At 69.3% G+C, this 55562-nt stretch carries 57 protein-coding genes, 4 tRNA genes and 1 riboswitch (2 of these 62 only partly in view); of the genes, 33 read left to right on the forward strand and 28 right to left on the reverse strand.

All coding sequences use genetic code 11. From position 1 onward, the window contains the following. The 4 genes from HQ312_RS19740 to HQ312_RS19755 form a co-directional block, all read left to right on the forward strand. Positions 1–247 carry the 3' end of a glutaminyl-peptide cyclotransferase gene (locus HQ312_RS19740; RefSeq protein WP_222640917.1) on the forward strand. Its footprint begins 587 nt before the window's first position, so the window shows 247 of its 834 coding nt (coding positions 588–834); its start codon lies off the left edge, out of view; it ends in the stop codon at positions 245–247. A 69-nt stretch (positions 248–316) separates the two neighbouring features. Then, positions 317–1996, forward strand: a complete 1680-nt coding sequence (locus HQ312_RS19745) for an MFS transporter (RefSeq protein WP_308123943.1) — start codon at positions 317–319, stop codon at positions 1994–1996. Further along, complete coding sequence (locus tag HQ312_RS19750) at positions 1993–2502, forward strand: DUF2771 domain-containing protein (RefSeq protein WP_027504232.1); 510 nt, start codon at positions 1993–1995, stop codon at positions 2500–2502. Before HQ312_RS19745 ends, HQ312_RS19750 begins: the two co-directional genes overlap by 4 nt. A 49-nt stretch (positions 2503–2551) precedes the next feature. Beyond that, the gene (locus HQ312_RS19755; RefSeq protein WP_222640920.1) at positions 2552–3019 is read left to right on the forward strand and encodes a hypothetical protein; all 468 of its coding nucleotides are present in this window, start codon (positions 2552–2554) and stop codon (positions 3017–3019) included. Positions 3020–3028: 9 nt separating this feature from the next. Here HQ312_RS19755 and HQ312_RS19760 read toward each other — a convergent pair whose 3' ends face one another. After that, on the reverse strand, positions 3029–3448 hold the full coding sequence (locus HQ312_RS19760; RefSeq protein WP_027504234.1) for a cold-shock protein: 420 nt from the start codon (positions 3446–3448) through the stop codon (positions 3029–3031). 248 nt (positions 3449–3696) lie between these two features. Between HQ312_RS19760 and HQ312_RS19765 the strand changes: the two genes are divergently transcribed. The 4 genes from HQ312_RS19765 to HQ312_RS19780 all read left to right on the forward strand — a co-directional run bounded on the left by HQ312_RS19765 (position 3697) and on the right by HQ312_RS19780 (position 6686). Next, complete coding sequence (locus HQ312_RS19765) at positions 3697–3915, forward strand: hypothetical protein (protein ID WP_027504235.1); 219 nt, start codon at positions 3697–3699, stop codon at positions 3913–3915. 27 nt (positions 3916–3942) lie between these two features. Beyond that, positions 3943–4341: a YccF domain-containing protein gene (locus HQ312_RS19770; protein ID WP_222640922.1), complete on the forward strand. Its 399-nt coding sequence runs from the start codon at positions 3943–3945 to the stop codon at positions 4339–4341. Between the two features lie 89 nt (positions 4342–4430). Next, entirely contained in the window at positions 4431–5717 is a 1287-nt protein-coding gene (locus tag HQ312_RS19775) for a glycosyltransferase 87 family protein (RefSeq protein WP_056446829.1), read from the forward strand. 166 nt (positions 5718–5883) lie between these two features. Beyond that, positions 5884–6090: riboswitch (cyclic di-AMP (ydaO/yuaA leader) on the forward strand. Positions 6091–6098: 8 nt separating this feature from the next. Then, on the forward strand, positions 6099–6686 hold the full coding sequence (locus HQ312_RS19780; RefSeq protein WP_027504237.1) for a transglycosylase family protein: 588 nt from the start codon (positions 6099–6101) through the stop codon (positions 6684–6686). Positions 6687–6744: 58 nt separating this feature from the next. On the opposite strand, the gene HQ312_RS19785 is transcribed toward HQ312_RS19780, so the two are convergent. Continuing rightward, complete coding sequence (locus HQ312_RS19785; RefSeq protein WP_027504238.1) at positions 6745–6936, reverse strand: hypothetical protein; 192 nt, start codon at positions 6934–6936, stop codon at positions 6745–6747. 72 nt (positions 6937–7008) lie between these two features. On the opposite strand from HQ312_RS19785, the gene HQ312_RS19790 reads away from it, so the two are divergent. From HQ312_RS19790 to HQ312_RS19810, 5 genes are all read left to right on the forward strand, one after another. Beyond that, on the forward strand, positions 7009–9294 hold the full coding sequence (locus tag HQ312_RS19790; RefSeq protein WP_222640924.1) for a helicase-associated domain-containing protein: 2286 nt from the start codon (positions 7009–7011) through the stop codon (positions 9292–9294). A 76-nt stretch (positions 9295–9370) separates the two neighbouring features. Continuing rightward, on the forward strand, positions 9371–11026 hold the full coding sequence (locus HQ312_RS19795) for a DNA repair helicase XPB (RefSeq protein WP_027504240.1): 1656 nt from the start codon (positions 9371–9373) through the stop codon (positions 11024–11026). Position 11027: 1 nt separating this feature from the next. Further along, positions 11028–11711 (forward strand): DUF3239 domain-containing protein, encoded by a 684-nt coding sequence (locus tag HQ312_RS19800; protein WP_222640926.1) that lies wholly within the window; start codon positions 11028–11030, stop codon positions 11709–11711. A gap of 41 nt (positions 11712–11752) precedes the next feature. Further along, positions 11753–13036 carry a pyridoxal phosphate-dependent aminotransferase gene (locus HQ312_RS19805; protein ID WP_222640928.1) on the forward strand — a complete coding sequence of 428 codons (1284 nt, stop codon included), beginning with the start codon at positions 11753–11755 and terminating at the stop codon, positions 13034–13036. Further along, positions 13033–14082: an AraC family transcriptional regulator gene (locus HQ312_RS19810; protein WP_056446817.1), complete on the forward strand. Its 1050-nt coding sequence runs from the start codon at positions 13033–13035 to the stop codon at positions 14080–14082. Before HQ312_RS19805 ends, HQ312_RS19810 begins: the two co-directional genes overlap by 4 nt. Here HQ312_RS19810 and HQ312_RS19815 read toward each other — a convergent pair. Both HQ312_RS19815 and HQ312_RS19820 read right to left on the reverse strand, forming a co-directional pair. After that, positions 14071–15660, reverse strand: a complete 1590-nt coding sequence (locus HQ312_RS19815; RefSeq protein ID WP_027504243.1) for a GMC family oxidoreductase — start codon at positions 15658–15660, stop codon at positions 14071–14073. The genes HQ312_RS19810 and HQ312_RS19815 overlap by 12 nt on opposite strands. A gap of 1 nt (position 15661) precedes the next feature. Continuing rightward, entirely contained in the window at positions 15662–17398 is a 1737-nt protein-coding gene (locus tag HQ312_RS19820; RefSeq protein ID WP_222640929.1) for an aldehyde dehydrogenase family protein, read from the reverse strand. Positions 17399–17524: 126 nt separating this feature from the next. Between HQ312_RS19820 and HQ312_RS19825 the strand changes: the two genes are divergently transcribed. After that, a complete protein-coding gene (locus HQ312_RS19825) occupies positions 17525–18742 on the forward strand; it encodes a CdaR family transcriptional regulator (protein WP_222640931.1) in 1218 nt (405 codons plus the stop codon). A 50-nt stretch (positions 18743–18792) separates the two neighbouring features. Then, positions 18793–19422 (forward strand): alpha-ketoglutarate-dependent dioxygenase AlkB, encoded by a 630-nt coding sequence (locus tag HQ312_RS19830; protein ID WP_222640933.1) that lies wholly within the window; start codon positions 18793–18795, stop codon positions 19420–19422. On the opposite strand, the gene HQ312_RS19835 is transcribed toward HQ312_RS19830, so the two are convergent. Continuing rightward, entirely contained in the window at positions 19388–20464 is a 1077-nt protein-coding gene (locus tag HQ312_RS19835; RefSeq protein ID WP_308123944.1) for a 3-deoxy-7-phosphoheptulonate synthase, read from the reverse strand. The genes HQ312_RS19830 and HQ312_RS19835 overlap by 35 nt on opposite strands. A 244-nt stretch (positions 20465–20708) precedes the next feature. Between HQ312_RS19835 and HQ312_RS19840 the strand changes: the two genes are divergently transcribed. From HQ312_RS19840 to HQ312_RS19850, 3 genes are all read left to right on the forward strand, one after another. Continuing rightward, the gene (locus tag HQ312_RS19840; protein ID WP_056446809.1) at positions 20709–21503 is read left to right on the forward strand and encodes a DUF1206 domain-containing protein; all 795 of its coding nucleotides are present in this window, start codon (positions 20709–20711) and stop codon (positions 21501–21503) included. A 103-nt stretch (positions 21504–21606) separates the two neighbouring features. Further along, positions 21607–22077: a MarR family winged helix-turn-helix transcriptional regulator gene (locus HQ312_RS19845; protein ID WP_222640935.1), complete on the forward strand. Its 471-nt coding sequence runs from the start codon at positions 21607–21609 to the stop codon at positions 22075–22077. 31 nt (positions 22078–22108) lie between these two features. Beyond that, positions 22109–22531: an organic hydroperoxide resistance protein gene (locus HQ312_RS19850; protein WP_027504250.1), complete on the forward strand. Its 423-nt coding sequence runs from the start codon at positions 22109–22111 to the stop codon at positions 22529–22531. Between the two features lie 4 nt (positions 22532–22535). On the opposite strand, the gene HQ312_RS19855 is transcribed toward HQ312_RS19850, so the two are convergent. Then, positions 22536–23423 carry an oxidoreductase gene (locus HQ312_RS19855; protein WP_027504251.1) on the reverse strand — a complete coding sequence of 296 codons (888 nt, stop codon included), beginning with the start codon at positions 23421–23423 and terminating at the stop codon, positions 22536–22538. A gap of 132 nt (positions 23424–23555) precedes the next feature. Here HQ312_RS19855 and HQ312_RS19860 point away from each other — a divergent pair, with 132 nt between their 5' ends. Further along, positions 23556–24404, forward strand: coding sequence for a pseudouridine synthase (locus HQ312_RS19860; protein WP_222641033.1), 849 nt, complete (start codon positions 23556–23558; stop codon positions 24402–24404). Here the strand turns inward: HQ312_RS19860 and HQ312_RS19865 are convergent. Further along, on the reverse strand, positions 24346–25431 hold the full coding sequence (locus HQ312_RS19865; protein WP_222640937.1) for a hypothetical protein: 1086 nt from the start codon (positions 25429–25431) through the stop codon (positions 24346–24348). The two genes, HQ312_RS19860 and HQ312_RS19865, sit on opposite strands and share 59 nt — an antisense overlap. A 79-nt stretch (positions 25432–25510) precedes the next feature. Between HQ312_RS19865 and HQ312_RS19870 the strand changes: the two genes are divergently transcribed. The 3 genes from HQ312_RS19870 (at position 25511) to HQ312_RS19880 (ending at position 27479) form a co-directional block, all read left to right on the forward strand. Then, on the forward strand, positions 25511–25972 hold the full coding sequence (locus tag HQ312_RS19870) for a hypothetical protein (RefSeq protein WP_222627818.1): 462 nt from the start codon (positions 25511–25513) through the stop codon (positions 25970–25972). Positions 25973–26053: 81 nt separating this feature from the next. After that, on the forward strand, positions 26054–27193 hold the full coding sequence (locus HQ312_RS19875) for a M4 family metallopeptidase (protein ID WP_308123946.1): 1140 nt from the start codon (positions 26054–26056) through the stop codon (positions 27191–27193). Position 27194: 1 nt separating this feature from the next. Continuing rightward, a complete protein-coding gene (locus tag HQ312_RS19880; protein ID WP_027504254.1) occupies positions 27195–27479 on the forward strand; it encodes a protealysin inhibitor emfourin in 285 nt (94 codons plus the stop codon). On the opposite strand, the gene HQ312_RS19885 is transcribed toward HQ312_RS19880, so the two are convergent. The 8 genes from HQ312_RS19885 to HQ312_RS19920 all read right to left on the reverse strand — a co-directional run bounded on the left by HQ312_RS19885 (position 27418) and on the right by HQ312_RS19920 (position 33199). After that, positions 27418–28866 carry a DUF4153 domain-containing protein gene (locus tag HQ312_RS19885; protein ID WP_222640938.1) on the reverse strand — a complete coding sequence of 483 codons (1449 nt, stop codon included), beginning with the start codon at positions 28864–28866 and terminating at the stop codon, positions 27418–27420. The genes HQ312_RS19880 and HQ312_RS19885 overlap by 62 nt on opposite strands. Before the next feature lie 76 nt (positions 28867–28942). Then, positions 28943–29905, reverse strand: a complete 963-nt coding sequence (locus HQ312_RS19890) for a HAMP domain-containing sensor histidine kinase (RefSeq protein WP_027504255.1) — start codon at positions 29903–29905, stop codon at positions 28943–28945. Further along, positions 29902–30603 carry a response regulator transcription factor gene (locus tag HQ312_RS19895; protein WP_222627822.1) on the reverse strand — a complete coding sequence of 234 codons (702 nt, stop codon included), beginning with the start codon at positions 30601–30603 and terminating at the stop codon, positions 29902–29904. The genes HQ312_RS19890 and HQ312_RS19895 overlap by 4 nt, the downstream gene beginning before the upstream one ends. A 92-nt stretch (positions 30604–30695) precedes the next feature. Next, the gene (locus HQ312_RS19900; RefSeq protein WP_222640941.1) at positions 30696–31946 is read right to left on the reverse strand and encodes an FAD-dependent oxidoreductase; all 1251 of its coding nucleotides are present in this window, start codon (positions 31944–31946) and stop codon (positions 30696–30698) included. Between the two features lie 104 nt (positions 31947–32050). Then, positions 32051–32124 (reverse strand) — tRNA-Phe (locus tag HQ312_RS19905). Positions 32125–32213: 89 nt separating this feature from the next. After that, a tRNA-Asp gene (locus HQ312_RS19910) sits at positions 32214–32287 on the reverse strand. Positions 32288–32379: 92 nt separating this feature from the next. Continuing rightward, positions 32380–32452, reverse strand: a tRNA-Glu gene (locus tag HQ312_RS19915). Between the two features lie 96 nt (positions 32453–32548). Next, positions 32549–33199, reverse strand: coding sequence for a ScbR family autoregulator-binding transcription factor (locus tag HQ312_RS19920; protein WP_027504258.1), 651 nt, complete (start codon positions 33197–33199; stop codon positions 32549–32551). Between the two features lie 320 nt (positions 33200–33519). On the opposite strand from HQ312_RS19920, the gene HQ312_RS19925 reads away from it, so the two are divergent. After that, positions 33520–33592: transfer RNA gene (locus HQ312_RS19925), tRNA-Lys, on the forward strand. 28 nt (positions 33593–33620) lie between these two features. Here the strand turns inward: HQ312_RS19925 and HQ312_RS19930 are convergent. From HQ312_RS19930 to HQ312_RS19940, 3 genes are read right to left on the reverse strand one after another with little or no spacing between them, the layout of a single operon-like run. Beyond that, positions 33621–34373, reverse strand: a complete 753-nt coding sequence (locus HQ312_RS19930; protein WP_027504259.1) for an AIM24 family protein — start codon at positions 34371–34373, stop codon at positions 33621–33623. Between the two features lie 16 nt (positions 34374–34389). Then, positions 34390–35061, reverse strand: coding sequence for an AIM24 family protein (locus HQ312_RS19935; RefSeq protein ID WP_222640943.1), 672 nt, complete (start codon positions 35059–35061; stop codon positions 34390–34392). A 1-nt stretch (position 35062) separates the two neighbouring features. After that, positions 35063–35677, reverse strand: a complete 615-nt coding sequence (locus HQ312_RS19940; protein WP_373428398.1) for an AIM24 family protein — start codon at positions 35675–35677, stop codon at positions 35063–35065. Positions 35678–36030: 353 nt separating this feature from the next. Between HQ312_RS19940 and HQ312_RS19945 the strand changes: the two genes are divergently transcribed. The 4 genes from HQ312_RS19945 to phoU all read left to right on the forward strand — a co-directional run bounded on the left by HQ312_RS19945 (position 36031) and on the right by phoU (position 41065). Continuing rightward, a complete protein-coding gene (locus HQ312_RS19945) occupies positions 36031–36999 on the forward strand; it encodes an acyl-ACP desaturase (protein ID WP_027504262.1) in 969 nt (322 codons plus the stop codon). 127 nt (positions 37000–37126) lie between these two features. Then, positions 37127–38266 (forward strand): tRNA dihydrouridine synthase DusB, encoded by a 1140-nt coding sequence (gene dusB / locus HQ312_RS19950; RefSeq protein ID WP_222640945.1) that lies wholly within the window; start codon positions 37127–37129, stop codon positions 38264–38266. 63 nt (positions 38267–38329) lie between these two features. After that, positions 38330–40312, forward strand: coding sequence for an LCP family protein (locus tag HQ312_RS19955; RefSeq protein ID WP_222640955.1), 1983 nt, complete (start codon positions 38330–38332; stop codon positions 40310–40312). Positions 40313–40387: 75 nt separating this feature from the next. Beyond that, on the forward strand, positions 40388–41065 hold the full coding sequence (phoU, locus tag HQ312_RS19960; protein WP_027504265.1) for a phosphate signaling complex protein PhoU: 678 nt from the start codon (positions 40388–40390) through the stop codon (positions 41063–41065). A gap of 87 nt (positions 41066–41152) precedes the next feature. On the opposite strand, the gene pstB is transcribed toward phoU, so the two are convergent. The 6 genes from pstB to HQ312_RS19990 all read right to left on the reverse strand — a co-directional run bounded on the left by pstB (position 41153) and on the right by HQ312_RS19990 (position 47025). Next, positions 41153–41929, reverse strand: coding sequence for a phosphate ABC transporter ATP-binding protein PstB (gene pstB, locus HQ312_RS19965; RefSeq protein ID WP_027504266.1), 777 nt, complete (start codon positions 41927–41929; stop codon positions 41153–41155). Positions 41930–41944: 15 nt separating this feature from the next. Continuing rightward, positions 41945–42874 (reverse strand): phosphate ABC transporter permease PstA, encoded by a 930-nt coding sequence (pstA, locus tag HQ312_RS19970; RefSeq protein ID WP_027504267.1) that lies wholly within the window; start codon positions 42872–42874, stop codon positions 41945–41947. A gap of 3 nt (positions 42875–42877) precedes the next feature. Next, complete coding sequence (gene pstC, locus HQ312_RS19975; protein WP_027504268.1) at positions 42878–43915, reverse strand: phosphate ABC transporter permease subunit PstC; 1038 nt, start codon at positions 43913–43915, stop codon at positions 42878–42880. Positions 43916–44005: 90 nt separating this feature from the next. Then, positions 44006–45103, reverse strand: coding sequence for a phosphate ABC transporter substrate-binding protein PstS (pstS, locus tag HQ312_RS19980; RefSeq protein WP_027504269.1), 1098 nt, complete (start codon positions 45101–45103; stop codon positions 44006–44008). Between the two features lie 220 nt (positions 45104–45323). Beyond that, positions 45324–46235, reverse strand: coding sequence for a mycothiol synthase (mshD, locus tag HQ312_RS19985; protein WP_373425240.1), 912 nt, complete (start codon positions 46233–46235; stop codon positions 45324–45326). Position 46236: 1 nt separating this feature from the next. Further along, entirely contained in the window at positions 46237–47025 is a 789-nt protein-coding gene (locus HQ312_RS19990; RefSeq protein WP_056446762.1) for a response regulator transcription factor, read from the reverse strand. A gap of 180 nt (positions 47026–47205) precedes the next feature. Between HQ312_RS19990 and HQ312_RS19995 the strand changes: the two genes are divergently transcribed. The 5 genes from HQ312_RS19995 (at position 47206) to HQ312_RS20015 (ending at position 50345) form a co-directional block, all read left to right on the forward strand. Further along, positions 47206–47985 carry an LmeA family phospholipid-binding protein gene (locus HQ312_RS19995; protein WP_027504272.1) on the forward strand — a complete coding sequence of 260 codons (780 nt, stop codon included), beginning with the start codon at positions 47206–47208 and terminating at the stop codon, positions 47983–47985. Next, positions 47982–48431 carry a thioredoxin family protein gene (locus tag HQ312_RS20000; RefSeq protein WP_222640958.1) on the forward strand — a complete coding sequence of 150 codons (450 nt, stop codon included), beginning with the start codon at positions 47982–47984 and terminating at the stop codon, positions 48429–48431. The genes HQ312_RS19995 and HQ312_RS20000 overlap by 4 nt, the downstream gene beginning before the upstream one ends. A 270-nt stretch (positions 48432–48701) precedes the next feature. Continuing rightward, a complete protein-coding gene (locus tag HQ312_RS20005; RefSeq protein WP_027504274.1) occupies positions 48702–49160 on the forward strand; it encodes a DUF4395 domain-containing protein in 459 nt (152 codons plus the stop codon). 40 nt (positions 49161–49200) lie between these two features. Continuing rightward, positions 49201–50034 (forward strand): sulfurtransferase, encoded by an 834-nt coding sequence (locus tag HQ312_RS20010; RefSeq protein WP_222640961.1) that lies wholly within the window; start codon positions 49201–49203, stop codon positions 50032–50034. Between the two features lie 2 nt (positions 50035–50036). Continuing rightward, a complete protein-coding gene (locus tag HQ312_RS20015) occupies positions 50037–50345 on the forward strand; it encodes a DUF1416 domain-containing protein (RefSeq protein ID WP_027504276.1) in 309 nt (102 codons plus the stop codon). A gap of 90 nt (positions 50346–50435) precedes the next feature. On the opposite strand, the gene HQ312_RS20020 is transcribed toward HQ312_RS20015, so the two are convergent. Beyond that, positions 50436–51938: a cutinase family protein gene (locus HQ312_RS20020; protein ID WP_222640972.1), complete on the reverse strand. Its 1503-nt coding sequence runs from the start codon at positions 51936–51938 to the stop codon at positions 50436–50438. 269 nt (positions 51939–52207) lie between these two features. Between HQ312_RS20020 and HQ312_RS20025 the strand changes: the two genes are divergently transcribed. Beyond that, positions 52208–52870 (forward strand): FABP family protein, encoded by a 663-nt coding sequence (locus tag HQ312_RS20025; RefSeq protein ID WP_222640974.1) that lies wholly within the window; start codon positions 52208–52210, stop codon positions 52868–52870. Here HQ312_RS20025 and HQ312_RS20030 read toward each other — a convergent pair. From HQ312_RS20030 to HQ312_RS20040, 3 genes are all read right to left on the reverse strand, one after another. Further along, positions 52858–53196, reverse strand: a complete 339-nt coding sequence (locus HQ312_RS20030) for a hypothetical protein (RefSeq protein WP_222640976.1) — start codon at positions 53194–53196, stop codon at positions 52858–52860. The genes HQ312_RS20025 and HQ312_RS20030 overlap by 13 nt on opposite strands. 220 nt (positions 53197–53416) lie before the next feature. After that, positions 53417–55207, reverse strand: coding sequence for a thiol reductant ABC exporter subunit CydC (gene cydC / locus HQ312_RS20035; RefSeq protein ID WP_222640984.1), 1791 nt, complete (start codon positions 55205–55207; stop codon positions 53417–53419). Beyond that, on the reverse strand, positions 55204–55562 hold part of the coding region annotated (locus HQ312_RS20040) for an ATP-binding cassette domain-containing protein (RefSeq protein ID WP_222640997.1) (this coding region is incomplete at its 5' end). Its footprint extends 232 nt past the window's final position; 359 of 591 annotated nt are visible. The genes cydC and HQ312_RS20040, both read right to left, overlap by 4 nt.

Here is a 55562-nt window from a genome sequence, read left to right on the forward strand (position 1 = left end):
CGAGCTGGAGTGCACCGCGGACGGGATCTACGCCAACATCTGGAAGACCGACGACATCGTGCGGATCGATCCGTCGACCGGCGCCGTGACGGCGATCGTCGACGCCTCGCCGTTGCGTGCCGCACTCGAGGACACGTCCGGAATCGACGTCCTCAACGGCATCGCGGCCGTCCCCGGCACGTCCCGCTTCCTCGTGACCGGCAAATTGTGGCCCACTCTGTTCGAGGTCGAGTTCCGACCACGGTGACCGAGGGACGCCGTCCCCGCCGAGCGAGTCGCCGACACTCCCCGACCCGAGGTGGGGGACAATGACGGGGTGACAGGTCCCGACGATCCGCGCCCCGGTTCGCGACATCCGGGATGGGACAACTACTCGCCGTCCGAGCGACTCCCACCCCGTCGATCGCCGCTGCCTCCGCTGCATCCACCGACGGCCGGATTGGGCGAGACGATCCCGGGCGACCCGACCACGGCGCCCGACCCGACGACACGCATGCCGAACCAGGACACCGGTCCCCGCCGTCCCCGCGTACCCCGCAAACTGACGGTCACCCGCGTCGCGGCGATGCGTGGTCGCGAGATCACGGGCAAGGGCATCGCGACGTTCCGACGCGCCGCCACCGCCGACGGAGCCGACAAGTCCGGTCTCACGGCGCTCACCTACGCAACGATGGCCAACTTCGCCTCGGACGCGGCGATGGCGGTGGCGCTGGCCAACACGCTGTTCTTCTCCGCCGCGACGGGCGAGGACAAGACCAAGGTCGCCCTGTATCTGCTCATCACCATCGCCCCGTTCGCGATCATCGCGCCCCTGATCGGCCCCATGCTCGACCGCCTGCAGCAGGGTCGCCGCATCGCGCTGGCCACCTCGTTCGTCCTGCGCGCCGTCCTCGCCGTGGTGCTGGTCTTCAATTTCGACACCTGGCTCCTCTATCCCGCCGCGCTCGGGATGATGGTGCTGAGCAAGTCTTTCTCGGTGCTCAAGTCGGCCGTCACCCCTCGGGTGCTGCCACCGGACATCGACCTCGTCCGGGTGAACTCCCGCCTGACCGTGTTCGGGTTGCTGGGCGGCACCATCTCGGCGGGAGCGGTCGCGGGTGCCATCGCGTTCGCACTGGGTTCCGCCGGGGCACTGTGGTTCACGTTCGCCGTGACGGTGTTCGGCGCGTATCTCTCCATGCGCATCCCGTCCTGGGTGGAGGTCACCGAGGGTGAGGTGCCCGCGACGCTCGGGTACCACGCCGAGGCGACCACCGGCGCGATCGGCATCGTCCCGGCGCCCAGCAAACGCCGGCAGCCCCTCGGCCGCGACGTCCTCACCGGACTGTGGGGCAACGGCACCATCCGCGTGCTCACCGGCTTCCTCACGCTGTACGTCGCGTTCGTGGCGAAGTCCCGCACCGAGCACGAGCCACTCCAGCAGGCACTCATGTTGGCGTTGGTGGGCGCGGCGGCCGGACTCGGCAACTTCGGCGGCAACGCCGCCGGCGCCCGGGTGAAGCTCGGTCGCCCGTCGGTGCTGGTGGTGCGCTGCACCGCGGCCGTCACTGCGGTCGCGATCGTCGCGGCTCTGACGAACAGCCTGCTGACTGCCGCGCTCGCGGCTCTCGTCGCGTCTGGCGCGAGCGCGCTGGCGAAGGTGTCGCTCGACGCGTCGTTGCAGAACGACCTGCCTCCCGAGTCGATCGCGTCCGGCTTCGGGCGCAGCGAGACGGTGCTGCAGCTGAGCTGGGTCATCGGCGGCACGTTCGGCGTGCTGCTCCCCACCGAGTACTGGCTGGGTTTCACCGTGGTGTCGGTGGTCCTTACGATCGGCCTGGTGCAGACATTCGTGACCCACCGGGGCGGCTCGCTGCTTCCCGGCTTCGGCGGCAAGAGACCGGTACGAGCGGACCAGGAGGTGGCGGGCAGCGAACTGCGCCACGCCACCGGCCGAATTCCCCGAGTGGATCAGGATGCGGGCCGCGCACCCGCGGGCGAGGACGCTCCCCGATGACGACACGCAAGATCCTGTACGGACTGTCCGCACTGGTCGCCGTCGTCGGCGTCGCCTTCGTGCTGGTGGTCGGCAAGGCGATCCTCGACGCCCCCGAGGAGTCCCCGCGGGTGTCCGCGTACGCCGACGGCCGGTACGAGGAAGTGGAACCGTTCCGGTACTGCCCGGTGCAGGAGCCGCTCTGCGACTACGAGGGCACGACCGCGACGATGCCCGTGCGCGAGGGCCATCCGCTGCAGTTGTCCCTGCCGGGCGCCATCTCGGAGAACCCGTGGGGCTTCGCCAGCGTCTACGGAGACCCCGACTCCGGCGACGTGGTGGAAGCAGACGAGTACTTCGCCCCCGGGACGCGGAACACGCTCACCGTGCCGCCGGTGAACGAGGACGGACTCGTGCTCATCGGCGTCGAGGTGCGCCTGCCGTCCGGTGTCATCGACGTCGACACCGACCAGGAGGAGATCGTCAGCCACGCCATCTGGTCGATCGCCACCACGACGGCCCTCTAGGACTCGGGGCTCGGGGGTGGTGGTGGAGGAAGCACTGACCGAGTTCGTCATGACCCCCCTGGACTCCCTGAAGCAACGGGACGTCTCCATGGTCGTCGTCGTGGCAACGGTGATATTCGTCGTCACCAACACGGCGTGGAACTGGACGTCGGTGTGGTGGACTCCGGCTGTCCTCGCGTTCGCCGCGGTGTTCGTGTGGACGGGGCGGGACGCCCCGCACCGACGGACCGTCGTGTACCCGGACCGACTCGAGGTTCATCGGCGCAAGGGCGTCACGTCCGTGATTCCCCGGGACGCGATCGAGTCGTTCCGCGGGAAGCCCGACGACGAGGGAGGACCCGTCGTCGGCGTGGTCGATGTGTACGGACGACGGACGATGCTCGAGGGAACCGGGCATGCCGTGCAGAAGCGATGGCGAGACGGCGTCAGGAAGTACTTGTCCGACGCACATCGACGCGAGGTGGACGCTCTCGTCGCGCAGTTCGAGCACTGGCGCACGCACGGCCGCTGGGAGTGACCGCCCGGGTCAGCTGTCCAGTTCGCGGGCGACGGCCCGGACCACCTCGGAGATCTTCTGGGCGGTCTTGCGGTCGGGATACTTGCCCTTGCGCAACTCGGGCTGCACGGTGGCCTCCAGAAGCGTGATCATGTCCTCGACCATGCCGTGCAACTCGTCGGGCGTGTGCTTGCGAGCGGTCGGCTGATCGCGGCGGGCGGCGGCACCCGCCTGACGCAGTGAGGGCGCCGGGTCGAGAACCTTCAGCGACAACGCCTGGGGTCCGCGGCGTCCGGCGGCCATGCCGAACTCGACGCGCTGGCCGGCCTTCAGGCCCTCGACTCCCTGCGGGAGCGCGGACGACCGGACGTACACGTCCTCACCCTCGTCCTGCGAGAGGAAGCCGAAACCCTTGTCGACGTCGTACCACTTCACCTTGCCGGTCGGCACCGATCTCACCCATTCGTCTCGTTGATCGCGTCACATGAATAATCGCGCCCGTTGCCGCCGCCCATGACGGGCCCTGGCGCTCGGGACGCGATGAGTCGATGGTACTCCGCTGCGCGAACGACGAGCACCTCGATATCGCGGGGGTAGGCGGCGGGAAGGCCGGAGGCCGGTCGGGTCGTCAGGCCGGGAAGGCCGGAGGCCGGTCGGGGCATCAGGCCGGGAAGGCCGGAGAGATAGTGTGCTCTCTCGTGACCGACTCCCCCCGTACCGGAACCCCGGCGCTCCTGGTCGCCGCCCTCGTCTGTTTCGGGCTGGGCCTGCTGGCGATCGTCGTCATGTTCGTGACGCTGCTCGTCTGGGACGATCCGCCCGGACTGTGGATCTATCTCTCGGCGATGCTGTGCCCGCTGGGGTTCCTGCTCGGTCTGATCCACGCGCTGCGGTCGGGCCGCCGAGCCCGTCGCTGACACGGCGGAACCGGGCATACTGGTCGCATGCGCCTGCTGCTGAACGTCATCTGGTTAGTCTTCGGCGGCCTGTGGCTCGCTCTCGGCTACTTCGTGGCCGGCATCGTCTGCTGCATTCTCATCGTCACCATCCCGTTCGGTATCGCGGCGTTCCGCATCGGGGTGTACGCCCTGTGGCCCTTCGGCCGGACCGTGGTGGACAAGCCCACGGCGGGCGTCGCCTCGGTGATCGGCAACGTGATCTGGATCGTCGTGGCAGGGATCTGGCTGGCCATCGGGCACGTCCTCACCGCGATCGCCATGGCGATCACCATCATCGGGATCCCGCTGGCGTTGGCGAACCTCAAGCTGATCCCGGTGTCGCTCATGCCGCTGGGCAAGGACATCGTCGACTCGGACGCACCGTTCGTGGCCACGCACTACTGACGTCGGGGCGCGAACTCAACAGAACGAACGGTTCCTTCTCGGCGTGGCCCGAGGGGTGATACACGTCGGATCGGTCTACCATCCTGTGCGTGATACTGAAGAAATCCGATGACCGCACCTTCGGATCACACAGGATCTTCGTCGCCCTCACCGTGATCGGTGCCGCCGTCGCGCTCGTCGCGCATGATCGGCTCATCCCGTTCGACGTCCCCAAGTTCGGGTTGTTCCGGTTCGGCATCGACGCTCTCGTGTACCGCGCCGGCGGAGCGACGGTGCTCGACTCGTCCCCGCTGTACGCCCACGATCTGGTCGGCGAACTCCCCTTCACGTATCCCCCGTTCGCCGCGCTGGTGTTCGCACCTCTCGGGGCGATGTCCACCGCGACGACCAACATCGTCTTCTGGCTCGGGAACATCGCGCTGCTCTATCTGATCGTCCGGTCCTGCTGGATGGTCCTCGGCTTCCGCGACGACCGCAGTCTCCGCATCGTCAGCGCCGCACTGTCCATCGTCTTCACGTGGCTCGAACCGGTGCGCATGACCATCTGGCTCGGTCAGATCAATCTCGTGCTCCTGGCGCTGGTGCTGTGGGACCTGTCGCGGCCCGAGGGCAGCCGGCTCCGCGGCATCGGGGTCGGCATCGCCACCGGCATCAAGATGACTCCCGGACTGTTCCTCGTCCACCTCGCGCTGACACGGCAGTGGCGGGCACTGGTCGTCGGCGTCGTCACCGCCGCGGCGACCGTGGTGCTCGGCTTCGTCGTGCTCTTCTCCGACGCGGTCACCTACTGGTTCGGCGCCATCTCCGACTCGTCCCGGATCGGCGACATCTCGTCCGGCGCGAACCAGTCGCTACGCGCGTCGATACCGAGGTGGTTCGGCATGACCGAGGCGCCGACGCTGCTCTGGATCGTCATCGCCGGAGCCGTCTGCGTGGCCGGCCTTCTCGTGGGCGCCGCGGCGCACCGCCGGGGGTTGCCGCTCCTCGGCCTGATCGTCATCGGCCTGACAGCGCCTCTGGTGTCCCCGTTCTCCTGGGGTCACCACTGGGTGTGGCTCCTGCCGCTGGTCATCGTCTGCATGGACGTCGCACTGCGTGCCTCGAACCCGCTCGCCTGGCTCCTGCCGCTCGTCGCGAGCCTGCCGCAGATCGCCTGGTTCTGGGTGGCGCCCGGTGACGTCTACGCGATCGGCACCTTCATGCTCCCGCCGTCGAACCGACTCGAGGGTGTGGTGCTGCAGACCGTCTACCCGACCACGGGTGTTCTGGTGCTCGTCGTCGTGGCTGTGATCCTGCGCACATGTGACGTCGGACACATAACGAAGCGGTCACGAACGGGTGACGAGACGGTGGTCAGCACGCCTTCGCCGTCCTAGCTGCGACGACCCGTTCGAACACCTCACAACGGCGGCGCGACGCGCGCACCAGGGGAAGTTATCGAACAGTGACATGTGTGCCCGTTTCGTAATACTGTCCATCACGGCCGGAAGTTCGGCCGACGTCCGGCCCGCCGCGCCAAACCTCGTCCCGCGGGTACCGGACATCCCTCACAGACATGATCAGGGACGAGGGCGGGGGACCCACACGTCCTTCGTAGATATCCGGCCGGCTCTCGCGGCGCCCCACCGGGCACCGAGCAGTCGACCTAGGGGTGAAGCCTCTCCGCTCCAGCCAGGAGCGCACCGAGGCCGGGCTACCTCTCAGCCCGAATCCGACAGCTGACCTCGCAGGCGCGTGTGGAGAGGATTTCTACCCTTATGAGCGGACGTCATCGCAAGCCGAGCACCACGGGCAAGACCGTCGCCAAGGTCGCCGTCACCGGCGCACTGGTCGGCACCGCAGGTCTCGCATTCAGCGGCACGGCCAACGCAGCCCCCGATTCCGACTGGGACCGTCTCTCGCAGTGCGAGGCCGGCGGCAACTGGGGCATCAACACCGGTAACGGTTTCCAGGGCGGCCTGCAGTTCTCGCCGAGCACCTGGACCGGACACGGCGGCGGAGAGTTCGCGGCCACCGCGAACCAGGCCAGCCGTGAAGAGCAGATCGTCGTCGCCGAGCGCGTGCTCGAGTCGCAGGGCTGGGGCGCCTGGCCGTCCTGCTCCTCGCAGCTCGGACTGAGCAGCGGCCCGACGCAGCGCGACGCACCGGCGACCACGGCGCCCACCGCACCGGCACTCCCCGATCTGACGAGCATCCCGTCGACCGAGCAGGCCGTGCAGGGACTCACCCAGGTCGTCCAGAACTTCACCAACGATCCGGCGATCCTGGGCTTCGTCCAGGCCGCCACCGCGGATCCGCAGGTGGCGAGCTTCATCGCAGCGAACCAGGATCTCCTGCCCCGCTGACCCACTCCACGAGAAAGGCCCCCACCGACTGGTGGGGGCCTTTCTCGTGTCTCGCGCGTCAGCGGTTGATGACCGTGTGGGGATGCGCGTAGGGCAGCGAGTCCACCGGCAGCGGGAACTCCGTCTCCTCACCGAACGGGGACAGGTTTCCGGCGCGCGCCGACATCAGTTCGGTGACGGGATGATCGTCGTCGTCTGCACTGTGCGGCCAGCCCGGGTCGACATATCGCTTCTTCTCTGAGTTCGCCATGGTTCATTTCACCATTCGGAGTAGCGCCTCTGCCAGTCCAGGTCCCCGGACCGGTCTCTACGCTTGACCTCGATGACCGACAACGAGGGCACGCCGGCGGACACACTCACCGAGTGGTTGTCCGCGCGCAGCGACGACGAACTGGCCGAACTGCTGCGGCTCCGCCCCGACCTGACCATCCCGCCGCCGCCCACACTCGAGGTTCTGGCGGGCCGGTCCGAGCAACGCGCCTCGGTACTGCGCGCGGCCGAGGACCTGGACACCACGTGCCTGACCGTCGTGGAGCTGCTCGCGCACGAGGGCGCCGACACCGCCCCGGTCGCCCGCGCCCGACTCGACGAGATCGTCGGCCGCCGGGCGACGAAGAAGGCGGTCGACGCGGCTCTGTCGGTGTTGCGTGCGCGTGCGCTGGTGCGCGGCACGACGTCGCTCACCCTGGTCGCGGCCGCACGCGACGCCGTGCCGTGGCGGGTCGGACGGTTCTTCGACGTCGACGCCTCGCTCACCGCCGAGGTGGTCGGTGCGAAGCTCGCGGAGATCGACGACCGCAGCCGTGAGCTGCTCACCACGCTGACCCGCTCGTCGTCGATCGGCCGGACGCGCGACGCTGCACCCGGTACGCCCGCGGATCGGCCCGTCCAGCGCCTGCTCGCCGCCGGGCTGCTCACCTGGCTCGACGACAACACGGTCGAACTGCCGCCGCAGGTCTCGCAGGTACTCCGCGGCGAGCCCGTCACCGATCCGGTGTCGCTGGCCCCACCGGCGGCGTCGACCACCGCTGTCGGGGTGGCGGACGTCGACGCGGCCGCCGCCGGGGAGGCCCTCGAGCTGCTGCGGCACTGCGAGGACATCGTCGACTCGCTCTCCCGCACACCCGCGCCCGCACTCAAGGCGGGGGGACTCGGCGTCCGGGAGATCCGACGCATCGCAAAGGCAGCCGATCTCGACGAGGCGCGGGTCGGCCTGCTGGTCGAGGTCCTGGCGGGCGCCGGACTCATCACGGTGGGGCTGCCCGATCCGGGACCGCTCACCGACATCGACGACATGTGGACGCCCACCCCCGCGGTCGACGCGTGGGTCACCGCATCGCCGGCACAGCGCTGGGCCACCCTGGCAGGTGCCTGGCTGGATCTGCCCAGGGTGCCGTGGTTGATCGGCATGCGCGACGCCAACGACAAGCCGATCGCCGCACTGTCCGACGAGGCCCGCTCGGCCGCCGCGCCCCGAGACCGGCGGATCGTGCTGGGCGTGATCGCCGATCTCGCCTCGGGAAAGGCCCTCGCCACCGAGGACGTCGTCCGCATCGCCACCTGGCGCAGGCCTCGCCTCGCCGCTCGCCTGGGCGTCGGCCCGGTCTCCCGCTACCTGGCCGAGGCCGGCGCTCTCGGGGTCGTCGGCCGCGGAGCACTGTCCACCCCCGGACGCGCACTGATCGGTGATCCCTCCTCGGCCGCGGCGGCGATGCACCGCGTCCTGCCCGACCCCATCGACCACGTTCTGGTCCAGGCCGACCTGACCGTCGTCGCCCCCGGGCCGTTGACTCCCGAGCTCGCGCAGCGGATGGCGACGGTCGCGGACATCGAGTCGGCGGGCGCCGCGACGATGTACCGCATCGACGAGCGGACGCTGCGACGTGCTCTGGACGGCGGCACCACCGCCGCGGAGCTCCATGCACTCTTCGCCACCCACTCGCGGACGCCCGTCCCGCAGTCGCTGACCTACCTCATCGACGACGTCGCCCGCCGCCACGGACGCCTGCGTGCCGGGGTGGCGTCGTCCTTCGTCCGCTGCGAGGACCCCGCACTGCTCGCGGAGGTGCTCTCCTCCTCCGCCGCCGAGGCCCTCGCGTTGCGGGCACTGGCCCCGACCGTCGCGATCTCGCAGGCGCCGCTTGCCGACGTGCTGGCCGGGCTGCGCGCCGCCGGGTTCGCACCCGCGGGCGAGGACTCCTCCGGCACCATCGTCGACGTCCGCGATCGCGGTGCGCGCGTCGTCCCCCGTCGCGGTCGCTCGCCCTACCGCACGCCCGCCGTCCCCACGGACGAGCAACTGGGGCGCCTCGTCTCGGAGATGCGGGCCGGCACCCGAGCCGGAGAGGTGCGCCGGACCGAGCGTGAACGGGTGCGGTCCGACGGCACCCGTGCGTCCGGCGCCGCGACGATCGCGCTTCTCCAACGCGCCGCGTTGTCCCGCTCACCGATCAGCATCGGTTACGTGGACGCTGCCGGTGTCTCGAGCAACCGTGTCGTCGAACCGGTGACCGTCGGCGGCGGCCAACTCGACGCGTGGGACCCCGACGCCGGTGTCATGCGTCACTTCACGTTGCACCGCATCACGTCGGTGGCCCTGCTCGCCTGAACCGCCGCGCCGGTGCAAGGCACAATGGACTGGTTGCGCCCCGGTTCGTCCATGCGGGGCGCGTGAAGGAGAGACCGTGACCGACGGACCGTTGATCGTCCAGTCCGACAAGACCCTGTTGCTCGAGGTCGACCACGAGCTCGCCGGGCAGGCCCGCGCGGCCATCGCTCCCTTCGCCGAGCTGGAACGCGCACCCGAGCACGTCCACACCTACCGCATCACCCCGCTCGCGCTGTGGAACGCGCGCGCCGCGGGCCACGATGCCGAGCAGGTGGTCGACGCCCTCGTGACCTTCTCCCGCTACGCGGTTCCGCAGCCCCTGCTCGTCGACATCGTCGACACCATGGCCCGCTACGGCCGGCTCCAGCTGGTCAAATCGCCCGTGCACGGGCTGTCCCTGGTGAGCCTCGACCGCGCCGTGCTCACCGAGATCATGCGGCACAAGAAGATCGCCCCGATGCTCGGCGCACAGGTCGACGACGACACCGTGCTCGTCCACCCCAGTGAGCGCGGGCGCCTCAAGCAGATGCTCCTCAAGGTCGGCTGGCCGGCCGAGGATCTGGCCGGATACGTCGACGGCGAGGCGCATCCCATCGATCTGGACTTCTCCGGTGGCCACTGGGAGCTACGCGACTACCAGCAGATGGCGACCGACTCGTTCTGGGCCGGTGGATCCGGTGTGGTCGTCCTCCCCTGTGGTGCCGGCAAGACGATGGTGGGCGCCGCGGCCATGGCCAAGGCCCGCGCGACCACCCTGATCCTCGTCACCAACACCGTCGCCGGTCGGCAGTGGAAGCGCGAGCTCATCGCCCGCACCTCCCTGACCGAGGAGGAGATCGGCGAGTACTCCGGCGAGCGCAAGGAGATCCGCCCGGTCACCATCGCGACCTACCAGGTGATCACGCGCCGCACCAAGGGCGAGTACAAGCACCTCGAGCTCTTCGACTCCCGCGACTGGGGTCTGGTGATCTACGACGAGGTGCATCTGCTCCCCGCTCCCGTGTTCCGCATGACAGCCGACCTGCAGTCGCGACGCCGACTCGGACTCACCGCGACGCTGGTGCGCGAGGACGGCCGCGAGGGCGACGTGTTCTCGCTCATCGGCCCCAAACGTTACGACGCACCGTGGAAGGACATCGAGGCACAGGGCTGGATCGCGCCGGCCGAGTGCATCGAGGTGCGCGTCACTCTGACCGACGCGGAACGCATGTCGTACGCCGTGGCGGAGCCGGAGGAGCGCTACAAGCTGTGCTCGACGGCGCACACGAAGATCGCCGTGGTGAAGTCGATCCTGGCGCGGCACGAGGACTCACCGACGCTCGTCATCGGCGCGTACCTCGACCAGCTCGACGAGCTGGGTGCGGCCCTGGACGCTCCCGTGATCCAGGGCTCGACCAAGAACAAGGAGCGCGAACTGCTCTTCGACGCGTTCCGCCGCGGCGAGATCAAGACCCTCGTGGTGAGCAAGGTCGCCAACTTCTCCATCGACCTCCCCGAAGCCTCGGTGGCCGTGCAGGTCTCGGGCACCTTCGGATCCCGGCAGGAGGAGGCCCAGCGACTGGGCCGACTGCTGCGCCCCAAGCACGACGGTGGGCAGGCGCACTTCTACTCGGTCGTCTCGCGCGACACCCTCGACGCGGAGTACGCGGCTCACCGCCAGCGCTTCCTCGCCGAGCAGGGCTACGCGTATCGCATCACCGACGCCGACGACCTCCTGGGACCGGCGATCTGACGTGCGCACCTTCGACTTCCCCGTGGACCGCGCGCACGCCCGGTCGGTGAACGAGACCCTCGGCGACGTACGGCGGTTGCGCATCTCGTCCGTCGTCTTCGCCGTGCTCCTCGCGGGCGGCGCGGCCTGGCTGTACGTCCTCGACCACGCGTGGTCCTACATCCTGTGTGCGGTGCTGGCCGTGGCCGCCCTGATGTCGCTGTGGGTGTCCGTGTGGGCGCCCCGCAAGGTCGGGTCCATCGACGAGCTGTACGCCTCGAGCGCGTTGGTGCCGGCCATGGTGTCGGAGACGCGACCGCGTGGAGCCACGATCCTCGCGCTGATCGACATCGCCAAGCCGGAGACCACCGTCCCGCACTACGCACTCGTCGTCCGGAACGTGCGGGCGCTGCCGGGACACACGATGACCGAGGGCGAGCGCGTCCCCTCCGTGGCCGTGCTGTCCGACCGGAGCGCCAAATCCATCTCGGAGACGTGGCAGATGGTCAGCCCCATGCCCGTCGCTTGGGGTACGCGGGACAGGACCGTGCTGCGGACGGCCATCGAGGCCATCGATCCGGTCGAGTGGAAGCTGCTGCGCAAGAACCTGTCCGTGTCGGAGACCGTGCGGCAGGCCGAGAACGATCAGCTCCTCATCGACCCCCACGACCTGCCCGAGGAATTGCTGCAGAAGCGCGCGGACTGACGCGTCGAGGGACTCGTGCATCGAACGCTAGGCTCCCCCTCATGGCTGTGACGTCGAACGACCGCGCATCGAGTCCGGCCGGCCTCCGGCCTTCCGACTCCGACCCGGCCGGCCTCCGGCCTTCCTCCCGCGAATCGAATCCGGCCGGCCTCCGGCCTTCCCGCACCGTCGCCCGGCTGCGCCCCTTCGCGTCCACCATCTTCGCGGAGATGACCGCGCTGGCGGCCACGCACGACGCCGTCAATCTCGGACAGGGTTTCCCGGACACCGACGGCCCCGCGCGCATGCTGGAGGTGGCGCGCGAGGCCATCGCGTCCGGCCTCAACCAGTACCCGCCCGGGCCGGGCATGGCGGTGTTGCGCGACGCCGTCGCTCGGGACCGGGTCGGCCGCTACGGCACCGAGTACGACCCGGACTCGGAGATCCTGGTCACCGTCGGGGCCACCGAGGCGATCAGCGCCGCGATGCTCGGCCTCGTCGAGAGCGGTGACGAGGTGCTGCTCGTCGAGCCGTACTACGACTCCTACGCGGCCGCCGTCGCGCTCGCGGGTGCGCAGCGGCGCACCGTCCCCCTCGTCGTCGACGGCGATCGATTCGCCCTCGACGTCGATGCCCTGCGCTCCGCCGTCGGCCCGCGCACCCGCATGATCGTGGTCAACTCCCCGCACAATCCCACCGGAACCGTGTTCACCGCATCGGAGCTGGCCGCGATCGCCGAGGTCGCGTGCGAGCACGACCTCCTGGTCCTCACCGACGAGGTCTACGAGCGACTGGTGTTCGACGACGCCGTCCACACCCCCATCGCCACGCTCCCCGGCATGGCCGAGCGCACCATCACGGTGTCGAGCGCGGCGAAGACGTTCAACGCCACCGGGTGGAAGACGGGGTGGGCCTGCGGACCCGCCGACCTCATCGCCGCGGTGAAGGCGGCCAAGCAGTTCATGACCTTCGTCGGCGGCGCCCCCTTCCAGCCGGCGGTGGCCCACGCCCTCGACCACGAGAGCGCCTGGGTGGACGCCCTGCGAACGGGACTGCAGGCCAAGCGGGACACGCTGTCCGCCGCGCTGTCGCATGCCGGGCTGGACGTCAAGCGCAGTGAGGGCACGTACTTCGTCTGCGCCGACATCGCTCCACTGGGCGAGTCCGACGCCGACAGTTTCTGCCGTGCGTTGCCCGAACGCATCGGCGTCGTCGGCGTACCGGTGGACGCGTTCGTCGATCACCGCGAGGGCTGGGACACCCTGGTGCGCTTCGCCTTCTGCAAACAGGATCACGTGCTCGCCGACGCGGCGTCGCGATTGGCCCGATTGTCCGCCACCCCATGACGATCGACACTGCGGCGCCGCCGACCATCTCGGTGGAGTTCGTCCGCACGGCGGTGACCCTCGCGCGGGAGACGGGTGTGGACCTGTCCGCCTGCCTGCGCGAGGCCGACATCGACCCGCACGTCCTCACTCGTCCCGGCGCCCGCCTCACCACCGACCAGGTCACGCGCCTCACTCGCGCGCTGTGGCAGATGACGGGCGACGAGCTGATGGGTCTCGGATCGGCTCCGGTGCGCCGCGGCACCTTTCGGGCACTCAGTCTGACGATGATCCACCGCCCCGATCTGGGGAGCGCGCTCGAGCGGATGGTGGACGTCGGTCGCGCCTTTCCCGGCGTCCCGCGCGGTGTGCTGATGCGCGGCGGGGGACGCGCCCGGCTCGAACTCGTCGACTCCCCGACGATGATCGCCGATCAGCTCTCCCCGGAGGCGGCCGAGGCGGCGCAGCGCATCCGCATCGAGTTCCTGCTCATCCTCTGGCACCGCTTCTCGGCGTGGCTCATCGGGCGGCGCGTGAAACTGCTGTCCGTCCAGGTGCCCTTCCCCGAACCGCAGCATCCGTCGCCGCGGGTGTACGACGACATCTTCGGGGTGCACGTGACGTTCGGATCCGACGTCGCGGCACTGGAATTCGACGACGCGATCATGGCGTCACCGCTCGTGCAGACGGAGGAGAGCCTCGAGGAGTACCTCCGCGAGTCGCCCAATCGCCTGTTCTCGGAGCGGGACTACGGCTCCAGCGCGGCGAGTGTGGTGCGGCGCGCCCTCGCACTGGGCGCGATGGGCCGCGCCTCGACCACCACCGACATCGCGACGATGTTGTCCATCAGCGTGCCGCACCTGCGCCGGTTGCTGCGCCAGGAGGGCACGTCACTGGGTCAGCTGCGCGACGAGGTGCTGCGCGACGCGGCGGTCGCCGGGCTCGAACGAGGCGAGACGGCCGAGGAGATCTCCTCGCGTCTCGGCTTCTCCGAACCCAGCGCCTTCCGCCGCGCCTTCAAACGGTGGACCGGGATGACGCCGGGGTCCTACCGCTCACACGCGTGAGGCGAGCACGAACTCCGACAGCTTCTCCCCGATGAGCACCGACGGGGCGTGAGTGTGGCCGCGGATGATCGTCGGCATCACGGACGCGTCGGCCACGCGCAGCCCCTCCACCCCGCGCACCCGCAGCTCCGGATCCACCACCGATGCCGCGTCCGAGCCCATCCGGGCGGTGCCCACCGGGTGGTAGAGGGTGTGAGACATGGTCTCCAGCGACTCGCTCAGCGCTTCGTCGAGTGCCTCGCTGTTGCGCAGTACCGGGCGCACCATCTCCCCCAGTCGCGATTTCAGCGGCTCCGTCTGCGCGATGTCGGCGCAGTAGCGTAGCCCGCTGAGCATCGCCGCGCGGTCCACACCGCCCGGGTCGGACAGGTAGCGCGGATCCACGATCGCCTTGTCCAACGGTGCGGACGACCGCAACGAGATGCGTCCGCGGCTCTCCGGCTTGAGCAGGATCGAGGCCAGGATGGCCGCATGCGAGTCCGCCGGGATGAGACCCTCGTCGAAGAAGGGCGCCGGCGCGAAGAGCAGTTCGATGTCCGGGAGGTCGAGCGAGTCGCGGCTGCGGACGAAGCCGTACGCCTCCGCAACATTGGAGGTCAGCATGCCGCGTCGACGCGCGAGGTAGTTGATCAGCTCCGGGATCTTCTCCGCGGTGAACAGCGTGTCGGACTGCACCCCGTATCCGAGGGCGGACACCAGGTGGTCCATGAGGTTCTCGCCCACCTCGGGGGCGGCGTGCACCACGTCGATGCCGTGCTCGGCGAGATGCTCCGGCGCACCGATCCCCGACAGCATCAACAACTGCGGGGTGTTGATGGCACCGCCGGACAGGATGACCTCCTTCGAGGCCCGAACCGTGTGCAGCGCACCGTCTTTCGAGTACTCGACACCCACTGCGCGGGTTCCCTCGAAGAGCACGCGCGTGGCCTGCGCCTCCGTCACCACGGTGAGGTTGGGCCGTGACATGGCCGGCCGCAGGTACGCGTCGGCGCAGCTCCACCGGGCGCCGCGCTTCTGGTTGACCATCGTCTCGGTCATGCCCTTGGGCGTGGGGAGATTGGCGCGCTCCGTCGACAAGCCCAGTGCCGCGGCCGAATCGAGGTACGCGCCGGTGATCGACCGGGGACTGCGCTGCTTCGACACGTGCAGCGGTCCGCCGCTGCCCTCGTCGGACTCGGTGGCACCCTCGATGTTCTCGATACGGCGGAAGGTGTCCACCACGCTGTCGAACGACCACCCGGGTCCCGCTGCCTCCGCCCAGTCGTCGTAGTCGGCTGCGAATCCGCGCACCCACATCATGGCGTTCATCGACGAGGAGCCGCCGAGCATGCGCCCACGGGGCCAGAAGATCCGTCGGCCGGCGAGTTCGGCCTGCGGCTCGGTGTCATAGTCCCAGTCCAGTTCCGAACGGAAGAGCTTCGAGAACCCGGCGGGAATGTGGACGAACTTGTCCTTGTCCTCCGGGCCCGCCTCGAGGACGACGACGTCGGTGTTCGACGCGGCACTGAGCCGATTCGCGACGACGCATCCTGCGGATCCTGCGCCGACGACGACGTAGTCGGTGGAAGTCTCGGTCATGTCAACCTCTCAGAGCGGACGCGAAGATGGCGGGCAGGGCTTTCCAGGACGGAGCCGCGGCGAACGCGGTGAACCGCTTCGCGGTGGTGGCCGCGGTGCGGTTGGTGACGAACCACGGCGGCTTCGGCGACAGGGTGAACTCGCCCTTCAGGATCGAGCGCGGCGCGGGTCGGAAGGGCCCGCGGACGATGGTGCGCTCGGTTCGGTCGATGAGCAGTGCGTTGTGCACGACGCCGATTCCGCTCTGGACGTCGTCGAGCGTGTGGCCCGGGAACGCACCCCAGGTCGCCGCCGCCGTGAGGAAGCCGACGCCGGTCCACGCGTTGAGCGCGATGGTGCCGTAGCGCAGGTCCTCGAGCATCTCGTCGACGGCGGTGCCGAGCGACGACAGCGTGTCGGGATGCGCGATCACGTTGACGCCGAGCGTGCCGACGAACTCCTCGTTCGACATGCGGACGGCCTCGTCCACGAAACGTTGCCCGGTGTACGGGATCTCGATGACACCGAGTACCGGTGCGAAGTACTCGGTGGTGAGCAGAGCGCGATAGCTGTCCGGATCGAGGTCGCTCACGAGGGTGCGGCCGCCGGACGGGCCGAGCGACTCCGCGCCCGGGTAGTCCGCTCGGGCACCGGCGACGCGGGTGGCGCTGCCGGGGTAGTACGGCTCGCGGTCCGGTGCCTCGTGCAGTGCCGTGCGCAGTGCCGCCAGGAACGCGTCGCGCTGCGGCCACTCGGAGGAGATCACCACGACCTGCGCCGCGACGCAGTTGTAGCCGCCGTTGTGCAGCCGCTGGGTCACCACGTGTTCGGCCTGGAACCGGATGTCCGCGTCGGACCACTCGCCCGGGATCACGATGACCGGCGAGACGCCGCCGAGTTCGCTCGAGATGGGCACGTCGAGCAACGGGGTGTTGGCCTTCCTGCGCTCGGCACCCTCCTCGCCGGTGCCGAAGACGATGGCGTCGTGCGTGATCGAGCTGCCCGTCATGTGCACGTGCGCCACGGCGTCGTGGTGCACGAGGTACGAGCCGACGTCCGGGCCACCGGTGAGGATGCGCACCGCGCCCAGCTCGACCAAGGGAGCGAAGACGGCGCGGAGCACCGGTTCCATCGGATCCGTCACCGGGTTGAGCTTCAGCGCGACGACGCGGTTGTGCGCGACCAGTTCGTAGAGCGTGTCGAGCGGGGCGATGGACGTGATGTTGCCGGCGCCGAGCACCGCACCGATGCCGCCGGTCTCGGTCGGGTTCCGTTGCGCGAGTCCGGCGTCACGGCGCGCGGTGTCCGCGTCGACACCCGGTTCGAGCCACACCTCGGCGGAGAACCCGTTGAGCAGCAGCGTGTCGAAGATGTTCGACGGCAGGACCTGCACGGTGGTGCGCCCGCCCGGACCCGAGCCGATCCGGGCGTCCGCGAGCGGGCTCTTCCCCACGGCGAGCTGCCGCAGACTCTGCGCGAGCACGTGGCACGCGGTGACGACGGAGTACGGCCCGGAGAGCCATTCCTCGCCGAGGAGTGCGGAGGCCGCGGGCAGCTTCTTGAATCGAGCGGCCGCGTCGACCCACTCCTGCGCCTTCGACGCCGTGAGGGCCGCGACCCGGTCGAGAAGGTCCGCGCGGTCGCCGAGCGAGGCACGTGCCCATGCGGCCTCGCCCTGCGCGAGGTCGCGGAGAGCCGCGTCGACCTCGGGAAAGGCGGATGCGCCGGTGGTACTCGGGGTGAGTTCGCCTGTGGTCATACCGTTGATTGTGACCTGTACTACATCGGGTGGCCATAGGCGGACGTCGGCCGCTCACGCGCCCGGTTTGTGCCGAGGCACAGCCGCCCTGTGGTGTCCGTCACCGGACAGCCGTACGGTGGAGTGATGTCGACGCCCGTGGCCGTCCGCCGCTCCGTACCGGAACCGCTCACCTCGCAGGGTCTCGCCGCGCTGCTGGGAGAGCACGTCGGCGAGCTCAGCGAGCGACTCGTCCTCGACATCCTGGTCGCCGAACAGTCGTACCTCGAGGCCACGTCGCTCACGCGGGACGAGCTCGCCACGGTGTGCACCGGCAATCTTCGGTCCATGCTCGACGCTCTGACCACGGGCGCGAGCGGCGACCTGGAACCCGCACGCGCGGCCGGCCGGATCAAGGCCGAGAACGCGGTGCCGCTGGCGGCGTTGCTGCACGCGTTCCGCCTCGGTGGTCGTCTGATCTGGGCCGAGCTCACCGCGGCGGCCGCGGGCCGGGCTCCGGAGGTGCTGCTCGCGATGGCCACCGAGGTGTGGGCACTGGTGGACACCTATTCCGACGCGGCCGCGGAGGCGTATCGCGACGCCGCGGACCGGCTCGCCCTCGACGACGCCGATGCGCGCCGCATGGTGCTCCGCGCTCTGTTCGACGAGACCGCCTCGGACCCCGCTGCCGTGCAGGACGCCCTGCGGGCCTTCCGCATCCCGGACGCGGGCCACTTCGCCGTCGTGTCCGCCGAGACCACCGTCGACCGGGGTGCCACTCCGGGCAGCGCGCGCGAGAGCATCCTGCCGCTCGGTGTCGAGTCGGTGTGGGACACCGATGCGGACGGTCACCTGGGACTGCTGGTCGCCTCGGCGCCGGCGGTGCTCGACGACGCGGTGGACACCCTGGGCCGGCTCTACGGCACCCGACTGGGTGTCGGCACGTACTACGAGCGGTCGCTGTCCACCCCGACGGCGGTGGCGCAGGCCCGGACGGCTCGTCGCTGCGCACCGCCGGGGAGCGCGCGCATCAGTCGCTACGACGCGTGTCCGGTTCCGCTGCTGCTGGTCTCGACTCCCGACGCCGCCGCGCGGGCCGCCCGACAGATCCTGGGTCCGCTCGCCGTGGCCGAGGGCTCGCACCGCCTCGCGGACCGGGACAGCCTGCTCGAGACGCTCGACGCGTGGTTCGCGGCCGCCGGTTCCACCACCGCGGCGGCCGACCGCTTGCACTACCACCGCAACACCGTGCTCTACCGGCTCCGCCGTATCCACGACCTCACGGGCCGTGATCACACGAACCCGGTGGACGCCGCCGAACTGTACGTCGGTCTGCGCGCAGCGGAGCTGGCCCGCGTTCGGTGACGACAGCCGTGTAGGAACATACGTTCGAACGACCGCGCTACGATGGCCCCGTGACCTACGCACTCCAGGCGTCCCTGTTCGACGACGGCGCGGACGGACCGTCGCTCGGCTCCCTCACGTCCGTCCGCCGGACGGTGTTGACCGACGGCGCGTGGATCGACGTGCTGCCGAACTGGGTGAGCGGCTCGGACTCCGTCTTCGACCGGCTGGTGGAGGAGGTTCCGTGGCGGTCGGAACGCCGACCGATGTACGACCGCGTCGTCGACGTCCCGCGCCTGGTCTCCTTCTTCCCCGACCCCCAGCGGCTGCCCGCCCCCGTCCTGGTCGATGCCGGTCGACAGCTGAGCGAGCACTACCGGGCCGAACTGGGCGAGGACTTCGCCACGGCCGGACTCTGCTTCTACCGCGACGGCAAGGACAGCGTCGCCTGGCACGGCGACGACCTCGGACGCGGAGCGCGCGAGGACACCATGGTCGCCATCGTGTCCCTCGGCGCCGCACGGCCGCTGTTGCTGCGACCGCGCGGCGGCGGTCCCTCGGTGAGACACACTCTGGGACACGGTGATCTGATCGTCATGGGCGGGTCCTGTCAGCGGACCTGGGAGCACTGCGTGCCCAAGAGCACGCGCGCCACGGGGCCCCGGATCAGCGTCCAGTTCCGACCGCACGGCGTGCGCTGACGGCGTCGGCCAGCGCCCGCACGGCGCGTTCGGTGTCCGCCCACCCGAGGCAGGCATCGGTGATCGACTGGCCGTAGGTGAGCGGCTCCCCCGGCGTGCCGAGGTCCTGACGGCCCTCGACGAGGAAGCTCTCCACCATCACCCCCACGACGCCGCGGTCGCCGCCGGCGATCCGGTCGGCGAGGTCGCCCAGCACGTCGAGCTGGCGTCGGTGGTTCTTGGCACTGTTGCCGTGGCTGACGTCCACCACCACCCGCGGGTCCGCGCCCGAGCGCCGGAGCCGCTCCCCCGCGTCGGTCACCGAAGCCGCGTCGTAGTTCGGGCCGGAGGACCCACCCCGGAGGATGACGTGGGCGTCCTCGTTGCCCGCCGTGCGCACGGCGGCCAGTCGGCCGTCGTCGTCGACCCCGGCGTACACGTGCGGCGACCTCGCCGAGCGCACCCCGTCGACGGCCACCTGCACGTCGCCGTCCGTTCCGTTCTTGATGCCCACCGGCATCGGCAGACCGCTGACCATCTGGCGGTGAACCTGCGACGACGCGGTGCGGGCACCGATCGCCCCGTACGTCACCAGGTCCGAGAGATGGCCGGACAGAGCAGGATCGAGGAACTCCGTCGCCGTGGGCAGGCCGCCGTCGACGATGGCGGCCAGAATGCGCCGCGCCGCCCGGAGCCCGGCGTCGAGATCGTCCGAGCCGTCGAGGCCGGGGTCGCTGAGCAGACCCTTCCAGCCCACCGATGTCCGCGGCTTCTCGAAGTAGACCCGCATGATCACCTGGAGTCGATCCCCCACCTCGTCGGCCAGGACGGCCAGCCGGCGGGCGTAGTCCAGTGCCGCGATCGGGTCGTGCACGGAGCACGGGCCCACCACGACGGCCACGCGGTCGTCGGCTCCGGTCAGGATGGCGCGCAGGGCGTCACGGCTGTCGGCGACGCGGAGAGCCGCGTCGGCGGATGCGGGTTCCGCGTCCCGCAGCGCACGCGGCGAGACGAGCGGACCTGTCCGCGACAGGTCGGGAAGAGTGTCGAGTGCGAGAGTCACGATGAGTCCTCGGGGCGGTCGGGTGAGACGTCACGACCGGGACACGCATTCCACGCGAGCCGGTCCTGCCGGCTCGTCGGGTGGAGTGGGTCAGCGCATGGTTCCGCTGACCGGACCACCGAGGGCCGGCCTGCTGAACCAAAAATATGCTCGCTGCACACAGGCACTGTAGCGCACGGCCGTACCGACGCACCCGGGCGGCGGAAGCGGACATTCTTCTCCCTTGACGTGGGACCATGGTCCGATGGCGATCGACACCTCTCGCGGGGACCGCATCCAGAACAGCACGGCGTTCGAGAGAGCCGCCCGCGCAGGGCATCTCGTGAGCGGAGTGCTGCACCTCCTGATCGGATACATCGCGGTGCGGCTCGCCTTCGGACAGGGCGGCAACGCCGACCAGTCCGGCGCGCTGGGCGAGCTGGCCTCCAAGCCCGGCGGTGCCGTCATGCTGTGGATCGCCGTCGTCGCCTTCCTGGCCCTCGCCGCGTGGCGCATTCTCGAGGCGGTGGTGGGTAAGAAGACCGAGGCCGATTCCGGCAGTGCGACCGATCGACTCAAGGCCGGTGCACTCGCCGTCGTGTACCTCGCATTCGCCTGGTCCGCGCTGAACTTCGCTCGCGGTGCCGGGCAGTCGACGGGTCAGCAGAACGCCGGGCTCACCGCCCGCCTCATGGAGTCGACGATCGGCAAGGTCGTTCTCGTCGTGGCCGCGGCCGTCATCATCGGCGTCGGCGCTTATCACGTGTACAAGGGCATCTCCACGAAGTTCGAGAAGGACCTCGAGGGTCACGTCGGGCGTCCGGTCCGGGTCATCGGCGTGGTCGGATACACCGCCAAGGGCCTCGCCCTCGTCGGTGTCGGTGTCCTGGTGGCCGCCGCCGTGCTGACCGCGGATCCCGGCAAGGCGACGGGTCTCGACGGAGCCGTCAAGACCCTGGGGGCGCAGCCGTTCGGACAGATCCTGCTCGTCCTCGCCGGAGTCGGCATCGCCCTCTACGGCGTCTACGCCGTCGTGATGGCCCGGCACGCCCGGATGTGAGGCGTCGATGTCGTGACACCGACAAACCCATCGGTGCCCATGACGCCGCTCCGACCCGCGCCCGCCGCCTCGATCGCTGCGACGGACTTTTGTCCTGCGCAAAATGTTGTGCACAATTCAATTGTGCGCTACGTTCGGTCTTGTGAACGACGCGCCGACACTGGACAAGCAACTCTGCTTCGCCCTGTACTCGGCGTCGCGGGCCACCACCGCGGTCTACCGGCCCCTGCTGGACGACCTGGGCATCACCTACCCGCAGTACCTGGTGATGCTCGTGCTGTGGGAGCGGGACGGACTCAGCGTCTCGGAACTGGGCGATCGACTCGGCCTGGATTCCGGAACACTGTCCCCCCTGCTCAAGCGCATCGAGACACTGTCGCTCGTCACCCGCGAACGCTCAGCGGAGGACGAACGACGCGTCGAGATCCGGCTGACGGACACGGGCCGCGCCCTGCGTTCCGCGGCCGCGCACGTTCCCGAGTGCATCTTCACCGCGACCGGCCTCACCGAAGACGAGGCGACCACGCTGATCGCGCTCGTCCGCAAGACCACCGCGTCGCTTCGTTCCGCCTGACCCGTCCATCCCCACCACGAGAGGTTCACCCATGAAGACGCTGTACACCGCAGAGGCACTGGCCACCGGCGACGGACGCAACGGCCACGGCCGCACCACCGACGGCAAGGTCGACGTCGACCTCGCCGCCCCCACCGAGATGGGCGGCAGCGGCAACGGAACCAACCCGGAGCAGCTCTTCGCCGTCGGCTACGCCGCGTGCTACCACTCCGCTCTGCGCCTCGTCGCCGGCCAGCAGAAGGCCGACGTCACCGACTCCTCCGTCGGCGCGAAGGTCAGCATCGGCCCGAACGACGCCGGCGGCTTCGAGCTCGCCGTGGTCCTCGAGGTGACCCTCCCCAACCTCGATCACGACACGGCGCAGGCCCTCGCGGACAAGGCCCACGAGGTCTGCCCCTACAGCAACGCGACCCGCGGCAACATCGACGTGCAGATCACCGTCAGCGACGACTGACCGTTCAGATCGGGTAGGTGACGCCCGTGAGCTCGACCGACCTGGTCCAGAGCTCACGGGCTTTCGCCTCGTCACGCGAGGCCTTGTTCGATCCGACCTTCTTCGGGTGCCCGCTCAGCTCCTGGAACCCGTCCGGTCCGAAGTAGCCGCCGGACTGCAGCCCCGGTGCCGTCGCGGCGTAGAGCTCCGGCAGGCTTCCCATGTAGGCCGACTGGGCGAAGACCCGGCCGAGTGACATGAACGCGTCCTGCACACTCTCCGTCCGACCCATCAACTCGGTACTCGAGTAACCGGGATGCGCCGCCAGCGAGAGCACGGGTGACCCCGCCGCACGCAGTCGGCGATCCAGCTCGTACGCGAACAGCAGGTTCGACAGCTTCGACTGCCCGTAGGCACCCCACCGGCTGTAGCGACGCTTCTCGTAGTTGAGGTCCGACAGCTTCAGTCCCGGTACCTGGTGCATGAAACTCGACATGGTGACCACGCGGTCGGTGATCCTGTCCAGCAGGAGGCCGGTCAGCGCGAAATGCCCGAGATGGTTCGTGCCGAACTGCATCTCGAAACCGTCGGCGGTCCGCTTCAGCGGCAGTGCCATGACGCCGGCGTTGTTGATCAGTACGTCCACGGTGGGCGTGTCGTCGGCGAACTCCCGCACCGAGCTCAGATCCGCGAGGTCGAGTCGACGCACCTCGGCGCGCTCACCGATCTCGTCCGCGATCGGCTTCGCCTTCTCCACGGTCCGGCAGGCCAGCACCACCGTCGCGCCCGCGCGACCGAGTGCCTTCGCGGCCTCGGCGCCGAGCCCGCTGTTGGCTCCCGTGACCACGAAGGTCCGGCCGGTCTGATCCGGTACGTCGGTCTCGACCCACTTGTGTGCAGACTTCTGTGCCATGCGCTTCCCCCCTGAGACTTCTCTCGGCCGCTCGCCGCGGCCGACCGCGTTCGAGGGTACCGGCGCACTACGCTCGATCCGGTGCCCGCACCGCTGCCGATCCGAGACGGTCTCAATCCGACGCGGATCCGAATGCCGGACGCGCCGGCAGAGCACAGGACCATAGTCGAGTACCTCGTCGCACGCTTTCCGCGCGATGCGGAGGCCCTGCGCGCGAAGGTGACGGACGGCGAGGTCGTCGATGCCGCAGGACGGCCCGTGCTGGTCGACACTCCCCTGGTCCCCCGCGCCGACGTCTACCTGTACCGGGATCCGCCCGTGGAACCCGAGGTGCCGTTCACCGCCCCGATCCTGTACCGAGACGATGCGATCGTGGTGGTGGACAAGCCGCACTTCCTGGCGACGACACCACGGGGGCGCTTCGTCGTGCAGACCGCCCTGACCCGGCTGCGACGCGAACTGGGAAACGACGCACTGTCCCCGGCGCACCGCCTCGATCGCCTCACCGCGGGCGTGCTCGTCTTCACCGCACGACAGGACGTCCGCCGCGCATATCAGGAGATGTTCCGGGAGCGCAGCATGGTCAAGGTCTACGAAGCGGTGGCCCCCGACTCGCCGATCTCGTTCCCGCACACCGCGATCAGCCGCATCGTCAAGGACCGTGGATCACTGCAGGCGACCGAGGTGACGGGTGAGCCGAACAGCGAGACCGTGATCGAGAAGGTGCGCACGGTGGGCGACCTGGCGCTCTACCGCCTGCATCCACGCACGGGCAAGACCCATCAACTACGCGTGCACATGGCCTCTCTCGGCCTGCCCATAGTCGGCGACTCGCTGTATCCCGTGCCGCGCGAGGTCGCCGTCGACGACTACCGGGATCCACTGCGACTGCTGGCGCGGAGCATCGAGTTCACCGACCCGCTCACAGGCGCACCGCGGCACTTCGCGTCGCAGCGGACCCTCGCGCTGTCTCCACCGTGATCCGGTGCGAGATCGCGGCGAGCGTCAGCAGTCCGATCGCGAGGTTGGTCAGGGCGGCGAAGCCCGTCTCGGCGAAGTCGACGAGCGCACCGAGCAACGCGTAGATCAGGGCCGCCGACCGGAGTCGGTGCAGAGGCCAGAGGGACGCGGTGCGCCGCCGCGCGATCAGCGACGGGAGCCCGAGGGCGACCGTGACGCACGCCGTCACCCACAGGATGCCGCCCGAGATGGTCATCCGGTCGAGGGTGACATCGAGGTCGTCGCGTTCGATGACCAGACCGCCCGTGGCCAGTTGTGCGATGCCCGCCACGACCGTCGCGGACGCGGTGACCACCATGAGCCAGGACAACGCGATCGCCCAGCGCGTACTGGTCACGAACGACGGGACGGTGCGCGAGAACCACACCAGCCGACGCGTCGGCCGGGACGGTGCCGGAACGCACCGACTCAGCAGGGTGTCGATGCTCGCGACGAGCTCGGGGTCGGCTCCCGTCGTCCGCGCTCGGTCGAGCAGTTCGCGGGCCAGCTCCCGGCGCGATCCCGGTACCCCACCGACGAGTCCTTCCGACGCGATGGCGGCAGCGTTCGCGAGGCATTCCCGTGGCGTCGGTTCGCGGACGTCGCGAACGGTTCGTCCGAGCACCAGGACCAGAACCACCGTCACGTACATGATCTCGGCGGACGGGCCGTAGAAGTAGTCGTTGTCCTTCGTCACGAACTTCCCGACCTCGTCCAGGAACAGACCGAAGCCGACGCCGCCCAGCAGCACGGCCGACGAGCGCGCTCCGAAGCCGAGGAACAGCCATCCGACGACGAGCGCCGTCATCATCAGCGCACCGCCCCACAGTGCGTGGGCGATGTGCAGGCTTCCGCCGCCCACCTGCGGATAGTCGGTGAGTTCGAGGTAGGCGCGGGTGAGCAGGATGGTCGCGACCGCGGCGATGACGAACGACTCCACGGACGACGTCCCGTCGGCACTGCGCACGATCGGCGTCCGCACCCGCCGCGCACCCTCATCCCGCTGCATGATGGCCATCGTCGATCATGGTCATTCACAGGCCACTTTCGCGGTGGAATGCGACGGTACGCCCGGTAAAGTTCGTCCGATGAGACTCCTTCCCGCCACGCTCGCCGCTGCCGCCACCCTCGCCCTGATCCTGGGTGGATGCAGCTCCGAGGATCAGCAGTCCGCACAGGACACCGCGAACAACGCCGCGGAATCGGTGGGCGACGCAGCTCAGGGCGCACTCAGCTCTGCACAGTCGGCCGCACCCGGCATCCAGTCGAGCGCCGGCAGCCTGGCCGACGATGCCGGCAACGTGTTCGACGACGCCAAGCGCGCGACCTTCGTCGCCGCCTACAAGGCGCAGTTCTCCGCGCTCTCCGAGGGAAAGTCCGACGAGGACATCGAATCGCTGCTCGGCAGCATCTGCCAGCAGATCACCGACGGCAAGGAAAAGGACGCCGTGGTCACCGACATCCGGTCGCAGGCCACCAACAACGGCAACGAGCCCGGTGTCGACGAGGCCGGTCGCATCTACGACCAGGCGAAGGTCGCCTGCCCCTGACCGCACGAGCTCCGCGAGGTGCGCGGGCTGTCGGTGATCGGGGTTAGCGTGGCGATCGTTCCCCTTCGGAAGGATCTCATCGTGGCCACCCCCGACCTCTCGCGCACCACGCCCTGCTGCCAGGGCGTCGTTCCTCCCTACCTTCTGCAGCGCCTCGCGTCGGCCCCCGCGGAACGCAGTGCCCGCCTGGACACCGCCCCGTCCGTCGCGAGCCGCACGCTGGAACTCGACGACGAGATGCGGCGCCGACGCGACTCGACGCGGTCCACCGTGTCGCCCACCGCTCCCCGCGGCGCCGTCGCGGATCGGCTGCAGCGCACCATCGCCGACGCGAAGAACACGCAGACTCTGCCCGGCGACGTCGTGCGTACCGAGGGCGGCGAACCTGTCGGCGATCCGGCGGCGGACGAGAGCTACGACGGCCTCGGTGTCACCCACGCCCTGTTCGCCGAGGTCTACGGATGGTCCAGCCTCGATGGGCAGGGGCTGCCGCTAAACGCCACGGTGCACTACGGCGAGCAGTACGACAACGCGTTCTGGGACGGCACCCGCATGGTGTTCGGCGACGGTGACGGCGAGGTGTTCACCCGCTTCACCGTGTCGCTGTCCGTCATCGCGCACGAGTTGGCTCACGGTTTCACGCAGTACACCTCACAGCTCGAGTACGCCGGACAGTCCGGCGCCCTCAACGAGTCGGTGTCCGACGTGTTCGGCGTCCTCGCAGAACAGCGCTCGCGTGGGCAGAACGCCGAGGACGCGTCCTGGCTCGTCGGCGAGGGGCTCTTCCTCCCCGACGTGCAGGGCAGCGCCCTCCGCTCGATGCTGGCACCCGGTACCGCGTACGACGACGACGTCCTCGGCAAGGACCCCCAGCCCGCGGACATGGCAGGATACGTCGAGACCACCGAGGACAACGGCGGGGTGCACATCAACTCCGGCATCCCCAACCGCGCGTTCGCCGAGGCCGCCGTCGCGCTAGGCGGGCCGGCCTGGGATCGTCTCGGACAGGTCTGGTTCGACGCTCTCACGTCCGGCAGCCTGACGCCGACCGCCGATTTCGCCGCCTTCTCCGCGGCGACGGTCGCGGCCGCATCGGCGCGGTACGGAACCGGGTCCGACGTTTACCGCGCCGTGGTCGGCGGGTGGACTACCGTGGGCCTCGAGCCGGCCGGGACGGGATCCGCGTCCGATGCGGCGGACGAGGCGAGCAAGAGGACGTGACATGGTCATCGTGGTGGTACGCAGCGGCGGCGTGGCCGGGATGACCCGCCGCGGCAGCGTCGACACCACGGCCCTCGGCGACACGGCACCCGAGTGGGAGCAGCTGGTCACTCGCGCGCTCCCCCTGTTGAACGGCCTGCCCGAGTCGTCGTCCCTCGCTCGCGACACCTTCCGGTGGCGACTCGAGATCGGCGAGCACTCGTGCGAGACCGGCGATTCGGCACTCACCGGCCCGCTTCGCGAGCTGGCAGAGCGCACTCTGCGAGAGGGTCGCTCGCCGCGATGACGGCGGCCTCACGGCGTGCGAGGTTCGCGTTCCACCACGGGTCGCTCCCGGGCTCGTCGACGATGCAGTCGCGCAGCGTGGGCGGCAGGGTCGACACGGCGGGCACCGCGTCCGCCGACAGCGTGCCGAGATAGTCGACGTCGATCAGTCCGGTCCGCTCGTAGCGCTCGACTGCACGGTCCGCGACCAGCGCATCGACGTTCACCACCGCCATCACCAGCACGCCCAGCGCCGCCGTGCCGACGATCACCGCGGGCAGTAGGCGCGCGGACCAGCGCGCACCGGCGACAATGACGGCGAGCACGACGACGCCCAACCACACCTCGACGGCCATGACCCCGACTCGCAGCCGAGTGAGACCGAACTGTTGCTCGTACAACGACATTCGGTACACCGCCGACCAGACGACCACCAGCGTCAGCACACACAGCGACCCGAAGGCGATGCGCGCGAGCACCCGGTCGCGCCGCACCTCGGCGTCGACCTTGCGTACCTGCACGGCGACCACGACGAGCACGCCGACTGTCACCGTGATCAGCTGCCAGAATCCCGATCGGGCGTGGTCCGCGAAGGTCAGGTCGTCCGTCGTCATCACGTGGTCGTGTCCGCCGAACAACGTGGCTGCCTGCACCACCACGAACGCAGCGAACACGACGACGAGCGCGCAGACCGGCACCGCCCACTCCCACACCGGTCGTCGTCGACCGGCGCCGGGAGCGAGCGCATCGAGTGCCATCGCGTGACGCTTCGCGTGGGCGACACCCAGAATCCACAGCGCGACGCACAGAGCCACGACCGGCCCCAGCGGGTCGACGTCGACGGACACGGTCGGGATCACCGCGTCGACGAGCGAGGCGAAGCGATCGTCGGCGCCCGCGAACAGCAGCGTGAACACGGTGACCAGCAGGGCCGTGCTCACCACGACGCGCAGCGTGCGTACCGCGGACCCCCGAGACGGGAGCGTCACCTGTGCGGCACCGGTTCCGAGCGAGCGGAGCACGGCTCCCTGCACCACGACGGGCACGATCGGCGCGAGCACCGTGGCGGTGAACGTCGTCGATCTCGTGGTCGACAGAGCCACACACCACACAGCCAGTCCGACGGACGACGCTGCGAGCCATCCCGAATCGCGGACGAACGGGACCACCAGCAGCGTGAAAGCGGCGCCGATCCATGCCACGGACCAGCGCGACCGGTCCGGCAGTCGAGCGGCGAGGACGGCAGCGACGCCGACGGCGAGGTGGGCCACCGACGGCCGGTCGGTCAGTATCGCGCCGGCGACCACCCCGACCGCTGCGGCGGAACCCACGGCCCAGCGACGCGGAGACTCGGTGACGGTGCGGACCGGCGACTGCGCCGCCGGATCGGGAAGAAGGTCGGTGGTCATCGTGAACCTCTTTCGGGCAGGGGTGATCGCGCGAGCACCGGATGCGGTGTCACGTGCCGAGTGCGGACGGTGGGGGTCAGACGGGAAGAGTGAGCCGGAAGCAACACCCGGCGCCGACGTCGACCACATCGAGTGTGCCGCCGTGCAACTCGGCGGCCCATCGAGCGATGGCGAGCCCGATGCCGGTGCCGCCGTCGGTCGACCCGCCGCGGACGAACCGGTCGAACACCCGAGCGCGATCGGCCGGCGCGATCCCGTCGCCCTCGTCGACCACGTCGATGCGCACCGTGTCGTCACCCACCACGGCCGACACGGCCACTGCACCGTCGGGCGGACCGTGGCGCACGGCGTTCTCGACCAGATTGGCCATCACCTGCCGTACCCGTTCCTCGTCGGCGGTCACCGTCGCACCGGGAGGCTCGACCGACACCGAGAACCGGGTCGCCGTGCTCTGGGTGACCACGCTGGTCAGGAACTGACGGAGGTCGAACGTGCTGCGCGACAGACCGAGTGCGCCACCCTCGAGCTTCGAGAGATCCAGGAGGTCGTCGACGAGCCGAGCCAGACGTTCGGTCTGCTCGAGGGCGACTCCCACCGTCGCCGGGGTCGCCTCCTGCACCCCGTCGGCGATGTTCTCGAGCACGGCCTGCAGCGACGCGATCGGTGTCCGGAGTTCGTGCGAGACGTTGCCGATCAGCTCCCGACGGTAGCGGTCGGCCTCTGCGAGGTCTGCCGACATCGTGTTGAACGCGACGGCCAATTGGCCGATCTCGTCCCGCGACGTGGCACGAACCCGGTGCGTGTAGTCCCCGTTCGCCATCGCTCGCGAGGCTGCGGTCATCTCGCGCAGCGGCGAGGTCATCCCGTGCGCGACGATCTGCGTGACCACCAGAGCCACGACGAGTGCGAGCAGCAGCGCGTACCGGAACGGCTGCTGCGCCGCGAGCCAGAAGGTGCCCGACGCCGCGAACAGCGCGATCACCACCACCAGGCCGGTCTTGACCTTGAACGAGCGCAGCGAGTCGAGAGGGCGGATCATCCGCGTGCCCGGAACGCGTACCCGACGCCGTGGACGGTGCGCACGACGTCGGACCCCAGCTTGCGCCGCAACGCCTTGACGTGGCTGTCGACCGTGCGGGACGGCACGGACGTCATGGAGTCGTCGCGCGACCACCCCCACACGTCCGACAGCAGTCGATCTCGCGCGTAGGCCGCGCCCGGCCGCCGAGCGAGGAACAGCAGGAGATCGAACTCCGTGCGTGTCAGGTGGACCTCGTCGCCGTCACGGAAGACCCGCCGCGCGCGCTCGTCGACCCGGACGTCGTCGAACTCGTGCACGACGGTCGGCGACGGCGCGGGATGGCGTTCCACCCGGCGCAGCAGTGCGTGCACGCGGGCCACCAGGGTGCGCATCGAGAACGGCTTGGACATGTAGTCGTCCGCACCCACCCCGAGGCCCACCAGCTGGTCCGTCTCGTCCGACCGCGCCGTGAGCATGAGGACGGCGACGGCGCCCTCGGGGCGGGACTGGATGCGTCGGCACACCTCGAGACCGTCGAACCCGGGCAGCATCACGTCGAGGACCACCAGGTCGGGGTTCGTGCGGGCCACCGTCTCCACGGCGGCCGGTCCGGTAGACGCGAGGTCGACGTCGAAGCCCTCGGACCGCAGCCGTGCCGCGATCGCGTCGGCCAGAGCCCGTTCGTCCTCGACCACCAGAATTCGTCGTCGATCCATGAAACAGACCGTAACGGCATCATGTGCGGGTCTCGGGGACACGTTGTGAAGATTCCGTGGAGATCGCTCCGGCCCACGAACCGGACGCCGCGTCAGCCGAGCAGCCGCGCCACCTCGGCGGCCGCGCGACCACCCGACACCAGAGCACCCTGGATCGACGGGGTGTCGCGATGGTCGCCGGCGAGCAGCACGCGGTCACCGACCTGCAGCGATCGCCGGAGCGACGTCCCGGGTGCCTGGACCGGGAGCGCACGCCGCACGTCGTGACGCACGATCACCCGCCACGACGCGGTGGACCGACCCCACAGCCGATCGAGAACGGCGCGCACGACGGACTCCTCGGCGGGACCGGCGTCGTCCAGCAGCGTGGTCGCCTGCACCAGGGTCTTCCCGGTCGGCGCGTATCCCGGTGCGATGGAGCTCATCTCGGCGGTGTTGACCACCACGCCGCCCGTCCCCGAGATGCGGAGGAACTCGTCGGATTCCGCGGCGTCGGCCTCGAACCACCACGTCGACAACCCGCGCATGGGAGAGGTCCGGGTGTCCGTCAGCTCGGTCGCGCCTCGCGCGTCCGTCGCCACCACCACCGCGCGGGCCTGCAGCACCGACCCGTCGGCGATCCGCACGGCGGGTGCCGCGCCGTCGGTGACCTGCTCGACGCGCGAGGAGTACGCGATGTCGACCCCGGCATCGCGGGCGAGCTGCTCGGGGAACGCCTGCATTCCGCGGTTCGGCACACCGGGTGTCGCGAGAAGAAAGCTGCGGAGCACGAGCCGGACGTAGCGGTCCGACGTGTCTCCCGCGCCGTCGGCGAGGACCCCGCTGAGAAACGGAGCCAGCAGTGCGGAGCGCAGCGGACCGCGGAGGCCGACGCGGTCCCAGTCGTCGGCGAGTGCAGCGTCGGGGGACGCGGCCAGGCGGCGCACCGGTCCGACAGCGGGCAACGCCCACCGCGCGGCACCGACGACGGCGCCCGGGTGCAGCAGGCCGAGGCGAGCCGCGGACCGCACCGTCCCGAGCAGCAGGCCCGGGTGCCGTGTCGGGTCGGCGATCGTGTGCGCTCGCCCCGAGTCGTCGACGATCCGCACACCGCGACCGGCGACCCGCAGATCGAGCGCGGACACGTCGACATGACGCTTCACGGCCGGGTAGGAGGGGTTGAGGAGCTGGAAGCCTCGATCACAGCGGAAACCGTCCACGACGTCGGTGCGGATCCGTCCCCCAGGGGCGTCGCCCGCCTCCACGACCCGCACCGTGAATCCACGCCGGCGCAGCGCTCCGGCGCACCGTAGACCGGCGATACCCGCCCCCACCACGATCACGTCAGCATCGATGTCAGTCATGCCCTATCGATACCACCCGGGCGTCGGCGACCTAGGACGACGGGTCCGGAAACGAGAAGAACCACCTGCGCCGGCAGGTGGTTCCAGTCTGTGTCCATTCTCGGTGGCCAGAGCCGGGATCGAACCGGCGACCTTCCGCTTTTCAGGCGGACGCTCGTACCGACTGAGCTACCTGGCCGTGGGCACCCTCGCGGGTACCGGTGATGCTGTACTACTCGGTGCTGACGATCATCGCATCACTGAGGTATTGCGACCTCTGAGGTGTTGCGACCCTGACGGGACTCGAACCCGCGACCTCCGCCGTGACAGGGCGGCGCGCTAACCAACTGCGCCACAGGGCCATGCTGTGAAGCATGTACTGCGTGGAAGACCCTACTGCATCTTCGTCCTACTTCTCACCACTCCCGCTCCAGCGTTGTCACTCGCTGAAACGTACCCCCTACGGGATTCGAACCCGCGCTACCGCCTTGAAAGGGCGGCGTCCTAGGCCGCTAAACGAAGGGGGCCCGTCGAATCGCTCCGACCGTACCCCAACGGCGTTCCGTTGGGAGCTTGGATAGCTTAGGACACCGCTTCGGAATTTCACAAATCCGCAGGTGAGGCTATGTTTCGACGCTCACAGCGTCGACTCGGGGCCACCCGTTGACGCGCCACTTGTCGAGCCATTCCCGCGACGCCATCGCCATCAGGAGAACCTCGAGTGACTCCTCGAACAGCACCACCAGGTCGGTGTCCTCGGCGGTCAGATCGGCCATGTACCGCTGGCCGGCGAGCGAGGTCACCAGCACGCGGGTGAACATGCGCGGATCGATGTCGGGGCGCAGCAGACCGGTCTCGTGCGCCTCGGCCGCGAGCTTGTGTGCGGTGCGACCCCACACGGCGCCCGCTCCCTCGCGGATGCTCGCGTGGAACTCGGGCTCGACGACGAGACGGAACTCCGCACGCACGACGACGTTCTCGTCGAAGGACCGGGCGAGCTGGAAGATGAGGTTGTGCAGCCACTCGAGGGCGTCGACGCCGTCCGGGCGCTCCACGTCCATGATGGCGACGTACTTCTCCATCGCGGTCTGCAGAACGGCGCGAGCCAGTTCTTCCTTCGAGCTGAAGTGGAAGTACATCGCACCCTTGGTGGCGCGTGATCCCTCGAGAATCGTGTTGACCGACGCCGCGGTGTACCCACGCTTGCTGAACTCGTACGCGGCTGCCTCGACGATCGCGGCCCGGGTGCGTCGAGCACGTTCCTGCTGTGCCATTGCGCTGCTGCCTCCGAAATTGAACACCCTGAAGGGCCCTGATACTGAGTGAAGGGTAGCCGACAAACCTGAGAATCCCCTCGGACGTGGCCGCAAACATCGAGCTCGAGCGGGTTCGTCCGGCGTGTTCGGACGGCCCCACCAGCGTGTCGTGCGTTCCGATGACCGGTTTGTCGGATATATGCCCGGCCCGCGTCCGAATGTCGACCGGCGAGAATGGTGATGATTCATAGCGAATAGGTGAATGGTGAATGCGTCACTCCCGACGCGAGGCCAGGTCGAGAGCGACCGCCCGGGGTCCATTACACTCGTCGAGCACCGCCCCTATAGCTCAGTTGGTAGAGCTACGGACTTTTAATCCGCAGGTCGTAGGTTCGAGCCCTACTGGGGGCACAACGTCTTTCCCCACACCCGTCGACGCTCAGGAATTCTGGCTCAGCCGGGCCCCGATGCTCTGATGGAGTGAGCGCAACGCGTTCTGACCCAGCGCCACGGTCTCCGACTCGATGTGGCGGAGCAGATGAGCGTCGCTCACCACCTTCTCGGACGACTGGATCAGGACCGTTCCCGCACCGGTGAAGTCGAACTGCCGCTCCTCCCCCGTCTGTGCTCCGAGGAGCATCCCCTGCGCCGCCCCCAGGAAGCTCTGCATCCACTGCGCGTCGAAGTGGTGGGACGGAGCGGGGCAGTCGGCCCAGCCGACGAGTGCCTGCGGATCCACTCGAACGGGCGGTTCGGCGAACACGACCGCACCGTTGGACGAGGCGAGGAACTTCCCGGTGCCGAGCAGCGTGAGAAAACCGGGCACGATGGACTGCTTCAGCTCGAGGCCGGGTTCGAAGGCCAGCAGGTTCGACGCCCGGATGGTCAGGTTGCCGTCGTCGAGATCGAACGAGTTGATGTCGAAGCCGCGATCGCCGAGCAGCACCTTGCCGTGTCCGCTCGCGAGCACCCAGTCGTTCGCGTACAGCGGCGACGAGAAGCGTGAGGCCACGACGGCCGCCATCGACGTCCGCCCGAGAGGCTCGAACTGCACCGACCCGTAGTAGGCGATCATCGCGCCCTTCGCCGTGAACCACGGCTGTCCCGCGAGTTCGATGCAGAAGGCGTAGTCGTTTCCCGGCACGTTGTCGTTCACCGGCAGGGTGTGGGGGTTGTGCACGACGTCGGTCATGTCCGATTCCCTCTCGTCAGAACTTCTGCTCGGACGCCTGGACCCACACGGTCCCTGCGCCGCCGATCGCGAGTTGCACGGCTTCACCCGAACCGCGGCCGACGGCGTCACGCCACCCGACGTTCGTCGAGATGTCGACGGTGAGAGTGCCGCGGTGACACACGTACGCCTGCGGATCGACCATCACCTGCGGCCGGTGCGGACCCACCTCGATCTCGACCGTCCCACCGTGGGACAGCACGGCCACCTGCCCACGTCCGGCGACCTGTGTCGTGAACATGCCCTGCCCGGTCATCGCCCCGCGCACCGCGCCGCGGACCCCTCCCTGCTGCGTCAGGGGTACGACCGATGTCGAGAGTGCGCCACTGTGTGCGAGCAACCGTGACGCCTCGACCGAGAGGACACCGGTCCCGTCGAGATCGATGACGGACACGTGCAGCCCGGCGTGGCCGTAGTGCACGGTGCCGGACCCCTCGGCGGCCATCATGGCGACGTGCTCGCCCGACATCATCCGGCCGGCCATACCCGCGACTGCACCCATCCCCGGCATGCCGCCCGCGCCGCCGATCGTGTGCGGGACGAAGCGGACGTCGCCCTGGTGGAACAACATGGATCCACGGCGCGCGAGCGTGGGCGAGCCCGGGGCGACGGTCGACTTCACGACCTTGCTGTTGACGAGTTCCAACATGTCAGCGCTCCTGCGGCTGGATGTAGACGACACCGGTGCCGTCGAAGCGGAGGGAGAAGGCCTCGCCGCTCCCGCCGCCGACGGCCGACCGCCACGTGACGTCGGTGACGAAGCTCTGTGTCACCTGACCTCGGTGCGCGACGAAGGCGTCCGGATCGACCACCAACGGGTACTGCGGCGACACCTCGAGCGCGATGAGCGGTCCGCCCGCGGACAGCAGTCCCACCTCGCCCTGTCCACTGACGACCGTCGTGAACAGGCCCTGCCCGGACGAGGCGCCGCGGAGCCCGGCGAAGGCCACATCGGACCGCAGCCCGCCGGACAGAGCGAGCAACTGCGACGATTCGACGTGGAGTGCGTCACCCGCCAACGGCACGACGACGACGTGCTGCGCGTCGACCGCGAGCCGCACCGTTCCCTGCCCCGCCATCTCCATCAGGGACAGCGACTCGCCGGTGACCTTCTGCTTGAGAGCGGCGCGCAGTCCACCGCCACCGCCCATCCCGGCGTTCCGGAAGGTCACCTGGCCCTCGTACGCGATCATCGATCCGGTGACCGCCCGCACGCTGTCCCCGTGCAGGTCGACGACCAGAACGCGGTGTCCCTCGGTTCTCAGTTGCGCCACGGCAGACAGAATGGCAGACAACGGTCGTCGCCACAGTGGCTCCGGTGATCTGTCCCCTGCCAGCGACTCCGAGTGACGCACAGTACATCGAGTTCGTTTCTCGCAGAAGTCACAACACCTGTACCCCGTACCCCGCGGCATATACTGGACGAGGTCGACGGCGGGCGGGCGTAACGAACTGTCGCCCCGCTCGATGAACGTCTACCGGACGGTACGCACCCCTCGCGGCGGCTCGTCGAAGCAATTCACATCGAAGTTACGGTGCCGTAGGCTGCCCTCACAGTACGAGGCAGCGCGGTCATCGCGCGGAAGCAGTGAGCCGAACACCATTCTGGAGGACACGCATGGCACGGGATCTGACCCAACTGGAGCTGCTCGGAGAGCTGCAGCCGGTTGCGGAAGAGAATCTGAACCGGCATCTCTCCATGGCGAAGGAGTGGCACCCCCACGACTACGTCCCCTGGGACGAGGGGCGTAACTTCGCCGCGCTCGGTGGCGAGGACTGGTCGCCCGAGCAGTCTCGGCTCGACGAGGTGGCCAAGGCCGCCATGATCACCAACCTCCTCACCGAGGACAACCTGCCGTCGTACCACCGCGAGATCGCGGAGAACTTCTCGCAGGACGGCGCCTGGGGCACCTGGGTGGGCCGGTGGACCGCCGAGGAGAACCGCCACGGCATCGTCATGCGCGACTACCTGGTGGTCACGCGCGGAGTGGATCCCGTCGCCCTCGAGCAGGCCCGCATCGAGCACATGACCAACGGCTTCTCCTCGGCCGCTGCCGGTGGCCACGATCAGATGGGCTTCCTGCACTCCGTCTCGTACGTGACGTTCCAGGAGCTGGCCACGCGAGTCAGCCACCGCAACACGGGCAAGGTCTGCAACGACCCCATCGCCGACCGCATGCTCCAGCGCATCGCGGCCGACGAGAACCTGCACATGATCTTCTACCGCAACCTGTGCGGTGCGGCGCTCGACATCTCGCCCGACCAGGCGCTGCGTGCCATCGCCGACATCGTGCAGAACTTCCAGATGCCCGGCGCCGGCATGCCCAACTTCCGCCGCAACGGCGTGCTGATGGCCAAGCACGGGATCTACGATCTGCGTCAGCACCTCGAGGACGTCGTCATGCCGGTGCTGCGCAAGTGGAACATCTTCGATCGCACCGACTTCACCGCCGAGGGCGAGCAGACGCGTGAGGAGCTCGCCGCCTTCCTCGAGAAGCTGGAGAAGGACGTTCTCAAGTTCGAGGAGCAGCGCGACCGCATGCTGTCCCGCGAGGCTGCCAAGCGGCAGGCCGCGCAGGCATCCTGACCCGCACCGCACCACGGAGTGGCCGAGTGCCAGTTCCGACGGATACCCTCGATGTGCCCGGCACCCGTTCCGCGGATGCCGGGCACATCGCTGTTTCCCGTCGACCATGTCTGGTGTGTGATCAACCATGACTCTGCAGATCGGTTCCCTCGCCCTGCGTAGTCCCGTCGTCCTCGCGCCGATGGCCGGTGTCACCAACGTGGCGTTCCGCACGCTGTGTCGGGAGCTCGAGGAGACGCTGACGGGCAGCACCTCCGGGCTCTACGTCTGCGAGATGGTCACCGCGCGTGCCCTCGTCGAGCGGCAGCCCGCCACGTTGCACATGACCACGTTCGGCCCGACCGAGACGCCTCGCTCGTTGCAGCTCTACACCGTGGACCCGGACACGACGTACGACGCCGCGAAGATGATCGTCGACGAGAACATGGCCGACCACATCGACATGAACTTCGGCTGCCCCGTGCCCAAGGTGACGCGCAAGGGCGGCGGCGCCGCCCTGCCGTACAAGCGATCGCTCTTCGGACGCATCGTCGCCGCGGCGGTGAAGGCCACCGAGGGGACGGACATCCCGGTGACCGTCAAGTTTCGGATCGGCATCGACGACCAGCATCACACGCACCTCGACGCAGGACGGATCGCCGCCGGCGAGGGTGCTGCGGCCGTCGCGCTCCATGCGCGCACCGCGGCGCAGCGCTACTCCGGTACGGCCGACTGGTCCGAGATCGCGCGCCTCAAGGATCACGTCCGCGATGTCCCCGTCCTGGGCAACGGCGACATCTTCGACGCGTCCGACGCCGCCCGCATGATGGCCGAGACCGGCTGCGACGGCGTGGTCGTCGGCCGCGGCTGCCTGGGACGCCCCTGGCTGTTCGCCGAACTGTCCGCCGCTCTGCGCGGCACCACTGCGCCGACGCCGCCCACGCTGGGCGAGGTCGCCGTCATCATGCGTCGGCACGCGGAACTGCTGTCCGACCACCACGGCGAGGGCCGCGGGCTCCGGGAGATGCGCAAGCACGTCGCCTGGTACATGCGCGGCTTCCCGGCAGGCTCGGACCTGCGGGTACGCATGGCCACCGTCTCGACACTCGCGGAGCTCGACGAGCTGCTGGCTCGCCTGGATCCGACCGTTCCCTTCCCGGCCGACGCCGAGGGCCCCCGCGGTCGCCAGGGTTCCCCCGGCGCCGTGTCGCTGCCCGACGGCTGGCTCGACGATCCCGACGACTGTGCGGTGCCGGCGGGCGCCGATCTGATGCACTCGGGCGGATGATCAGTACTATGGCGTCGATCCGTCGACCACTGTTCGACGCCCGAGAGAAAGACGGAACGACCAGTGGGTGACGAGAACGAACCGGGGTCGCCCACACCCGGACGACGCGCCCCCTGGGAGCGTCCCATCTCGCGAGTGCCGCGCTCCGATCGCGACCCCGAGACACCGTCTCCCCCGTCCGAGCAGCCCGCGCCGGAACAGCGCCCGCCAGCGGATCGACCCGAGCCCGACCAGACCCCGCCGTCCTCGTCCGACGACCAGGATCGACGCCTCTCGGTGGCCGAGGTCGTGGATCGGATCTCCCGCATCGGTTCGAACCGGGGACGCGCAGCGGGTCGCGACGACTCCCCGACCTCCGGCGCGGACGATCGAGCGGTCGCGTCGAGCCCTCCACCGTCCCCGCCGGTTCCACCTCGCGAGGATCCGGAGCCGCCCACCGAGGTGATCGCCCCCGTCGTGGACGAGCGACGCACCGCGGAGCGTCCGGCACCCGAGGCGGTCGGCCCCGTCGCACCCCCGACGCTCACGCGGCTCGCCCTCAGCAGGGCACGCAAACGCAAGCGGATGCGGGTCGCCGGCCGTGTCGGCGTCTCGATGGTCTCGATCCTGGCCCTGGTCATCACCGGTGTCGTGTGGGGATATCTCCGGGCGACCGACCGCGGGTTCGAGCAGGTCGCGGCCCTGGACACCGAGTCCACCGACGTGGTCGACGCGCCCGGCCAGTACGGCGACGAGACCTACCTCATCGTCGGGACGGACACCCGAGCCGGAGCCAGTGGTGAGATCGGCGCCGGCACGGTGGCCGATGCCGAGGGTGCACGGTCCGACACCGTCATGCTCATCAACATCCCGGCCGACCGCAGTCGCGTGGTCGCCGTGTCGTTCCCCCGCGACCTCGACGTCGAACGCCCCGAGTGCGAGGGCTGGGACAGCACCACCGGTGACTACACGGGCGAGATGTATCCCGCCGCGGACGGCGACAAGCTCAACGCGACCTATGCGCTCGGTGGACCCAAGTGCCTGGTCAAGATCATTCAGAAGATCTCTGGACTGCGGATCGGCCACTTCGTGGGTATCGACTTCGCCGGCTTCGAGTCGATGGTCGACGAGGTCGGCGGGGTGGACGTGTGTTCCCCGGTTCCGCTGGTCGACGAGGAGCTGGGAACGGTCCTGGCCACCGCGGGCGAACAGCGCATCGACGGACGCACCGCGCTCAACTACGTGCGCGCCCGCAAGGTGGACGCCGAGGGCACCGGTGACTACGGACGCATCAAACGTCAGCAACTCTTCCTGTCCTCGCTCCTGCGCTCCGTGCTGAGCAACCGCGTGCTGTTCGACCCGGGCGCCCTCAACGGTTTCGTCACGGCGTTCACCCGCGACACGTTCGTCGAGAACGTGAAGACGTCGGATCTGCTGACGCTCGGCAAGTCGCTGCGCGGCGTCGAAGCGGGCGCGGTCACGTTCCTCACCGTCCCCACCGCGGGTACCACCGACTACGGCAACGAGATCCCGCGCACCGACGACATCAAGGCGATCTTCCAGGCGATCATCGACGACCAGCCGCTCCCCGGTGAGGAACGCGCACCCGAGACCACCCCCGAGGTCGCGCCGCCGGTCACCACCGAACCGCAGGTCGCGGTCGACCCCTCGCTGGTGTCGGTCCAGATCTCCAACGCCTCGGAGACCAGCGGACTGGCCGCCACCACCGCGGACGAACTGGCGGCCTACGGCTTCCAGGTCGTCGGGACCGGCAACGCCGAGACCACCGGTGCCGCGGCGACCGTCGTGCGGTACGGCGCCGGGTCGATCGCGGACGCGTCGACGGTGGCCAGCACCATTCCGGGAGCGGTTCTCGAGGAGACGCCGACTCTGGGCGGCATCGTCGAGGTCGTCCTGGGGACGGATTTCCAGGGCTTCCTGACGCCGCCGACCGTCGTCGGAGACCTGCTACCGACCTTCGCGACGGGGGTCTCCGGAGCGTCCACGGAGGTCGCGCTCCCCAGCGATCTGACGGTCACGAACGGGGCGGACGAGTCCTGTGTGTGAATCGCTGCTCCGCATTCACCGCCCGTTCACCGCCTGCATGCCCTGTACCCACGTACGGCCGAGTAAAATCGGGCCATGCGCGTGGCTTACAACGAACAGATGACAGAACTCGCCGACCTGCTCGGCGAGATGGCCGCCCTGGCCGGTAGTGCGATGGAGCGCGCCACGCAGTCCCTGCTGCAGGCGGATCTCCGGATCGCCGAGCAGGTGATCGGCGAGCACGACAAGATCACCGACCTCAGTGCCCAGGCAGAGGAGCGCGCCTTCGCGTTGCTGGCTCTCCAGGCACCCGTCGCCGGCGACCTCCGCTCGGTGGTCTCCGGTATCCAGATCGTCGCCGACATCGACCGGATGGGCGCTCTCGCCCTGCACGTCGCCAAGATCGCGCGTCGTCGCCACCCCCAGCACGCACTGCCGGAGGAGGTCAACGGTTACTTCGCCGAGATGGGACGCATCGCCGTCGCTCTCGGCTCCTCCGCACGTGAGGTGCTCGAGACCCGCGACCCCGAGCGCGCCGCGAAGCTCCGTGAGGAGGACGAGGCGATGGACGACCTGCACCGCCACCTGTTCAGCGTCCTCATGGACAAGGAGTGGAAGCACGGCGTCGCCGCAGCCGTCGACGTGACCCTGCTGGGTCGCTTCTACGAGCGCTTCGCCGACCACGCCGTCGAGGTGGGCCGCCGAGTCATCTTCCTGGTCACCGGCAGCCTGCCCAGCGACCTGCCGACGCCTCCCGCGCAGCACGTGTCCTAGTTCTTCCACTCGGTACCCGGACGCACGAAAGGGCGCCCTCCCCGCGGGGAGGGCGCCCTTTCCGTGTGTGGACGCGCGAGCTGCGGTCTAGCCGAAGCGACCGGAGATGTAGTCCTCGGTGGCCTTCTGCGACGGGTTGGAGAAGATCTTCTCGGTGTCGTCGATCTCGATCAGGTTGCCGGGCTTGCCGGTGGCCTCGAGGTTGAAGAAGCCGGTCTGGTCGCTCACACGTGCAGCCTGCTGCATGTTGTGCGTGACGATGACGATGGTGAAGTCCTTCTTCAGCTCACCGATCAGGTCCTCGATCGCCAGCGTCGAGATCGGGTCGAGAGCCGAGCAGGGCTCGTCCATGAGCAGGACGTCGGGCTGCACCGCGATCGCACGGGCGATGCACAGACGCTGCTGCTGACCACCGGACAGACCGCCGCCCGGCTTGTCGAGGCGGTCCTTGACCTCGTTCCACAGGTTCGCGCCCTTGAGCGACTCCTCCGCGACCTCGTCCAGCTGCTTCTTGCTGCGGCCACCCTGCAGCTTCAGGCCGGCCACGACGTTGTCACGGATGGACATGGTGGGGAACGGGTTCGGACGCTGGAAGACCATGCCGATGGTGCGGCGAACGCCGACCGGGTCGACGCCGGAACCGTAGATGTCCTCGCCGTCGAGCAGCACCGAGCCCTCGACGCGGGCACCCGGGGTGACCTCGTGCATGCGGTTCAGCGAGCGGAGCACCGTGGACTTGCCGCAGCCGGACGGTCCGATGAAGGCCGTGACGCTACGAGGAGGAACGGAGAGCGTCACGTTCGACACGGCGTGGAACTTGCCGTAGAAGATGTTGACGTCCTTGAGATCGAGTCGTTTTGCCATGTCGAGATCCTTCTGTCAGAAGTTCTTGGGAGCGAAGAAGCGGGAGACCAGCTTCGCGCCGATGTTCAGCACCGCAACGATGAGGATGAGGGTGAGGGCGGCACCCCACATCCGCTCGCTGGTGAGGGCAGCGGTTCCGGCCTTCTGGAGGTCGACCATCATGAGCGGCAGCGACGTCTGCGGACCGGCGAACAGGTTGAAGTTGATGGCCGTCGCGGACCCGACCAGGATCAGCACCGGCGCCGTCTCACCCATGACGCGGGCGAGAGCGAGCATGATGCCCGTGACGATGCCCGAGAGCGCCGTCGGGACGACGATCTTGGCGATGGTCTTCCACTTCGGCACACCCAGCGCGTACGACGCCTCGCGCAGGTCCTGGGGAACGATGCGCAGCATCTCCTCCGCCGAGCGCACGATCACGGGGATCATGAGCAGGACCAGGGCGAGCGAGACAGCCAGACCCGACCGGTCGAAGCCGAACGTCGCGATCCACAGCGAGTAGATGAACAGCGCCGCGACGATGGACGGGACACCGGTGAGGATGTCGACCATGAACGTCGTGGCCTTCGCGAGCCGCGTGCCCACGCCGTACTCGACGAGGTAGATGGCGACGAAGATGCCGATCGGGATGGAGATGACCGCGCAGAAGAGTCCCTGGAGCAGCGTTCCGACGATCGCGTGGTACGCGCCGCCGCCTTCCTTGAAGGGGGTGACACCCGCCTGCGAGTACTGCCACCAGTCGGCCGACGCGACGGCGCCGATACCGCGGGAGACGACGGTGTAGAGAACCCAGATCAGTGGGACGAGCGCAATGAGCACCGCGAGGGACACGAGGACCGTCGCGATCGAGTCGGAGGCCTTGCGACGGGCACTGACACCCTGGAAGGTCGGCTCCTTGACGGGGCGATCCATGGTGGCGGTTCCACCGGACGTGGTGTCGGCCATGGGTCAGTCCTTCTTTCCAGCGATGGCGGCGCGTGCGCCGGCGTTGACGACGAAGGTGAGGACGAACAGCACCAGGCCCGCGGCGATGTAGGCACCGGCCTGCAGCTGGTTGTTGAACTCACCCGCGGCCAGTGCGATCTTCGTCGCGAAGGTGTTGCCGCCGTCGAACAGCGTCCAGCCGAACGTCTCCTGGGTGCTGCGGATGATGATGTAGAGCGCGATGGTCTCGCCGAGCGCGCGGCCAAGGCCCAGCATCGAGCCGCTGACGAAGCCGGACTTGCCGAACGGGATGACCGTGGTGCGCACGACCTCCCACCGAGTGGCGCCGAGGGCGAGAGCAGCCTCGATCTGGCCACGGGGCGTCTGGACGAACACCTCGCGGGTGACCGCGGCGATGATCGGCAGGATCATGACGGCGAGCACGATCGCACCGGTGAAGATGGTGCCGCCGCCGGCGATGGAGACGGAACCGGTGGCGAAGAGCGGGAACCACGCGAGGTTCGTGTTGAGCCACTCGGCGACGGGCGAGATGACCGGCGCGAGAACGTACAGGCCCCAGAGTCCGAAGACGATGGACGGCACGGCGGCCAGCAGGTCGATGACGTAGCCCAGCGGGCCCGCCAGACGCTTCGGGGCGTAGTTCGTCAGGTAGATCGCGATGCCCAGTGCCACCGGCATGGCGATCAGCAGAGCCACCACCGACACCGTGGCCGTGACCAGGAACAGGTCACGGACACCGAAGAGCATGGCGGACGTGTCCGACGTGCTCCACTGCCCGTTGTACGTGAAGAAGTTCACGGTGTTGTTCTGCAGCGCGGGGATCGCCCGCCACAGGAGGAACCCACCGATCGCCGCGATCAGGACGATGACGAAGACACCGGAACCGGTGGCGAGCGTCGAGAAGATGCGGTCACCCGGGCGGGTGACCGTACCTGAGGCTTTCTTGTCGGGCACTGGTGTCGGCGCTTCCGTCTTGCGAGCGGCGCTCACGGCCGATGTGGTGGCCGGCGTGACGTCGCTGATCGAATGGGTGTCGCTCATACCGCTCACTGTCTCGTGTGGGGTGGTATGGCATCGCCTGCATCACCCGGTGAATGGTCTTCGGGGGTGATGCAGGCGAGAACCAGTGTGTCAGGAAATGGCGTTGATCGCCGTCACCAGACGCTCCTTGAAGCTGTCCGGGAGCGGCACGTAACCGGCAGCCTCGAGGCCTTCCTGGCCCTCGTTGGCAGCGCTGAGCAGGAACGACTTGACGCCCGCGGCGGTCTCCGCGTCGTAGCCCTTGGAGCAGACGATCTCGTAGGTCGACAGCACCAGCGGGTAGGAATCGGCTTCCTTGCTGGCGAACAGTGCGTCGGTGTCGAGCGCGAGGTCGTTTCCGTCACCGGAGAAGGTGACCGTGTCGATCGCCTTGGCGGCGGTCTCGGTGGTGAGCTCGACGGCACCGGCGCCGAAGTCGATCTGCGCCGCGGTCAGGTTCTCCTGATCGGCGAAGCCCTTCTCGACGTAGGTGATGGCGCCCGGGGTGGCGGCAGCGGCCTGAGCGACGCCCGACGAACCGTTGGCGCCCTCGCCCACTCCACCGGCCCAGTCGGAGCTGTGGTCCAGCGTCCAGGACTGCGGTGCGGCGTCGGACAGGAAGCGCTGGAAGTTGTCGCTGGTGCCCGAGGAATCCGAGCGGTAGATCGGCGTGATGGCGGTGGTCGGGAGCGACGCGCCCTCGTTCAGCGCGGCGATGGCCGGATCGTTCCAGGTGGTGATCTTGCCGGTGAAGATCTGGGCGATGACGTCGGGCGTCAGGACCAGGTCGTCGACACCGTCGAGCGTGTAGGCCACGGCAACCGGACCGAACACGAGGGGAAGGTTCCACGCCGGGTTGCCGGCGCAGCGCGTGGCGGCCGCGTCGGCCTGCTCTTCCTTGATGGACGAGTCCGAGCCCGCGAAGTCCACGAGACCGGCGACGAACTGGGTCCGGCCGTTGCCGGAACCGCTCACGGTGTACTCCACGGCCTTGCCGGAGCACACACCCGAGTAGACGGACGTGAAGTTGGACATCGCGTTCTGCTGCGCCGACGATCCTTCGCCGGTGATGGGGCTCTTGCCCTCGCACGTCGCGGCGGAGTCACCACTGCCGGTGGCCTCGACGTTCGCGTCGGAACCACATGCAGCCAGCGTCAATCCGCCGACAGCCAGTACACCCATGAGGGCAATGCTGCGCTCGAGCTTCACCTGTCTCCTCCAGAAACAGCCCGTCGGCGACCGATCGGTCGGCGGGCGAGAAAAGATGCGGTGACGTCGTACCGCAACGGGCAGCGTGCGCTACCCGTGGGAGAACGTAAGCGCCGGTGGTGGACGGTTCACCGCGCCTTTGTGAACGGAGGGTGAACAGACAGACCGAAAACCCGGATCGGGATGCGATGCGCGTCTCAGGGACCGCACCGGTCCCGCGTCAGACGCGCGCGAACGCCGCGTCGACGTGGAAGGTGGCGAAGCCGAGCCGGTCGTACGTGTGCACGGCGGCCGTGTTGTCCGACTCGACGTACAGCAGCACGCCGGCGAGGCCGCGATCGGCCAGATACCGCAGGCCGGCGAGCGTGAGGGTCCGGCCGAGCCCCCTGCCCTGGGCCGCCGGATCGATGCCGACGACGTAGACCTCACCCAGTTCGGGATCGTCTCCGGTCGGCGGGTGCACCTTGGTCCAGTGGAACCCCAGCACCGTGTCCGGGTCGTCCGTCGACGTCGCCACGAACAGCCCCGCGGGGTCGAACCAGGACTCCGCGCGGCGCTCGTCGATCTCCGCCTGCGTCCAGCCACCCTGCTCGGGGTGCCAGGAGAACGCGGCGTTGTTCACCCGCAGGATCTCGGCGTCGTCGGACTCCCGGTAGGTCCGCACGGTGATGCCGTCCGGGACGGTGAGTTCGGGCAGGGGCGCCGCGTCGGGGCCACCGAGCGGGCGGCGCATCTGCAGCAGTTCGCGGACCACCTCGAGACCGACTTTCTCGGCGACGCGATCGGCGGCGGGCAGCCGCCCGTGGGCCCACACGCGCGCCCCCGGTGCTGCGAGAGCGCGGTCGACCAGCGCGGTGCCGACGCCGCGGCCCCGGTGATCGGGGTGCACGACGGCCTCCACCATGACCGGCGCGTCACCGCGCGCGGACGAGAGCGTCGCGTACCCCACGAGGTGTTCGCCGTCCAGTGCCAGCAGATGCTCGTCGTCCCGCGGAGAGTCCACGGCGCGCTCGGCCTGCTCCGACAGCGGCGGTGTCCCGTCGGCGGTCGTGGCGGCCTCGATCGCGTCGCGGACGCGTCGGGCCTCGTCGCCGACCGGTCGCCGTGCCTCGAGTCGAATCGCGTCGCTCACGTCAGAAGGCCGTCCGATCAGCTGGGGCGAACGAGGGTGTCGCCGTGTCGTTCTCGATGTCCAGGTCGCCGTCCGACGGCAGGTCGACCGCGTCGTCGCTGCCCGCCGCGCCCTTACCTGCCCGGCTCGGTCTCACGGCCTTGTATCCCACGTTGCGCACGGTGCCGATGAGCGACTCGTACTCCGTTCCGAGCTTCGCGCGCAGACGCCGGACGTGCACGTCCACGGTGCGGGTACCGCCGAAGAAGTCGTACCCCCACACCTCCTGCAGCAGCTGCGCTCGGGTGAAGACGCGGCCCGCGTGCTGGGCGAGGTACTTGAGGAGTTCGAACTCCTTGTAGGTGAGGTCGAGCGGTCGCCCGCGCAGACGGGCGGTGTAGGTGCCCTCGTCGATGACGAGCTCGCCGAGCGTGATCTTCCCCGAGGCCTCGGGACTGCTGACGCCTCCGTGGCGGCCCACGAGCAGACGCAACCGGGCATCGAGCTCGGCGGGTCCGGTGGTGGGCAACAGGATGTCGTCGAGGCCCCACTCCGCGTTGACGGCGACCAGACCGCCCTCGGTGAGCACGGCCACCACGGGTACCGAGGAGCCGGCGCTGCCGAGCAGTCGGCACAGTCCGCGGGCGGCGGCCAGATCGGTGCGCGCGTCGACGAGCGCGATGTCCGCGCTCCCGGCCTCGAGCAACGACGAGACCTCGGTCGGCGCGGGACGCACCGTGTGCGCCAGGAGCGCGAGGGACGGGAGCACGGACTCCGGATCCGGATCGGAGGTCAGCAGCAGCAACTCCACAGGGCCTCCTCGTCCGCTCTTCTTCGGCCGGACGAGCCCACCAGCGGGTCCGCGACCGGCACTTCCGGTTGTTCTTCGGTCACAGACTAACCTGTCGGAAGGCAGGACAGTCGGCTGCGAGCCGCCACCGCCCGCCTCGGGACCCGCCCGCAGGACACCGAACCGCCCGAGAGGAACTCCGTGCGAAAACTGATCGTCGGGCTCGTCTTCGTCCTGGCGCTCGCTCTGGCCGCCGATTTCGGCACTGCCGCCTACTCCGAGTACCGCGTCTCGCGGGCACTGCGGGACGGCGGAGATCTGGTGTCCGATCCGCAGGTGACCATCCACGGCTTCCCGTTCCTGACCCAGGCGGCCGACGGCAGGTACGGCCGCGTGGAGATCCGAGCGCAGGACGTCCCCACCGACTACGTCGAGAAGACGACCATCGAGGCGACGTTGCGCGGCGTGCGTATTCCGGCCTCCGACCTGCTCGACGGATCGGTGCGCACGGTGCCCATGGATCAACTCGACGCGCGCGTCCGTATCGACGCCACCGACCTCGGCCGGTTCCTCGAGATCCCCGACCTCCAGGTCTCCACTCCCCCCGCCGACCGCTCCGACGGCACCGGCGGTTCGGGCGGTTCCGGCGAGACCACCGCCGGGGCCGTGGTCCTCACGGGCACCGTGCCCGTCGGCCCCCTGGACACCGCGGTCAGCGTCACCGCCGAGCTCCGGCTCGACGGTGGAACCGTGTCCATCGTCGCGTCGGACCTCTACTTCGGGCCCGAGGGCCAGGCCGACTTCACCATCCCCGACTTCCTGAAGCCCGCGGTCCTGGGCCTGTTCACCCGCACGATCGACGAGCAGCAGCTGCCGTTCGGCATCCTCCCCACGTCGGTCTACGCGGAGGGCGGGCAGATCGTCATCGAGGGCAGCGCCGAGGACGTCACCATCGAACTCGACGAGATCCGCACGCCGTGAGCGCCGTCGTCGTCCTTCTCGTCGCCCTGGCGCTCGCCACCGTGGTGGGCCTGTGGGTCCGCCGCCGCGAGGGCGCCGTCCGCACGTCGGATCGCGGCGGCGCGTCGGGATCGCGAGCTCACGCTCTGCGCGCCGCCGGCGCCACCGACGGCGCGGTGACCGTGCTCCACTTCTCCGCCACCTGGTGCGGCCCGTGTGCGGCGGTGCGACGCGTCGTGTCCGCCGTGGTGAGCGACCTCGAGTCGGCGGGGCACCGCGTGTCCGACGTCGAGGTGGACATGGACGAGAATCCGCAGCTCGCCCGCGACTTCGGCGTGATGTCTCTCCCGACCACCTTCGTGCTCGATCGGGCGATGCGGGAACGATCGCGCGCGTCGGGTGTGCCGTCGTCGAAGGACCTGCGGGCCGCCGTGCTCTCGGCGTCCGATTCACCCTCGTCGGAGTGACGAGCGACACCCGGAACTTCTGGATCTGGACCGGCGTGGGTACCATGGCCGACGTGACCGCCAGCCACGAGCTTCTGCTCACCCGACGCCGCACAGTGGACCTGTGCCGCCTCGGTGGCTGTTGCTGCCGTTGCCGCTGACGACGGTCCTCCCCTCGTCGACCCGTCCGCTCGGGTACAGCCGTGCTGTACCGACCTCGGACCGCTCGACGATCGCCGGAGACCATGCGCATCCGCTCGGTCCCCTTTCCTCCACTCCAGGAGCATCTCGATGTCATCCATTCCCCCGCAGGTCGACGTTCGTGGTCCCCGCTTCGTCGCCTGGGTGACCACCGGCGTCCTCGTCGTGACGCTGCTCGTGTCGACGGTGTCGCTCACCGCCGCAGCGTTGCTCCTGGGCCTGCAGACGCTGGTCTTCGCGTACGGCGCTGCTGCCGGGCCGGCAGCGCATCCCTACGGACGCGTGTTCCGCGCCGTCGTCGCACCGCGCCTGGGCCCGGTGTCGGAGACCGAACCGACGACCCCCCTGCGGTTCGCGCAGGGACTGGGATTCGCCTTCTCGATCGTGGGAACCCTCGGGTTCGCGCTGTCCTCGACGACCGTCGGCACCGTCGCCACGGGTCTGGCCCTGTTCGCCGCCGTGCTGAACGCGGCGTTCGGAATCTGCCTGGGCTGCAAGATCTACCCACTCGCGAGTCGGCTCCTGCCGGCTCGACATGCCACCACCTGAACCACCCACCACCTGTCAGAGAAGAATCGAAAGGAACCACATGGCTCGCTCCGACGTCCTGGTCACTGCCGACTGGGCCGAGCAGAACCTGCATGCTCCCAAGACCGTGTTCGTCGAGGTCGACGAGGACACCAGCGCCTACGACACCGGCCACATCGAGGGTGCCGTCAAGCTCGACTGGAAGTCCGACCTCCAGGATCCGGTCCTTCGTGACTTCCTGAACCAGGAGCAGTTCTCGGACCTGCTGTCGACGCGCGGCATCGCCAACGACGACACCGTGATCCTCTACGGCGGCAACAACAACTGGTTCGCCGCCTACGCCTACTGGTATTTCAAGCTGTACGGCCACAAGGACATCCGTCTGCTCGACGGCGGCCGCAAGAAGTGGGAACTGGACGGTCGTCCGCTGAGCACCGACGCCGTCTCCCGCGAGGGAACGTCCTACAGGGCCGAGGCTCCCGACCTGTCGATCCGCGCGTTCCGCGACGAGGTCATCGCCGCCATCGGCACCAAGAACCTCCTCGACATCCGCTCCCCCGACGAGTACTCGGGCAAGATCCTGGCGCCGGCGCACCTCCCGCAGGAGCAGAGCCAGCGTCCCGGCCACATCCCCGGCGCCGTCAACGTGCCGTGGAGCAAGGCAGCGAACGAGGACGGCACCTTCAAGTCCGACGAGGAACTGAAGGAGCTCTACGACGGTGTCGGCATCGATCCGAGCAAGGGCACGATCGCGTACTGCCGCATCGGCGAGCGCTCGTCGCACAGCTGGTTCGCACTGACACAGCTGCTGGGCTACGAGAACGTCAAGAACTACGACGGCAGCTGGACCGAATACGGCTCCCTCGTGGGAGCACCTATCGAGTTGGGAGCGTAATCATGTGTGGAGCACCTGCTCAGGGACAGACCCTTCCCGCCGGCGTCGACGTGGAGAAGGAGACGGTCATCACGGGCCGTGTCCTGGCCGCGTCGGACGGTCAGCCCGTCGGCGGTGCGTACGTGCGCCTGCTCGACAGCACGGGTGAGTTCACCGCCGAGGTCGTCGCGTCCGGAACCGGCGACTTCCGCTTCTTCGCGGCCCCCGGCACCTGGACGCTGCGCGCGCTGTCCGCGTCCGGCAACGGCGACGTGACCATCTCGCCCGAGTCCGCCGGCCTCCACGAGGCCGAGATCTCGATCGGCGCCTGACCGAACACCTCTCGTTTCAGCCGAACACCCTCCCCAGCGTGCTGGGGAGGGTGTTCGCGTCGTGGAGGGTGTGCGATCCGACCGCGGGAACTACTTGCCGGGCTCCGGCGGGAGGCCGAGGGACTTCAGCACTTCCTCCCACGTCGACGGCACCGTCTCCACGGGCTGCGCCGGCGGCGCGAGATAGCCGGGATTCACCGGGGGAATCACGCGGGGCTCGGCGGGCGCCGTCGTGTCTCCCACAGGAGGAGCGGCCGGCTCGTCGACCGGAGGGGCCTCGCTCTGCTCGCGAGCGAGGTCGGTGATCCAGCGGATCATCTTCTCGCTCTCCCAGTCGCGGCCGTTGTCCGGGAAGTTGTCCCAGTAGTAGAGGTGCTGCAGAAACCCCAGTTCGACGTAGGGCTTCTCGAGCAGCTGCGGGATGTCGGCGTTGTCCTCGCCGAACCCCACGGCCTCCGCCTGCAGCTTGGCCTCGACGACGGGGCGGCCGGGACCGAGCGCCCACGTCACTGCGTCGAACATCTCGCGCGGCGTCGGCGACCTCTCGTCCGGCAGTGGCTGGGTGCGGTCCGACACCCGGAGCATCACGTCGAGCAGGGACTCGTCCGACGTGGCGAAGTCCGGGTCGCTGAAGACGTGCGCGATGGTGCGAGCCGCGACGTCGGACGAGACCGCGACGAACTCGGTGACGGTGCGGCCCGGATCGAGCAGGGTGAAGTGCATCCGCCCGAAGACGTTGAGCGCCAACGGCAGGACGCCGAGGTTCTCCGGTGCGTCACAGGCGATGTCCATCGGACGGCACGCCCACCGGATCTTGTTCGTGAGGGTTCCGTAGTCCTTCGGCTCGGACGACATGAAGCCACCACCCGGCGGACCGGGCTTGTCCAGAGACGCAGTGCCGGCAGGGCGGTACGGATCTCCGACGAGGGCGACCCCGGCGATGTCGTCGGACGTCACGTGCGCCGTGGACGGTCGGGACCCGATGTCGACGGCGAGGCGCTCGACCACCTCGGCACCCACGCTGTAGCCGAGCAGCACGTACTTCGTCGACGTGCCGCACGCGGTCTTGTTGGCGTCGATCATCCGGCCCATGGTCGCGAGGCCCTCGGCGACGGATTCCTGATAGGTGGGCACCGGCTCGGCCACGGCCACGCCGTACTCCGACGCGTACGGCACGTACACCCAACCGACTCGTCCGGGCGTGGACGCCGAGGCCTCCCCCGCGGGCACGGTCACGTTGCCGACCCAGTTGGACCACGGCAGCCGGTCCACCTCGTCGACGGGGTTCCGGTCCGACTCCGAGTCCGTCGCGCCCGTGATGGCGACGATGAGCACGTCGGGGCAGTCGTACGCGTAGTTGTTCGGATCCTGATCGACCTTCGTGCCCAGCCCGAACGTGTCGAGCACCGACTCGACGGGGTCGTCGCCCAGACCGAGCGGATCGGAGGGGGTGATCGGCGCCGCCCCCGCCAGTCCTCCAGGGATCGCGCACAACAGCAGTGTCGCGAGGGCAGCGGTCGCCGCGCGCAGCACGATCCTCGTCGGCCCGGTCCGCCGACGGTCGGTCGGGTCGAGCCCGGTCACACGAAGCATGGATGGATCACCCTCGTCTCTCGGTTCCAGAACCTCACGACCTTAAACAATGAATCGCGTCACCGGACCCGGCACAGGTTGTCATCCGTCACACAGTCTGCGGACCGCCTGCGTCGACCGATCGCGACGGCGGCCCGTGGCAGATCCACGACACCGCCGGTCTACAATCGGTGCGTGGTCCTATTCTTCGAAGCACTCCTCATCCTGGCGTCGATCCTCATCGCCTGGTTCTCGCTGTACGTCGTCTATCGCCTGGTCACCGACGAGTCGTGACCGACGAGTTCGGCACCCCGGCGCCCCGCCTGAGCGGTGACGCCGCGGTCGCGCGTGCGGAGGAACGGGCCAAGGAGACGGCCGGGCGCAACATCCCGCTGCTCCCCGATCTGCCCGGTGACGGTGACACCGCCAATCTGCGGCAGGGTCCCGACATCTCGCACTCCATGCTGGCACTGCTGCCGCTGGTCGGCGTGTGGCGCGGCACCGGTGAGGGACACGACGCCGGGGGCGACTACACACTGGGACAGCAGATCGTCGTGAGCCACGACGGCGGTCCCTACCTGTCGTGGGAGTCCCGCACCTGGCGCGTCGACGAGAACGGCGCCTACGCCGGCCGCGACCTGCGCGAGTCCGGCTTCTGGCGGGTGAGCGGAACCGGTGAGCCCGGTGACGACGGCGAGGAGACTCTCGAGCTCCTACTGACCCACGCGAGCGGGCTCATCGAGCTGTACTACGGCCGCGCACTGACGCAGTCGTCCTGGGAGCTGGCCACCGACGTGGTCATCAGAAGCACGTCGGCGGCGCTGGTCGGGGGCGCGAAGCGTCTATACGGCATCGTCGAGGGTGGCGATCTCGCGTACGTCGAGGAGCGGGTCGGACCGGACGGCGATCTCGAGCCCCGGCTGTCCGCCCGCCTCGAACGCTACGTGGGCTGACGCTCGCCCTTCTCGCTCTCCGCATCCTTCCCGGAACCGGTGTCGGTCTTGTCGGTGTCGGATTTCTCGGTGTCGGATTTTTCGGAGGCACCGTCCTCGTCGAAGTCCGCGAACGCGGTACCGGACACGGTGCCGCCGGTGCCGGGCAGCGTCACCGTCTCGCGCGCACCGGTCTCGTACCGCGCATTGAGGCCGTCCATCTTCTCGCCGGCGCGATCGAGGTCCTCCTGCGTCAGCTCGGGGCCCACGGTCTCCTCGTTCGCCGAACCGGTGTCGGAGGACGTGTCGTCGGTGTTCGTCGTGTCGGGCTGCTCGTCACTCGTCATGTCCCCCACAGTGACACAGGCGAGGGGGTCTGCTCGGCAGAACGGGGAAGACCAGGCGCGCGGGCCTGGTCCGGACATGGGACGACCCCCGAGCCCTACCGGTACACCGTTGCAGGAGTACGGGTCTCGGTCTGGACGGACCGAGGGCTCGGGGGTCGGGTAGCTGCCTGGTATTCGCCCGCCGCTCGCGCGGTGAGAGAAGAACCGTCAGCGGTTGCGGCTAGCGGGCAGCCACCTCACGCGTCCAAGAGTCATACAATTCCAGACCACCTCCTCTCTCGTGTACAGACGACGCTACGCGTGGATCAGCCCGGTCGGCAACGTCTTTTTCCGTGAGCGAACACACCTGACGTTCACCGCTCACGGTCACCACTCGAACGCCCGTCGGCACCGGTCGATGCGTCACGACCAGAACGGTCGTCGCCCGATCGAACAGTCCACCGTCGGGATCGAGCATCGCGGCGAGCAACGCGGCGGAGGACACGTCGTCCACGTGTTCGGTGGGCTCGTCGACGATGATCACCGCCGCCCGCGAGAGCGTCGCGCGGGCCAGCAGCAGTCGGCGACGCTGTCCGCCGGACAGCACCTCCGCGCCGCCGTCGAGGTCCGTGTGCACACCGTCGGGCAGTGCGCGCACCCAGTCGCCGAGCCCGACCCGGTCGAGTGCCGCCGTCGCCTCCGTCTCGGTCACGTCACCGCGCACCACACGGAGGTTCTCCAGAACGGTGGTCCGGAAGACATGGGCGTCCTCGGCGACGTAGGACACCGTCCGGCGCACCGCGTCCTCGGACAGTTCGCCGACGGACCTGCCGTCGACGAGCACGGCGCCCGCGGCGGGGGCGACGAGCCCCGCGATCGTCATGGCGAGCGTGGACTTGCCGACGCCGCTGGGTCCGCTGATCGCCAGGCGCGCACCGGGTTCCACCACCAGAGATACCGGCGCGGTCCGCGATCCGCCGCGGCCTGCGACGACGTCGCACACCTCGAGGCGCACCGACGGCGACGGCGACGGGTCGTCCTTCGGCGTCACCGCCGGCCCGGAGCGGGCCTCGTCCACGAGAGCCATGATCCGCCGAGCCGCCGCGGATCCGCGCACCCACGCCACCGCGGCGGCGGGTATCGCACCCGTCGCCTCGAACGCGGCGAGCGGAACCAGCACCACGACGGCGAGCCCGGTGGGGTCGGTGCCGCCCGCGAACCCCGATGCGGTGCCGTACGCCGAGATGCCGACGGCGAGGGCGCCCAGCACCGCGACTCCCATCGACAGCGGGGTCGCCGCGGCGGACAGGGCGGACCACCCGGCGGCGCGGTCCTGCGCGGCACCGACGGCGCGGTCGGCCTCGTCGGCGCGGCGTCGCACGTCTGCCAGTCGCCCGGACACCCGGAGTTCGGCGGCGTGGTCGATCGCGGTGACGGCGTGGGCGGCGAAGTCGGCTCGCGCAGCGACGAGATCCTCGGCGGCGGCCCGCTCGGCCCTGGCGCTCGACCAGGGCGCCACGACCCCGGAGACGAGCAGCGCGACCGCCAGGACGATTGCCGCGGCAGGGGACCACACGGCGACGAGTCCGACCGCGAGGGCCGAGACCGCCGCCGCGACGGCGACGGGAACGAGGGCGCGCACCACCACGTCGCCGACGGCGTCCACGTCGGCGCCGGTCCGCACGAGGAGATCCCCTCGCCGCGTCGTCACCGCCGTGGCCGAATCACCCTGCGACAGTTCGCGGTACAGGGTGGACCGCGCACGGACGGTCCCGCGCAGTGCGACGTCGTGCGTGGCCAGTCGTTCCAGATACCGACACACGCCGCGCGTGATGCCGAGCGCGCGCACCGCGACCACGGCCACCGAGAGGTGCAACACCGGCGGCATCTGCCATGCCCGCGTGATGAGCCAGGCCGAGAGCGCGGACAGCGCGAGTGCACTGCCCAGCGTCGCGACTCCCGCCGCCACGGCCCGCGCGACGCGCCCCGGCGGCAGGTCGAGCAGCCGCAGTGCCCGCGTCAGATCGCTCATGCCGACACCGCCGCTCGGTCCACGTGCACGACAGTGTCCGCGGCGGCGAGCACCTCGGGCGTGTGCCCCACGATCACGACGGTGCGGCCGCCGTCGGCCGCGGCCCGCAGGGACCCGAGCACCCGACGCGCCGATTCCGGGTCGAGGTGGGCGGTCGGTTCGTCCAGGAGCACGACGGATTCCGTCGCGGCGAGAGTGCGCGTCAGGGCCAACCGCTGGGCTTCTCCGACGGACAGTCCCACTCCCCCGGCGCCGAGCATCGTCGCGGCTCCGCGGGGCAGGGACGCCAGGACGGACGAGAACCCCGTGGCGCGAGCAGCTTGGGCCACGTCACCACGCGCCCCGAGGTCGAGGT

It is taken from the genome of Rhodococcus sp. BP-316 (assembly GCF_019836105.1).
Taxonomy (GTDB): Bacteria; Actinomycetota; Actinomycetes; order Mycobacteriales; family Mycobacteriaceae; genus Rhodococcoides.

What these genes read in the sequence shown, in the direction of transcription:
- HQ312_RS19750 (WP_027504232.1), top strand. Translation starts at nt 1,993, where the DNA reads ATGACGACACGCAAGATCCTGTACGGACTGTCCGCACTGGTCGCCGTC.
- HQ312_RS19755 (WP_222640920.1), top strand. Translation starts at nt 2,552, where the DNA reads ATGACCCCCCTGGACTCCCTGAAGCAACGGGACGTCTCCATGGTCGTC.
- HQ312_RS19770 (WP_222640922.1), top strand. Translation starts at nt 3,943, where the DNA reads ATGCGCCTGCTGCTGAACGTCATCTGGTTAGTCTTCGGCGGCCTGTGG.
- HQ312_RS19780 (WP_027504237.1), top strand. Translation starts at nt 6,099, where the DNA reads ATGAGCGGACGTCATCGCAAGCCGAGCACCACGGGCAAGACCGTCGCC.
- HQ312_RS19785 (WP_027504238.1), bottom strand. Translation starts at nt 6,936, where the DNA reads ATGGCGAACTCAGAGAAGAAGCGATATGTCGACCCGGGCTGGCCGCAC.
- HQ312_RS19790 (WP_222640924.1), top strand. Translation starts at nt 7,009, where the DNA reads ATGACCGACAACGAGGGCACGCCGGCGGACACACTCACCGAGTGGTTG.
- HQ312_RS19805 (WP_222640928.1), top strand. Translation starts at nt 11,753, where the DNA reads ATGGCTGTGACGTCGAACGACCGCGCATCGAGTCCGGCCGGCCTCCGG.
- HQ312_RS19810 (WP_056446817.1), top strand. Translation starts at nt 13,033, where the DNA reads ATGACGATCGACACTGCGGCGCCGCCGACCATCTCGGTGGAGTTCGTC.
- HQ312_RS19815 (WP_027504243.1), bottom strand. Translation starts at nt 15,660, where the DNA reads ATGACCGAGACTTCCACCGACTACGTCGTCGTCGGCGCAGGATCCGCA.
- HQ312_RS19820 (WP_222640929.1), bottom strand. Translation starts at nt 17,398, where the DNA reads ATGACCACAGGCGAACTCACCCCGAGTACCACCGGCGCATCCGCCTTT.
- HQ312_RS19825 (WP_222640931.1), top strand. Translation starts at nt 17,525, where the DNA reads ATGTCGACGCCCGTGGCCGTCCGCCGCTCCGTACCGGAACCGCTCACC.
- HQ312_RS19840 (WP_056446809.1), top strand. Translation starts at nt 20,709, where the DNA reads ATGGCGATCGACACCTCTCGCGGGGACCGCATCCAGAACAGCACGGCG.
- HQ312_RS19845 (WP_222640935.1), top strand. Translation starts at nt 21,607, where the DNA reads ATGTTGTGCACAATTCAATTGTGCGCTACGTTCGGTCTTGTGAACGAC.
- HQ312_RS19850 (WP_027504250.1), top strand. Translation starts at nt 22,109, where the DNA reads ATGAAGACGCTGTACACCGCAGAGGCACTGGCCACCGGCGACGGACGC.
- HQ312_RS19855 (WP_027504251.1), bottom strand. Translation starts at nt 23,423, where the DNA reads ATGGCACAGAAGTCTGCACACAAGTGGGTCGAGACCGACGTACCGGAT.
- HQ312_RS19860 (WP_222641033.1), top strand. Translation starts at nt 23,556, where the DNA reads ATGCCGGACGCGCCGGCAGAGCACAGGACCATAGTCGAGTACCTCGTC.
- HQ312_RS19865 (WP_222640937.1), bottom strand. Translation starts at nt 25,431, where the DNA reads ATGCAGCGGGATGAGGGTGCGCGGCGGGTGCGGACGCCGATCGTGCGC.
- HQ312_RS19870 (WP_222627818.1), top strand. Translation starts at nt 25,511, where the DNA reads ATGAGACTCCTTCCCGCCACGCTCGCCGCTGCCGCCACCCTCGCCCTG.
- HQ312_RS19880 (WP_027504254.1), top strand. Translation starts at nt 27,195, where the DNA reads ATGGTCATCGTGGTGGTACGCAGCGGCGGCGTGGCCGGGATGACCCGC.
- HQ312_RS19885 (WP_222640938.1), bottom strand. Translation starts at nt 28,866, where the DNA reads ATGACCACCGACCTTCTTCCCGATCCGGCGGCGCAGTCGCCGGTCCGC.
- HQ312_RS19890 (WP_027504255.1), bottom strand. Translation starts at nt 29,905, where the DNA reads ATGATCCGCCCTCTCGACTCGCTGCGCTCGTTCAAGGTCAAGACCGGC.
- HQ312_RS19895 (WP_222627822.1), bottom strand. Translation starts at nt 30,603, where the DNA reads ATGGATCGACGACGAATTCTGGTGGTCGAGGACGAACGGGCTCTGGCC.
- HQ312_RS19900 (WP_222640941.1), bottom strand. Translation starts at nt 31,946, where the DNA reads ATGACTGACATCGATGCTGACGTGATCGTGGTGGGGGCGGGTATCGCC.
- HQ312_RS19920 (WP_027504258.1), bottom strand. Translation starts at nt 33,199, where the DNA reads ATGGCACAGCAGGAACGTGCTCGACGCACCCGGGCCGCGATCGTCGAG.
- HQ312_RS19930 (WP_027504259.1), bottom strand. Translation starts at nt 34,373, where the DNA reads ATGACCGACGTCGTGCACAACCCCCACACCCTGCCGGTGAACGACAAC.
- HQ312_RS19935 (WP_222640943.1), bottom strand. Translation starts at nt 35,061, where the DNA reads ATGTTGGAACTCGTCAACAGCAAGGTCGTGAAGTCGACCGTCGCCCCG.
- HQ312_RS19945 (WP_027504262.1), top strand. Translation starts at nt 36,031, where the DNA reads ATGGCACGGGATCTGACCCAACTGGAGCTGCTCGGAGAGCTGCAGCCG.
- dusB (WP_222640945.1), top strand. Translation starts at nt 37,127, where the DNA reads ATGACTCTGCAGATCGGTTCCCTCGCCCTGCGTAGTCCCGTCGTCCTC.
- phoU (WP_027504265.1), top strand. Translation starts at nt 40,388, where the DNA reads ATGCGCGTGGCTTACAACGAACAGATGACAGAACTCGCCGACCTGCTC.
- pstB (WP_027504266.1), bottom strand. Translation starts at nt 41,929, where the DNA reads ATGGCAAAACGACTCGATCTCAAGGACGTCAACATCTTCTACGGCAAG.
- pstA (WP_027504267.1), bottom strand. Translation starts at nt 42,874, where the DNA reads ATGGCCGACACCACGTCCGGTGGAACCGCCACCATGGATCGCCCCGTC.
- pstC (WP_027504268.1), bottom strand. Translation starts at nt 43,915, where the DNA reads ATGAGCGACACCCATTCGATCAGCGACGTCACGCCGGCCACCACATCG.
- HQ312_RS20005 (WP_027504274.1), top strand. Translation starts at nt 48,702, where the DNA reads ATGTCATCCATTCCCCCGCAGGTCGACGTTCGTGGTCCCCGCTTCGTC.
- HQ312_RS20010 (WP_222640961.1), top strand. Translation starts at nt 49,201, where the DNA reads ATGGCTCGCTCCGACGTCCTGGTCACTGCCGACTGGGCCGAGCAGAAC.
- HQ312_RS20015 (WP_027504276.1), top strand. Translation starts at nt 50,037, where the DNA reads ATGTGTGGAGCACCTGCTCAGGGACAGACCCTTCCCGCCGGCGTCGAC.
- HQ312_RS20020 (WP_222640972.1), bottom strand. Translation starts at nt 51,938, where the DNA reads ATGCTTCGTGTGACCGGGCTCGACCCGACCGACCGTCGGCGGACCGGG.
- HQ312_RS20030 (WP_222640976.1), bottom strand. Translation starts at nt 53,196, where the DNA reads ATGACGAGTGACGAGCAGCCCGACACGACGAACACCGACGACACGTCC.
- cydC (WP_222640984.1), bottom strand. Translation starts at nt 55,207, where the DNA reads ATGAGCGATCTGACGCGGGCACTGCGGCTGCTCGACCTGCCGCCGGGG.